The sequence below is a fragment of the Acidobacteriota bacterium genome, assembly GCA_009691245.1.
GTDB lineage: Bacteria > Acidobacteriota > Terriglobia > 2-12-FULL-54-10 > 2-12-FULL-54-10 > SHUM01.
Genome location: SHUM01000014.1, coordinates 1 through 57,671, shown reverse-complemented (window position 1 = coordinate 57,671; position 57,671 = coordinate 1). Strand labels below are relative to the sequence as shown.

General features: G+C 58.9%; 39 protein-coding genes (1 of these 39 running past the window's edge). 27 read left to right on the top strand and 12 right to left on the bottom strand.

Annotated elements, in window-relative coordinates; all coding sequences use genetic code 11:
- From EXQ56_05300 to EXQ56_05285, 4 genes are all read right to left on the bottom strand, one after another.
- On the bottom strand, positions 1-94 hold the beginning of the coding sequence (locus tag EXQ56_05300; protein MSO19872.1) for a tetratricopeptide repeat protein. The gene continues 1,364 nt to the left of window position 1, outside the view; the window shows 94 of its 1,458 coding nt (coding positions 1-94); it begins with the start codon at positions 92-94; its stop codon lies beyond the left edge, outside the window.
- Between the two features lie 77 nt (positions 95-171).
- Positions 172-2,151: a hypothetical protein gene (locus tag EXQ56_05295; GenBank protein ID MSO19871.1), complete on the bottom strand. Its 1,980-nt coding sequence runs from the start codon at positions 2,149-2,151 to the stop codon at positions 172-174.
- Positions 2,152-2,388: 237 nt separating this feature from the next.
- Positions 2,389-4,356 carry a hypothetical protein gene (locus EXQ56_05290; GenBank protein MSO19870.1) on the bottom strand — a complete coding sequence of 656 codons (1,968 nt, stop codon included), beginning with the start codon at positions 4,354-4,356 and terminating at the stop codon, positions 2,389-2,391.
- 24 nt (positions 4,357-4,380) lie between these two features.
- A complete protein-coding gene (locus EXQ56_05285) occupies positions 4,381-7,737 on the bottom strand; it encodes a TonB-dependent receptor (protein MSO19869.1) in 3,357 nt (1,118 codons plus the stop codon).
- A gap of 178 nt (positions 7,738-7,915) precedes the next feature.
- Between EXQ56_05285 and EXQ56_05280 the strand changes: the two genes are divergently transcribed.
- A complete protein-coding gene (locus EXQ56_05280) occupies positions 7,916-8,512 on the top strand; it encodes a hypothetical protein (GenBank protein MSO19868.1) in 597 nt (198 codons plus the stop codon).
- Positions 8,513-8,578: 66 nt separating this feature from the next.
- Here EXQ56_05280 and EXQ56_05275 read toward each other — a convergent pair whose 3' ends face one another.
- Positions 8,579-8,938: a hypothetical protein gene (locus tag EXQ56_05275; GenBank protein MSO19867.1), complete on the bottom strand. Its 360-nt coding sequence runs from the start codon at positions 8,936-8,938 to the stop codon at positions 8,579-8,581.
- 610 nt (positions 8,939-9,548) lie between these two features.
- Between EXQ56_05275 and EXQ56_05270 the strand changes: the two genes are divergently transcribed.
- The 11 genes from EXQ56_05270 (at position 9,549) to EXQ56_05220 (ending at position 27,805) form a co-directional block, all read left to right on the top strand.
- Positions 9,549-11,501 carry a hypothetical protein gene (locus EXQ56_05270; protein MSO19866.1) on the top strand — a complete coding sequence of 651 codons (1,953 nt, stop codon included), beginning with the start codon at positions 9,549-9,551 and terminating at the stop codon, positions 11,499-11,501.
- An 88-nt stretch (positions 11,502-11,589) separates the two neighbouring features.
- Positions 11,590-12,849, top strand: coding sequence for a sulfite dehydrogenase (gene soxC, locus EXQ56_05265; protein ID MSO19865.1), 1,260 nt, complete (start codon positions 11,590-11,592; stop codon positions 12,847-12,849).
- A complete protein-coding gene (locus EXQ56_05260; protein ID MSO19864.1) occupies positions 12,830-13,483 on the top strand; it encodes a c-type cytochrome in 654 nt (217 codons plus the stop codon). Before soxC ends, EXQ56_05260 begins: the two co-directional genes overlap by 20 nt.
- A 146-nt stretch (positions 13,484-13,629) precedes the next feature.
- The gene (locus tag EXQ56_05255) at positions 13,630-14,841 is read left to right on the top strand and encodes a photosynthetic reaction center cytochrome c subunit (GenBank protein MSO19863.1); all 1,212 of its coding nucleotides are present in this window, start codon (positions 13,630-13,632) and stop codon (positions 14,839-14,841) included.
- Positions 14,842-14,978: 137 nt separating this feature from the next.
- Positions 14,979-16,640 (top strand): hypothetical protein, encoded by a 1,662-nt coding sequence (locus EXQ56_05250; protein ID MSO19862.1) that lies wholly within the window; start codon positions 14,979-14,981, stop codon positions 16,638-16,640.
- Between the two features lie 230 nt (positions 16,641-16,870).
- The gene (locus EXQ56_05245) at positions 16,871-20,113 is read left to right on the top strand and encodes a TonB-dependent receptor (protein MSO19861.1); all 3,243 of its coding nucleotides are present in this window, start codon (positions 16,871-16,873) and stop codon (positions 20,111-20,113) included.
- Between the two features lie 201 nt (positions 20,114-20,314).
- Entirely contained in the window at positions 20,315-21,574 is a 1,260-nt protein-coding gene (locus tag EXQ56_05240) for a hypothetical protein (GenBank protein MSO19860.1), read from the top strand.
- Positions 21,575-22,387, top strand: coding sequence for a hypothetical protein (locus tag EXQ56_05235; GenBank protein MSO19859.1), 813 nt, complete (start codon positions 21,575-21,577; stop codon positions 22,385-22,387).
- 59 nt (positions 22,388-22,446) lie between these two features.
- Positions 22,447-24,900: a DUF1592 domain-containing protein gene (locus EXQ56_05230; protein MSO19858.1), complete on the top strand. Its 2,454-nt coding sequence runs from the start codon at positions 22,447-22,449 to the stop codon at positions 24,898-24,900.
- Between the two features lie 8 nt (positions 24,901-24,908).
- Positions 24,909-26,297: a DUF1552 domain-containing protein gene (locus EXQ56_05225; GenBank protein MSO19857.1), complete on the top strand. Its 1,389-nt coding sequence runs from the start codon at positions 24,909-24,911 to the stop codon at positions 26,295-26,297.
- 8 nt (positions 26,298-26,305) lie between these two features.
- Positions 26,306-27,805: a hypothetical protein gene (locus tag EXQ56_05220; protein ID MSO19856.1), complete on the top strand. Its 1,500-nt coding sequence runs from the start codon at positions 26,306-26,308 to the stop codon at positions 27,803-27,805.
- Between the two features lie 173 nt (positions 27,806-27,978).
- Here EXQ56_05220 and EXQ56_05215 read toward each other — a convergent pair whose 3' ends face one another.
- The gene (locus tag EXQ56_05215; GenBank protein MSO19855.1) at positions 27,979-31,320 is read right to left on the bottom strand and encodes a TonB-dependent receptor; all 3,342 of its coding nucleotides are present in this window, start codon (positions 31,318-31,320) and stop codon (positions 27,979-27,981) included.
- 180 nt (positions 31,321-31,500) lie between these two features.
- On the opposite strand from EXQ56_05215, the gene EXQ56_05210 reads away from it, so the two are divergent.
- From EXQ56_05210 to EXQ56_05150, 13 genes are all read left to right on the top strand, one after another.
- Positions 31,501-32,496, top strand: coding sequence for an undecaprenyl-diphosphate phosphatase (locus EXQ56_05210; GenBank protein ID MSO19854.1), 996 nt, complete (start codon positions 31,501-31,503; stop codon positions 32,494-32,496).
- Between the two features lie 163 nt (positions 32,497-32,659).
- The gene (locus EXQ56_05205) at positions 32,660-34,960 is read left to right on the top strand and encodes a DNA translocase FtsK (protein ID MSO19853.1); all 2,301 of its coding nucleotides are present in this window, start codon (positions 32,660-32,662) and stop codon (positions 34,958-34,960) included.
- Positions 34,961-35,008: 48 nt separating this feature from the next.
- Positions 35,009-35,854 carry a diaminopimelate epimerase gene (locus EXQ56_05200; protein ID MSO19852.1) on the top strand — a complete coding sequence of 282 codons (846 nt, stop codon included), beginning with the start codon at positions 35,009-35,011 and terminating at the stop codon, positions 35,852-35,854.
- A gap of 107 nt (positions 35,855-35,961) precedes the next feature.
- Positions 35,962-36,969, top strand: a complete 1,008-nt coding sequence (locus EXQ56_05195) for an LD-carboxypeptidase (protein ID MSO19851.1) — start codon at positions 35,962-35,964, stop codon at positions 36,967-36,969.
- 5 nt (positions 36,970-36,974) lie between these two features.
- Positions 36,975-38,423 (top strand): UDP-N-acetylmuramate:L-alanyl-gamma-D-glutamyl-meso-diaminopimelate ligase, encoded by a 1,449-nt coding sequence (mpl, locus tag EXQ56_05190; GenBank protein ID MSO19850.1) that lies wholly within the window; start codon positions 36,975-36,977, stop codon positions 38,421-38,423.
- Between the two features lie 62 nt (positions 38,424-38,485).
- Complete coding sequence (locus EXQ56_05185) at positions 38,486-40,288, top strand: glycosyltransferase family 39 protein (GenBank protein ID MSO19849.1); 1,803 nt, start codon at positions 38,486-38,488, stop codon at positions 40,286-40,288.
- Positions 40,289-40,372: 84 nt separating this feature from the next.
- Positions 40,373-41,545, top strand: a complete 1,173-nt coding sequence (locus EXQ56_05180; GenBank protein MSO19848.1) for a chorismate synthase — start codon at positions 40,373-40,375, stop codon at positions 41,543-41,545.
- Positions 41,546-41,575: 30 nt separating this feature from the next.
- On the top strand, positions 41,576-43,000 hold the full coding sequence (locus EXQ56_05175) for a DNA recombination protein RmuC (protein ID MSO19847.1): 1,425 nt from the start codon (positions 41,576-41,578) through the stop codon (positions 42,998-43,000).
- A gap of 48 nt (positions 43,001-43,048) precedes the next feature.
- A complete protein-coding gene (gene def / locus EXQ56_05170; protein ID MSO19846.1) occupies positions 43,049-43,561 on the top strand; it encodes a peptide deformylase in 513 nt (170 codons plus the stop codon).
- Between the two features lie 58 nt (positions 43,562-43,619).
- Positions 43,620-44,567, top strand: a complete 948-nt coding sequence (locus tag EXQ56_05165) for a methionyl-tRNA formyltransferase (GenBank protein ID MSO19845.1) — start codon at positions 43,620-43,622, stop codon at positions 44,565-44,567.
- 360 nt (positions 44,568-44,927) lie between these two features.
- The gene (locus EXQ56_05160; protein ID MSO19844.1) at positions 44,928-45,932 is read left to right on the top strand and encodes an ABC transporter substrate-binding protein; all 1,005 of its coding nucleotides are present in this window, start codon (positions 44,928-44,930) and stop codon (positions 45,930-45,932) included.
- Between the two features lie 135 nt (positions 45,933-46,067).
- Positions 46,068-46,892, top strand: coding sequence for an ABC transporter ATP-binding protein (locus EXQ56_05155; protein ID MSO19843.1), 825 nt, complete (start codon positions 46,068-46,070; stop codon positions 46,890-46,892).
- Positions 46,876-47,634, top strand: coding sequence for an ABC transporter permease (locus EXQ56_05150; GenBank protein ID MSO19842.1), 759 nt, complete (start codon positions 46,876-46,878; stop codon positions 47,632-47,634). The genes EXQ56_05155 and EXQ56_05150 overlap by 17 nt, the downstream gene beginning before the upstream one ends.
- A 43-nt stretch (positions 47,635-47,677) precedes the next feature.
- On the opposite strand, the gene EXQ56_05145 is transcribed toward EXQ56_05150, so the two are convergent.
- The 5 genes from EXQ56_05145 to EXQ56_05125 all read right to left on the bottom strand — a co-directional run bounded on the left by EXQ56_05145 (position 47,678) and on the right by EXQ56_05125 (position 51,373).
- Complete coding sequence (locus EXQ56_05145; GenBank protein ID MSO19841.1) at positions 47,678-48,010, bottom strand: 3-oxoacyl-ACP synthase; 333 nt, start codon at positions 48,008-48,010, stop codon at positions 47,678-47,680.
- On the bottom strand, positions 47,976-48,251 hold the full coding sequence (locus tag EXQ56_05140; protein ID MSO19840.1) for a BrnT family toxin: 276 nt from the start codon (positions 48,249-48,251) through the stop codon (positions 47,976-47,978). The genes EXQ56_05145 and EXQ56_05140 overlap by 35 nt, the downstream gene beginning before the upstream one ends.
- Before the next feature lie 476 nt (positions 48,252-48,727).
- The gene (locus tag EXQ56_05135; protein MSO19839.1) at positions 48,728-49,111 is read right to left on the bottom strand and encodes a hypothetical protein; all 384 of its coding nucleotides are present in this window, start codon (positions 49,109-49,111) and stop codon (positions 48,728-48,730) included.
- Positions 49,112-49,187: 76 nt separating this feature from the next.
- On the bottom strand, positions 49,188-50,678 hold the full coding sequence (locus EXQ56_05130; GenBank protein MSO19838.1) for an SLC13/DASS family transporter: 1,491 nt from the start codon (positions 50,676-50,678) through the stop codon (positions 49,188-49,190).
- A 176-nt stretch (positions 50,679-50,854) separates the two neighbouring features.
- On the bottom strand, positions 50,855-51,373 hold the full coding sequence (locus EXQ56_05125) for a hypothetical protein (protein MSO19837.1): 519 nt from the start codon (positions 51,371-51,373) through the stop codon (positions 50,855-50,857).
- A 512-nt stretch (positions 51,374-51,885) separates the two neighbouring features.
- On the opposite strand from EXQ56_05125, the gene EXQ56_05120 reads away from it, so the two are divergent.
- On the top strand, positions 51,886-53,688 hold the full coding sequence (locus tag EXQ56_05120) for a hypothetical protein (GenBank protein ID MSO19836.1): 1,803 nt from the start codon (positions 51,886-51,888) through the stop codon (positions 53,686-53,688).
- A 245-nt stretch (positions 53,689-53,933) separates the two neighbouring features.
- On the opposite strand, the gene EXQ56_05115 is transcribed toward EXQ56_05120, so the two are convergent.
- Positions 53,934-57,125, bottom strand: coding sequence for a TonB-dependent receptor (locus EXQ56_05115; protein MSO19835.1), 3,192 nt, complete (start codon positions 57,123-57,125; stop codon positions 53,934-53,936).
- A 152-nt stretch (positions 57,126-57,277) separates the two neighbouring features.
- Here EXQ56_05115 and EXQ56_05110 point away from each other — a divergent pair, with 152 nt between their 5' ends.
- On the top strand, positions 57,278-57,586 hold the full coding sequence (locus tag EXQ56_05110; GenBank protein MSO19834.1) for a hypothetical protein: 309 nt from the start codon (positions 57,278-57,280) through the stop codon (positions 57,584-57,586).
- Positions 57,587-57,671: the final 85 nt, after the last annotated feature.

The window sequence follows — 57,671 nt, the reverse complement described above, 5'->3', positions numbered from 1 at the left end:
TCATTTGCTGCTTCCAAAGCTCTTCCTGAGCCCACGCTCCGGTTAGGGGCCACCATAGCAGGGCCAGCATAACCCATGCCTGAAACATCTTCATGGGAGTGTCTCCTGATTGAAAAAGGGGCGCGGTAACACTTGCAGCCGCGCCCCGCTCAACATGTGATGGACTCTACACTACTGCTCCGTAAAATACTCCGCGCTGGGAATCCAATCGTCGCGGTCTTCCCTTCCTGGAGCCTTGGAGATGAAGTTGAGTTGCGGTCCCACGGCGGTTAGGCCGATGTCTCGCGCCAGCTCGTCGCGCAGCACGATCATCTTGCCGCCCACTACGGTCATCAATGGATAGACGGTTGGAATGTCCGCCTCTGGAATGGAGAAGTAGTCCTTGCTGAGAACCACGAAATCCGCCAGCTTGCCCTTTTCCAGTGTCCCAATTTCTTTCTCTTTCATCATAAATAGCGATGGATTCGAGGTCATCATCTTCATCAATTGGATTCGGTTGATGGCCTCCTCCGGCGCGATGGAAACGCCATCGGACCGCTTGCGAGTAATATATGGGTACACGCGCGCGAAGGTGGTCGGCGCGGGATTTTCCAGACCATCCGCCTGCGTCTCTTCCACCGAGACAATCACGCCTCCTTTGAACACGCTCTGCATGGGCCCAATTCGATTCGCATATTTCTCCCCGAAAATTTTAGGGATGAAGGCTCCTTGATCGTCAATCTCCTTGGGACCGCAACTGAGTTGAACGTTGAACTTTGCCAGGCGCGGAATCTGATCGAGGCGCGGGTACCATCCACAGTGGTCCGCGCTCAGGCGTAGCGAACGGATATGTTCGAGCGTGATGCCTGGATCGTCCTTCATCGCCCGCTCGATGATGTCCATGAACTGGTCCATGCTCTTGTCGCCCATCACATGGTTCACCACGTAGCGCAGGCGCTGGCGGATGGCCGTGTAGATGGCTTCGTTGTAAGGTCCGCCCGGCTCCGCATAGCACTTCTGCAAGGCATTAATTTTGGGACTGGCCTCCATGGTGTGGCAGATGGTTGGGGCGTCATGATCGAGCGCGCCGAGAGTAACGCCGACGTTCCAGAAATATTTGTCGCCCACTCCGGCGATGTCTTGCTTGCGGGAGAAGCATGCCGGAATATCCACCACCATGATCTGGCAGTTGCGGTCGGCGTAGCCAAAGCGTACCGGCATACGTCCTTCGCGCGCCAGCTTTAAATAGGCGTCATAGATGCGCAAGCCGATAATATGCGAGCTGAATCCCGTCCAGCCCAGCGCCGCGAAATGCTTCAATCCATCTTCGAGACCGTCGGCCATCATAGGAACGCGGGATGCCCAAAACTGTTCTGTGAAGCCTTCGCCGGTAGAGACATTCGATGGAGTGTCGCCGCCGGAACCGATCATGGTGTAGTATTCGGCCTCATCGGTGTGATCCAGCCGGAACAGGTCCAGCAATGCGTTGCGCGCGGCCGTGTTCATTAGCTCGACACCCTCGCCACTAACCGAGACGGGGCGCTGGGGAGCCAGCGTATCCAGGTCCTGACGCGTGATTCCTCCGTCGATTACGTAGGGAGTGCCGATGCCGAAGCCGTACTTGCCGCGCGAGGGAACGGAGATGGCCGCCCACTGGGTCGGCGGAGCGTCCGCCATCTTCTCTTTGATTACCAGCTCAATTCCTTTCGTCAACTCGTCAAAGCTCTTTCCCGTTACGCTAAAGTTTCTGCGATTTTGCAGGGCCCGCATTTTGGCTTCTTCTTCTGGAAATTTCTTGAGCCAGTTGGAGATGTAGCCGCCATGAAGATGATTGTGGGTGTTGATCAGTCCGGGCACCACGGTGCGGCCTTTCAGATCGATCTTGCGCGTCTGCGGACCGGCCAGACGCAGGACTTGCGCGTCGGTGCCCAGCAGGTAGATGGTGTCACCGCGAATCGCCATTGCCTGGAAGGTGCTGCCCACCGTGCCATTGGGCGCTGTGTCGTCCATGGTAACAATTTTTGCATTATGAATAATCATCTCTGGAAACTGCACCAGCTCCGCCGGTACCGTCAGCGTATTTTGCGCCTGGACGACTCCCGTCACCATCAGCAACAGACTCAATGAAAGCAATCTCACTGTCTGACTTACTTCGAACATGGCTCCGAACATGGGACCCTCCTCGACTCCACACTGCAAACTAGAAATACCGACTATCACATAATAGCGCGCGCAAGTTCCCCGTCAGGGCACGACTTTAGCCGTGCCGAAAACCCACTTGCAACCCAGCGGTTCTAACCGCCGAGGGACACATCTCAGGGGTTAAAGCCTCATTCAAATCAGCCTGCGTCGGCACGACTAAAGTCGTGCCCTGACGGAGAACCGGCGCACAACTATTTGCGATCCTCACTAATTACGTCTGAGCAACTCGGTGGCGTCCATGGCGTCGCCGTCTCGCGCTTGCGCGTTAGCCCTGGGCACTTCGTAACTGAACTTGAGCTGAGGACCCACGGCGGGCATGCCTGCTTCCTTGGCGTATTCGTCGCGCAGCACAATGGTCTTGCCGCCCGTTACCACCATCAGCGGAACCACGCTGGTAATCTCCGCTTCCGGGATGGTGAAGTAGTCCTTGTTGAAGACCACGAAGTCGGCCATCTTGCCGGGTTCGAGTGTTCCAATTTCCTTCTCCCGCATCAGGTAGGAAGCGGCGAATGAAGTGGACATCTTGAGCAGTTGCACGCGGTCAATCGCTTCTTCCGGCGCGATCAACACGCCATTGGTACGCTTGCGGCTGATGAAGGGAAAGTACCGCGCGAATGCCGTGGGGTTCACGTCGTCCAGGCCGTTGCCGGCGCCTTCGTTGGCCACGATGAGTCCCCCGGCCAACATGCTCTTGATCGGCTCAATTTGCTTGGCATAGCGTTCCGCATAAATCTTGGGAATGTAGCTGCCCATGTCGTCGATCTCTTTGGGGCCGCAGCTAAAATGCATTCCAAATTTCGCCATACGAGGAATTTGGTCTTGTCGCGGATAGAATCCGCAGTGGTCCGAACTCAGGCGCAGCGAGCGGATGTAGTTTAAATCCATGCTGGGATCATCCTTCATGGCCTTGTCGACAATATCCAGGAAGATGTCCATGCTCCGGTCGCCCATTACGTGATTAACCACATAGCGCAGATGCGAGCGGAACGCAGTGTAGATGGCATCGTGATACGGCGTGCCGGGCATGAAGCGGCAATCCTCCATGGCCTTGATCTGCGGGACGGCCTCCATCGTGCTGCATATGCCCGGCGCGTCACTATCCAGCCCGCCGAGTGTTACGCCCACGTTCCAGAAGTAGTCGTTACCAAATCCCGCCATATCGCCCAGCCGCGCGAAACAGCCCGAGATGTCCACCGCCATCACCTGACAGTAGCGATGCGCGAATCCAAAACGCACGGGCAGACGGTTTTCACGTGCCAGCTTCGTATACGCATCGTGAATCGGGAATCCCACGATATGCGAGCTGAACGTGGTGAATCCCAGGGCGGCAAAATGTTTCAGCCCGTCCTCCACAATATTGGCGAGGAGCGGGACGCGGGTCCGGAAATACTGCTCGGTGATCAGCGTGCGGCCGATCTGCGGATTGAGCAGTGTGCTGGCCTCGTTCTCTGCGGTCGGGTCCACCTCGAACATCTTCATATAGGCATCGCGCCCGGCCGTGTTGAGCAGGAACGCGGACTCGGTATCGACGGCCACCGGGCGCGTGGGCGCGAGCGCATCCAGCTTCTCGCGCGTCATCGTCTTCTCGGTCATGTAAACGGTGCCGATGCCCAGTCCGTTGGGGCCTCGGCCCGGCAGGCTGATGGTGGCCCACTGTTCCGGCGGCGCGCTGGCCATCTGCTCCTTGATGACCAGCTCGATGCCCTTCGTCAAATCCTCGAATGTCTTTCCCGTAACGCTGAACGATTTGCGGAAGCGCAGCACTTCCTGCGGGTTCTTGCGCGCCCATGCGCCGATGAACGAATCATGCAAGTGGTTGTGCGTGTCGATCAATCCCGGCACCACCGTCCTGCCCTTCAGATCGATCTTGCGGGTCTGCGGGCCGGCATAGCGCTGCACCTGCTGGCTGCTCCCAAGAAACTGGATGCGGTCGCCGCGAATGGCCATGGCCTCCACGATTTTTCCGACAGGTCCGGTGGGAGTGGTGTCGTCCATGGTGACGATCTTGCCGTTGAAGATGATCAGGTCAGGGTACTGAACCATCTCGGCGGGCACGTTGACGGTCTGCTGCGCCCGCAGGATGCCGGTCCCCGCCAGTAACATAATGAGGAATGCAAATCGCTTTAGCCTGCTCAGATCAGACACATCCACCTCCAACAGCTTTTGACCTTGCATTCGCAGCGCTCCATCGCGCGCCTGCTAAAAAATATACTTCAATGCAAACTGGATCTGGCGGGCCGAGCCACGGGTGGCGTTGATCCGGCCAGCAGCGGAGTCCCGGATGCCATTGGCATCCAGCGGAGTTGTATCGGGAATTGAAAGGTTCACGCGATTCAACACGTTGAACAGTTCAGCCCGGAATTGGAAGCGCCGCCCCTCGGAAAGATCGAAGTTCTTGAACAATGAAAAATCAGTTGAGGCCAGGCCGGGAGTGATCAACGTGTTGCGTCCCAGAGTGCCGTAGTAGCCGAGCGTCGAAGCTTCAAACTGGCAGGGGTCGTAATAGAGAATGCCGCCGCTTCTGTGAGCCGCGCCCAGAGTCTGTCCACCCGTCACGGCGCTCGTGCCCGTGCCGCATCCGGCCGTGGTCCCCACGGTGGGATTGCTGTCTCCATTGGGAATCATATTCACGGCCAAGCCGCCGTTTTCCGCCATGCGCGTCAATTGAGCGGAGTTGGAGTCCACGATGGTGAGCGGATAGCCGGAGGTCAGAGTGATGATGCCGTTCAACTGCCACCCTTTGGCAATGGCTCCTGCGATGCCTGTTCTTCCTCTTGCCAGGGGCAGCTCGTAGGAATAGTTGGCCGTAAAGGCGTGCCGGACATCCTGCGAGGAAAGCGCCTTCAGCAGGTGCGTGTCCCACATGTAGAGAGTCCGCTGATTGGTTCCCAGTTCTCCGCCGGTAACGTCGGTGCCTTGATCGATGGTCTTGGCGAAGTTGTAGGAGATCTGGAATTGCAGGCCGTTGCGGAGGCGCCGTTGACCGCTCAAGGCCAGACCGTGATGGTAGCTGCTGCCATTGGAAGCCTGCCAGCGAATCTGCGCGAAGTTCGGTTGAATACGACCGCCGAAGCCGGCCTCATTCGTCGCTGGGAAGTACTTCGCGCCGGTCGGCTGATTGGGCCACCCGATCCACTTGTTCAGGTTGGGCACGTACTGGTTCCACAGATGCACGGCGCGTGAACCGGTGTAGCCCGCCGAGACCAGCCAGTCGCCCATGATCTCGCGTTGTAGCGTCAGGTTCCAGCGGTAGATGTAGGTTGTATCGATATTCCATTGCGCGGTGCGCAGGTTCGTCGTCAGCGTCACGTTCGGCGAGGTGATGGCGCCGTAGCCGTTGGGAAACGGGATGGCCGGCGTGCCGGGATTGTCAATGCTCACTTGACCGACCGAGCGGAACGGCGGCATCTCGCCAAGATTAGTGCGGGTCTCATAGAGCATCGGGTGATCGTAAAAGATTCCCGCGCCGCCGCGGATGGAGGTCTTGCGCGAACCGGGAGCGTAGGCAAACCCGAATCGTGGGCTGAAACTCTTGGTCGTGGGATTGCTCGCAAAGAACGGGCCGGGCACCAGCGCCGGATCCTCAAATCGTTTCATGATGCGGAGATTACCATTGACCTCTTTGGGAATGGTAACAAACTCATAACGCATCCCTAGATTCAGCGTGAGCGAATTCATGATCCGGTAATCGTCCTGGAAGTACGCCCCGAAAAGCGACTGCTTCATCTTAAAGCCCGGAAATCCCGCTGCCGTTGGCAGCAGCGCATCATAGCGGCGCACCACGCCGGTAATGAAGCGGCGGAGATCCTGAAAGTTATAGTTGCCGTAGCATCCCGGAGGACAACTGTTGTCCTCGTCGCGAATCAGTTGGAGTTCGACCCCGGTGCGGAAGGAATGGTTGCCGCGGCTGAGCGACAATCCGTCCTTGAGGGAAATCGTTCGTTCCAAGGTGGGCGCTTCGCTGTTGGAGTAACCGAGGCTGGCGATGTTCCCGACGCTCAACTGCCCGAGCCGCTTCGCGCCGGGGAGGAAGGCCAGCCCGGCGATGTCCGAATCGCCATCCAGGGGAATTTCCCCAATGATATTGGTGCGATTGAATCCAAAGCCAAATTCATTGATGGTCGCGGGAGTCAGCACGCTAGTGTGCTTGAAGGCGAGAACATACTTTCTGGATAGCGTGCCGCGGTTCGCCAAGTCGCCCAACATGCGCAGGATGTCGCGGTTGGCGTCATCAAAGCTGAAAGTCCCGGAGATGAATCCGGCTCTCTGCCCCGCAAACTGGTGATCGATTTTCCCGTTCACGTAGTCGTCATTGACCGGCGCGCGCTGCACGCCGAAAATTTCAACGCGCCCGTTATCGGAATTGCCCATGGTGTTCCCCACTCCAGGAACGGGCCATAGCGCCAGATGCGCCCGGACCGATGCCGCCACGGGCAGCGCGCAGACTGCGTTGGCCAGGTCCACCACGCCGCTTGAAGCCGTGCAATTGGCCGCCGTCAGTGAAGTGGTGATCGGCAATATCCCCTGCCGGGCGGCAACGGTCGGCACAAAAGCGGTGTCGCTGGCCGCCTGGCGTTCGCGCAACCCTTCATAGCTGGCGAAGTAAAAAGTGTGGTCCCTGACAATGGGCCCGCCGATCGCTCCGCCAAACTGATTCCGCTTGAACTCATTCTTGACGGATTTCTGTCCGGCGGCCAAAGGAACAATCTTGTTGTCCCACTTGGTGGCATCGAAGTTGTCATTGCGCGCATATTCAAAGATCGAGCCGTGCAGTGTGTTGGTCCCCGACTTGGTTACGGCGCTGACAATGGCGCCGGGCAAACTTTGGTATTCGGCGGAATAATTGTTGATGATGATCTGAAATTCCTTCACCGTCTCGGCGCCGATATAAGACTGGGCGGCGCCCGCCGCGTTTCCTGACGGGTCGGAGTTGGACATGCCATCCAGCAAAAAGGTGTTCTGGTTGCCGCGCGCGCCACCCACCGAGAAGGTGGCTCCCATGCCGCTGCGATAACCAATATTCCCCTGCTCCCTAGGCACTTGCAGCACTCCGGGTTGCAGGAAGACCAGTTGCGTCAGATCGCGGTTGTTGAGCGGCAGGTCGGCGACCTTCTTCTCATCCACCAAACTGGATACGGTGGCCGACGCGGTTTCCACCAGCGATACTTCGTCAGTTACGGTTACCGCTTGCGTGACTTCGCCCACCTGCAGGGCCATATCCACCACCGCTGTGCGACCCACGGTCAGCTCGATTCCGCTGCGAATGGTTTTCTTGAATCCGTTCATCTCCGCGCTTACTTCATAATTTCCCACCGGGAGATTGGGAACTTCATAGCGGCCACTGCCTCCGGTTACGGTGCTGCGGGAGATGCCAGTCTCCAGATTCTTCACCGTGACGTTGGCGCCGGGCACCAGGGCTCCACTGGGATCGGTGGCCGATCCGCTGATGGTTCCGGTGGTAAGTTGAGCTTCCGCCAAACATACCCAAAACAACATGAGCGCACTCACAAATGTGGCCGTTGCGGTTCGCATGATGTGGACCTCCTGAAGATACATCTTTAAGGCTCGGACAATTTGATCGATAGCAAAGTGGTGAGACTTTTTTACTCGCGTTGGGTACCTAAGTCAAGCTGATTGTGCAGATTGTCATTAGTAGATGATATGTCTGGTGTAATTAACAAATGCAGTGTCCGCGCCGGGTGGGTGGATGTTTGATGCTCAGAGAGGGCTTCAAATGATGGCTGTATGGCGCAGTCTAAGCGTGGCCGTGCTGGTTGGCCCACGATTGCTGGCTCTGGCCCCAGTGTTCGCCATCGCCTCCGCGCAGGAGTCGGAGATCAATGTCCAGAAGACCATGCGCATTACGCTTGGCAAGACTTCCGGACAGCCGGAGCAAGCGGCGCTGGTGCCCATCTATTTCACTCCGCCAGAGTCCATTGCCGTTGGCCGAGTGAGATTGAAAGTGACTTTCGTGAGCGCCAACGTGAAGTTTGACAAGGTGGAGGCTGGCCTTGCGGGCGACAACGGAAGATTGAAATTCAGCGCGGATGTGACGACGGCGAAGAACGCGAATGGCATCGACACCTCGACCGTGACGATTCCCGCGGAGCTTTCCGATCCGTCCGCGACCAGCATTTCCGGGGGGTTGCTGGCTTACTTGAGTCTGCGCGTGGGCTCCAACGCCCGTCCCGCGATGATTACGCTGACCACTTCCGCGGAAGCCTTCCGTCCGGGGTCAAGCGATCTCATGCCCGACGTTCGCGCCTTCGGCGCCGAACTCGGGGCCGAGGGTTGTCTGTTTCTTCTTCACCCACTAAAGAATATTTGCTGATGCTGTGACCAAATCGGAGCCGCGCCAGTAATGGCGTGGCTCGGATACACTATCCCGAAAAATGGTCTAGTACTTATAGTTGTTGATGAATTCTTTCTTGATGTAGGAGACGGGATCCTTTCCGTAGTCCTCCATGTAGTTGCCGAGAACGTTGATGCCGGGCATGGCGGGGTTCCGGACTTCCTGCAGAATCACGTCCGGGTCGCCATACTTCGCCGCCACCTGCCGCACCTTGGGGTCATCGAGCACCGTCAGCCGGCCTTTGTCGAGCAGACGAATGACGCGGCCGTCGGCTGTCGTAACATCTATGGTCGTGAAGTAGGTATGGATGTGCAGATGGCCGGAAGGCACGTCGTTCTTCTCATGAAATGCCTCCCACTCACCGGGCATCAGTTTTTCCATGACAAAGCCGGTGCGCGAGCCCATGCCTCAGTGAATCACGCCGGAGCGCGAGCGCTCCCATGAGCCGCCCGCGTCCTGAAAGCTCTTGGTGCGAATGCCTTTGGGGTTGGTGCCGATGGCGATCACCCACAGTTTGTTGACGCCTGGCCCGGGATGTCCCGGAAGCTGCGTATCCTTCCACAATTGTGTAATTCGCTTTCACTTGCGGATAGCGAGGCGCGCGATACGCGCCCGGCGTATACGTGCTCTGCGCGGCAACTTGTTGCGCTCCCCAGGCCAGACAAAGCAGACCCGCCATCAACCCGAGTTTACCTGGTTTACACTAGTTCAGATGTCCGATGCATTGTTGCTCCCTTCCGAATGATTGTTCCATGACCTTCGTATGAAATGCTCGCGCCAACAGTCCGATGCGGCTGCCGACATTGAACTCTCCAGGATGGGAATTGGATGCGCGAACTTCGCCATCAGGTAGTGGGTCAGTTTGCGCTCTAAGGTAGGGACAGGTCTCCAGACCTGTCCTCTTAAGGGCAGGCAGGAATGCCTGCCCCACTTAAGCACCATCGACAACTTATTCAAACTGACCCACCACCCGCCATTATTGTGGCTTGACTTGTCCCACGGGTCGGAGTATCAAGTGCCATGTCCTATGCATGTCCTGCCGCCGCGTAATCCACTATTTCCAGCGGTGGCCGACGGAGAGAGAGAGGCCCGATTCATGAAACAGCCGCCTGCACTTTATGCGCTCCGTAATCCGGCCAACGACAATGGGCGCATTCCGAGGCGTATTCTGTACTTTACTTTGTTGCGATCCGGACGGGTGGCGGCAGTACTCAGCCTCTTCCTGTTCACGCTCCCCGCGGTGCTGCAATCGCAAACATCATCTCGCCCTGATCTGATTCTCCACAACGGCAAAATCGTCACCGTGGATGACTCCTTCAGCATCGGCGAGGCACTCGCTATTTCAGATGGCCGAATCGCCGTCGTCGGACGCAACCAGGAAGTGCTGGCGTTGCGTGGTCCGCAGACTCGAGTGATCGATTTAGCGGGACGAACCATCTTGCCCGGAATCATCGACACCCACGTCCACCTGATGGATTACGCGCTGTACCATTCTGCCCTCGAAGTAGCGCCTGAAATTGCCAATCCCCATGTGGTCGAAGCGGGCAGCGTCAACGAGATATTGGACCAAATGGGCAAGCGGATTCAGGCCGACCCACCGGAAAAAGAACTTCCGTGGCTGGTGTACGAAGTTCAGCCGGGAGAATTTGATTCGAGTATCGATTTTGGTGACAAGGTGGATCGACGCGCGCTGGATCGCATCGTTTCCAACCGGCCACTGCTGGTGCGGATGAACAATGTGAACTTCGATTTAGTGAACTCGGCGGGTTTGAGCCTGCTGCTCGCCCGATTCCCACTGAAGCTGCTGAATGCCGAGTTGGATGGGAACGGCGAGCCTACCGGGCGGTTGGGCGCTGGGTCCGTTCACAACCTGGCAATTCCCGCCGCGCGCGTCCCCGCGTTCAGCTTGGCTCGTCGCACGGAGTTGCTTGCCAAAGCTTACAAGAAGGAACTTGAGGAATGGGCTTCCTATGGCGTGACCACCTGGGCCTCGAAGCTGGATGCCACGGCGCACGCCGCCTTCGCGTTGCTGGATCGCAGGGGCGAGATGCCTATCCGGTTGGCTTACTCCGTGGAAAACATGACGCCGGAAGTTGCCGCCCTCATGCCGGCGAATGTGGAGGGCACGGGTTCTCCGCATCTCTGGATCACCGGAATTTACGGCGGCTCGGCGGATTCCGACATGGCGGGACCCATGTGCTCGACCGTTCCGTTGATCCCCAGGGATTTTGGTCTGACTCAACCGCAATGCTCGCTGCTGCCCGGCGGTGAACACTGGGACCGCATCTACGCCGCGGTGCGCCGGGGATGGCGCATTGGAGGATTCCACAATCATGGCGACTTGGCAACGGACTACATCTTGATGCTGATCGAGCGGGCGAGCGAAGAGGCTGGCATGACCATCGAGCAGGTCCGGCAAAAGAGGCACGCCATCGACCACTGCGCCGCCAATCCTCGCCCCGATCAGATGATCAAAGGGTTGCATCTCGGAGTCGTCTGGACCTGCACCACAAAGTACGTTCTGCGCGCGGACTTCGCCGCGAGAAACCGTGATGCGGAGAAGCTGGCGCAGTTGGTAGTGCCGCTCAAGTCGTTAGTGAAGGCTGGCTTGCATCCAGCATTTCATACCGATGGCCACGACGGCGGTCCACTGCTATTCCTGTACCTGCAAACGATGTTGACACGGAAGGACTCTGTCTCGGGGCGAGTTTGGAACCCAGCGGAAGCTTTGGATCGCCATGACGTTTTGCGTAGCATGACTCGTTGGGGCGCTGAATATACGCTGAAAGAGAAGGAACTTGGGACCATTGAACCCGGCAAATGGGCCGACTTGATTCTGCTCGACCGGGATTTTTTAACTGTTCCGACGGAGGAAATCAGCCGTACCCAAGTACTGATGACCTGGGTTGGCGGCAAGGTCGTTTATCATCACCCCGATCTGGCCCCCGCCCTGGCTGAGCTTCATTAGATGCCTTTCCGGAAATCCAATCTACTTGAATCTACAAGCAGATTGCGGTAGAACTGGGACGCCGAACAAATGTAGATAGGATTAGTTAATGACTAAAAACAGGACAACTCGAAGACGCTTCTTACGGGCCAGCACGGCGATGGCTGGATTGGTCGCAGGCGGTTTCGTCCCTGAGCCGGGACAAAGCCTTGGGCAGATCCCGGAGAAGCTTTCCGCCGATCCCGCGCAGGACCCGCGGGCCTATGGATCGCGGTCGTCGCACGAGAAGCCGCTGCGCAATTGGGCCGAGGGCGGTGGGCCCAGCACGTTTTCGCCGCTCTCGGATCAAACCGGAATCATCACGCCATCCTCGCTCCATTATGTCTTCACTCGTGGCATCACGCCGCCGGACATCAATCCGGACGATCACCAGCTCATGATTCACGGCATGGTCGATCGTCCGCTGGTGTTCTCGATGGAGGAATTGAAGCGGCTGCCGTCGGTTTCGCGCATTCACTTCATCGAATGCGTGGCCAACACTGCGCCCACGCGCGACCGCTGGAAGTGGTCGACCGCGCAACTTCGTTTCGGCAAGTCGAGTTGCAGCGAGTGGACCGGCGTGCTGCTCTCCACGGTATTGAAGGAAGCGGGCGTCAAGAAGGGCGCGGCGTGGCTGCTGGCCGAGTCCGCTGACCGCGTACGCCACGCCATGAACATCACGCTTGAAAAAGCGATGGACGATACGCTGCTCGCCTACGGACAGAACGGCGAAGCGATCCGGCCCGATCAGGGCTACCCGCTGCGCCTGCTGGCGCCCGGTTGGGAGGGCGTGCGCAACGTGAAGTGGCTGCGGCGCCTGCAAGTGGGCGACCAGCCGTTCCTGACTCAGATCGAGCTGGGCACCAACGCCAGCCTGCGCGCCGACGGCAAGGCCCGCTGGTTCAATACGGAGATGGGCCCGAAGTCGGTCATCACCAATCCCTCGGGCGGACAGCAGATGCGCGCGAAGGGGTTCTACGAAATCAATGGGCTCGCCTGGTCGGGGCTGGGGACTATCCGCCGCGTGGAAATTTCCGTTGATGGCGGCCGCAATTGGCAGGACGCGCAGCTCCAGCAGCCGCTGTTGCCAAAGGCCCATACGCGTTTTCGCCTCTCCTGGAAATGGACCGGACAGCAGGCGGTTCTGCAATCGCGCTGCACCGACGATCAGAATGTCCGTCAGCCGTCGTTGAGTGAGTTCGCCGAGACCTGGGGAGTGACTCCTGACTACTTCCAAAAAACCACTAACAGCGTCATTCACTTTAATGCGATTCAACCCTGGCGCGTCAACACGGATGGGAGCGTGACCAATGCCTTCTGGGATGCGTAGTCACTCACTGGATAGTCACTTGGTCCGTAGTTACATGGTTTGTAGTCACTCACTGCGCAGTTGCTCCTGCGTGTTAGTCGCCGTTGTGCTGTGGCTCTGCGCCGCGCCATGGGTGATGCCTGCGCAGGCACAAGGGCCGGCTTATGAAATGGGCCGCGCGCCCACGGACGAGGAAATGCGCCGATTGGGAACTTCGATTTCTCCTGATGGCCAGGGCCTGCCCGCGGGCAGCGGGACTTCAGGCAAGGGCGCGGAACTCTACGCGCGCCGCTGCGCTGGTTGCCACGGCGCGAAGCTCGAAGGGACAAAGAACGCTCCCAGCCTGGCCGGCGGCAAGGGCAGCATCGGCACCGCGCAACCGGATCGCACTATCGGAAGTTTCTGGCCGTTCGCGCCGCCGATCTGGGACTACGTCAAGCGCGCCATGCCGCCCGGCCAGGGCGGGTCACTCACTGACGATGAAGCCTACTCACTCACCGCTTTCATTTTGCATCGCAACGAACTCATTCAGGAAAGTGACTTGATCGACGCGAAGTCACTGCCCAAAGTAAAGATGCCCAATCGCGATGGCTTCCTACCCGCAAAGTTGGAGGACATCAACAAGCAGCGCTGCCGCGTGGGCACCTGTAGGTAGTTTTCTTGTCTCACAGTGGCCACGAGTGGCGGAGCCTGAATTCCGAATTCCAGATTCTGAATTCCGCAGGAGAGCGTACGGCGGGCCCATCGGCTGAGTTACTACTTGGTTTGTCACTCCGAGCGTAGCGAGGAACCTGCTTTCCTATGAAGTCCGCGACACTCAGCATCGGGCTGCTGGCGATATGGGCCACATTCATTGCCACGCTGGTGGTGGCACAAAGAGAATTGGCTCCTGCGCCGCCTCAATTTACTCCCATACCTCCACCTAAAATGGGATATATTCCACCGCCTCCCAATCCTGCTTTAGGAAAGCCGTCGAACAAGACTGCCGAGCAAGTTTACGCCAATATTACGGCATTGAATGGCGTTCCCTATGGCGAAGTGATTCCCGGCATGCAGGTCATGTCCGAGGCGCTGGGCGTCGAGTGCGAGCATTGCCACAGCGCCAGTGGCGACCGCGATGTTGAGGGCAATCCCAATAAAGACATCGCGCGCGATATGATCCGCATGGTGCGCGACCTGAACCAGCGCAGCTTCGGCGGTCGCAACGTGATCAGTTGCTTCACCTGCCATCGCGGCAGCGCGGCGCCGGTCGCGGCAATTAATTTGGATCGCACCGGTGAGCGGACGCCCGAAGTCGTTTCACCCTCCGTACAGGACGCGCTGCCTTCGCTTCGCCAGGTGCTGGACAAATATGTCAACGCGCTGGGCAGCTCTGGCGCGGTGCAGAAGAACACCTCGCGCGTGGAGGAAGGCTCGCTCACCATTCTCAGTAATCGGAATCAGGTGGTTGCAGTCCAGGGTTTTTCTCAGGCTCCGGACCAGCGCCTCACCAAGGGCTTTACTGTCTCGCACCTGGGCAATAGCGCGCAGGCTTTCGGAGTGGTGAACGGAGCGCAAGGCTGGATGCGCGAAAGCAATGGTCCGGTCCGCCTAATGTTCGGCTGGCGGCGCGACGCGGCGCAACTCGAGGACTTGCTCAATCTGCCGCGGCGCGTGGAGCAGTTGCTGCGCGATCTGCTCGTCAATCGCCGCGAAAACGTGAATGGGCGTGACGCGATTGTGCTTGCCGGCCGCACGGAATTTCTGCCGCTTGTGGAGTTGAGCTTTGACGCCGCGACCGGCCTGCTGCTACGCACCATGTACTATGTGGACTCCACCGCGGGCCGCATGCCCAGCCGCATTGATTACTCCGATTATCGGGACGTAGACGGCGTAAAGGTTCCGTTCCATTGGGATGTAACGCTAGTGCGTGGCGTGCGTGTGGCGTATCAATTGAATCGCGTGCGGCAGAATGTCGCGGTGGATGCGGCGCAGTTTGCGCTGCCCAATCCGCCGCCGTCGCTGTACCGCTAACAGAGCAGCGTTTTAACCGAGCCGCGACCGTAAGGGAGCGGTGGTTGGTCTTGATTCAAACCTAACCACCGCTCCCTTACGGTCGCGGCTCGGTTTGGATCGCGGAATTAAGAACATTGCATAGTGGGAAGAAGATCATGCGAAACAAATTAAAATGCGGACGCGGATGGAACATGATGAGCGCGCTGGTTGCTGTGCTTCTGCTCACCGCTTGCAGCCGCGCGCCGCAGGGGCCGCCGCAGACGCTGGGCGGCGTGGTGAAGGACGCCGCAGGCAAGCCCGTGGCCGGAGCGTTTGTGCGCGTGAGCAGCGTACAGCCGGGCCAGACAATTCTCGTCGTCAGTCAGGCGGACGGCGCGTATCGCACGCCGATGTTACCCGCCGGATCGTATGTGGCGCAGGCGTTTGCCGAGGAGTCACAGAGCGCCATCGCGGCGGCGGTGAACATCAAGGCCGATGCGGCCAGCGAGGCCGGTCTCACCTTGAACATCGCACGGTCCGTGCTGCCGCCGGACAGGCGTCTCACCAACGACGACTACTCGCCCGCCATGCCCGAGGGCGAGGGCAAGCAGCTCATCATCAGCCACTGCATCCACTGCCATTATCTGGATCGCATCGTGCCGACGCGGCATACGCCGGAGCAGTGGGCCAAGACCGTGGAGCGCATGAGCTGGTTCATCGATGAGCGGCCTGATCTGTGGAAGCCGCACAACTTTAAGCCGCTGACTTCGCGCGAGTACGCGGTGGTGCTCGACTATCTCAGTAAGAATTTCGGCATGGACCGCCCGCCGTTTAGCGACCCTAACGCCACGCCGCCGCGCGGGCCGACGGCGCATCTGCCGCACCCTCTGCAGGACCGCGCGCACAGCAAGGTAACCGCCGTCGAGTTTGACTTCGGCGCAAAGAGCTACGAGGCCGGGATTGACTCGCAGGGCAATCTGCTGATCAGCGAAGAGCAGGGCGGCAGGTTCGGGCGCATCGATGGCCAGACGCTCGATTACGCGCCGCTGACCGCGCCCGCCGGGGCCAAGCCGCGTGTGCTGGCGCAGATCGCCGAGGACGCGCAGAAGAATCTTTGGATACTCGACAACGGTCCCACGCCGGACGCCGTGCTGCTACGTTACACGCCGTCGACGAAGCAGTTCCAGGAGTTCCCCATTGCCGCGCCGCCGAGATTCCGTTCGCCGCTGAACACCATGCGCTTTGTGGGAAATTACTTGTGGGCCACCGGCAACTCGTCGAGCCGCGTCATCCGCATGGACATCACCACGGGCGAGATCACCGCCTATCCCACGCCGAAGGGATCGCATCCTTATGGCATCGCCATTGGTGGAGCAATCGACGGTGAGCCGAGCGTGTGGACCACGGGCAACTACGACAACGCGGTTAATCGCGTGGACACCAAGGGCGGCAAACTGATCACCTATCGGGTGAATGCGCACGGTGTGGATTTTCGCCGCATGGGCTCGGACGCCGAGGGCAACTTGTGGGTGGGCGCGCAGGACTCCAACAAGTTGTTCCACGTGGACTATCGCACTGGCGAGTTCACTGAGTACGATGTGCCCACGCCCGGCGTGGGGCCGTATGGCGTGGACGTGGACCGCCGCACGGGCCTGGTCTGGTTCAGCGAACGCGAGGGCGACGCCATCGCCAGCTTTGACCCCAAGTCAGTGCAGTTCCACGAGTATCCGCTGCCCACCAAGGGGCTGGCGCCGCGCCGCGTATTCGTCGATCCGGTGAACCCGCGGCGAATCTGGTGGTCCGGCGTGCGCGTCGGCTTCATCGAGTTCGCAGAGTAGCAAACATTTGAGGTTCCGGCGCCTCCTTTGATTTTGTCATTCCGAGCGTAGCGAGGAATCTGCTTTTCATAGCTTGGTTGGAAAGCAGATTCCTCGCTACGCTCGGAATGACAATGTGCAATGATCCAATACTCATTACAACCGCGCCCGTATGGTAAGATGATCGACATAACAGAAGCTGGCGGCAAGCCGGCTAGTCAGTCAGATGAGAGAAATTTGGGAGGCTCCCGATGCTGTATTTCAGGCAACATGTTGGCGTGCTAACGCTGGTGCTGTGCGTGGGCGTGGCGCCGTTATTGGCGCAAGGGCCGCTGGGCACCATCTCCGGCACGGTGCGCGATTCATCCGGCGCGGTGCTGCCCGGCGCCGGCGTGCAGGTGAAGCAGCAGGAGACGGGCCGCGTGCGCAGCTCAGTGGCCGATAGCGCGGGACGCTTCCGTCTGGCGGCGCTCGAGCCTGGTGCATACTCCGTGCAGGCTGGCGCGGCGGGTTTCCGCACGGCCGTGCGCGAAAATGTCGCGCTCAGCGTAGGCAGTGAGATCGTGGTCGATCTGGCGCTCGAAGTCGGTCAAGTTACAGAAAGCGTGAACGTGATCGCCGAAGTGCCGCTAGTGCAGACTACCACCGCGGAACTTTCCGGCCTGGTGGGCGACAAGGCGATTCGCGAGCTGCCGCTCAATGGGCGCAGCTATGATGCGCTGGCTTATCTGCAACCCGGCGTCGTGCAATACACAAATTCCAGCACCGGCACCATCGCTAAAGTCGTAACCGGCGCGGGCGGGCGCATGTCGGTGGGCGGCACGCCGGGCGACTTCGTCTCGTTTCTGCTCGACGGCACCGACATCCGCGACCACGCCGGCAACACGCCGGGGAGCGTGGCGGGCAACAACCTCGGCGTGGATGCCATCCTCGAGTTCCGCGTATACACGCGCAACTACTCCGCCGAATACGGCCGCACCGCCGGCGGCGTCATCAGCGCCGTTACGCGCTCCGGAGCGAATGTCTTCCACGGCAGCGCCTTTGAATTTCTGCGCAACGATATCTTCGACTCGCCCAGTTATCTGGACAACAAGGCAGGCAAAGACCTTCCGCCATTTCGGCGCAATCAATTTGGCGGCACGGTGGGCGGACCGGTGATCCGCGACCGCACATTTTTCTTCACCGCTTACGAAGGATTGCGCGAACGACTGCAGAGCCTGAATTTCCGCACTGTGCCCAGCGAAGGCGCGCATCGCGGGCTGGTGGGAGCCGCAAACGTCGGCGTGGCGCCCTCGGTCCGTCCGTATCTGGATCACTATCCCTTGCCGAACGGGCGTGACTATGGCGACGGCACGGCGGAGTATTCCTCGGCGGGATCGAACCCCACGCGCGAGGACTACGGCAGTCTGCGCATCGACCATCAGTTTTCCAACAAGCATTACCTGTTCGGCCGGATGACAATTGACGACACCGAAGCCAGCAGCGTGGCAACGTTTGATCCCTATCTGGCGTTGCTCACCTCGCGTAATACGTTCTCCACGCTCGAGTGGAAGACCATTGCCACCAGCAATTTTCTGAATGTCTTCCGCGTGTCATTCAACCGCACCAACCCGCTTCTGAATAATGCCGCGCAGCCGGACGACGCCGCGCTGGCCTTTGTGCCCGGCCGTGATTGGAACCTCTCCTTTACGGTTACCGGCGGACAGGACGCCACCATCGGCAATTTGGGCCATCAGAACGCCGCGCCCTCGGGATTCATCCAGAATGTCTGGGAGATTTCCGATGCGGTGGATTACCACACCGGCGCGCACTCGCTGCGCATGGGCTTCAACCTGCAGCGCCAGCAGAACAACAATTACGTTTACTCTTCGCAGAGCCGATACACCTTTGGCAGCGTCACCGGGTTCCTGCAAGGGATTCCGACACGGTTCGAGGCGCAATCGCTTGATTCGGACCCCGTGCAGGGGCTGCGCCAGTGGATGACCGCGGTGTATCTGCAGGATGACGTGAAAGCCACCAATCATCTCAACTTCAATTTCGGATTGCGCTATGAATTTGTTTCCGTTCCCACGGAAGTTCACGGCAATCAGGCCACCATTGTGGATCTTCTGCGCGACACCGCGGTTACCCGCGGGCCGGGATGGCTCGAGAATCCTTCGCTGAAGAACTTCGCTCCACGCTTCGGTTTCGCATGGACGCCGTTCGGCGAGTCGGGCAAGACCGTGCTGCGCGGCGGCGCAGGCATCTATCACAATCAATTTTCGAGCGGCAGATTCTATTCGCTCTACTCGCGCTCCGGGCTGATCACCAATTTGAGCATCAACAACCCAACGCCGATCACGGGCTTCCCCAAGGCCAACATCACCAATCCGCCGGCGGGCTCGATTGACCTGCGCGTGTGGGGACCGAAGCCGCAGACGCCGACTGTCTATCAATTCAACCTGACCGCCGAGCAGCAGGTTGGCCCGGGCATGGTGCTGGCCGTGGGCTACGGCGGATCGCGCGGCGTGCACTGGGTGCGCCAAACCAGCTTGAACACGCGCATCCCGACTTTCGGCGCCGACGGTCGTCCACAATATTCGCCGCTGGCCGCCGCGCCGCGCTACAACCCGGCGTTCGGCGCCATCCGCGTGGTGCAGACCGACGCGCAACAGAATTACGATTCTCTGCAAGTCCAGTTCAACAAGCGCCAGTCGCAGAACCTCAACCTGCAGGCCAGCTACACCTATTCGAGCGCCATCACCGACTCCGGCGCGTGGCAGGCCGCGCTGACCGCCAACACGCCGGACTCTACGCTCATCCCGTTTGATCGCGGCGGCGACCGCAGTCTCGCCTCGCAGCATCAGCGCCACGCGCTGGCCATCAACGGAACGTATCGAGTGCCTACGTTCCCGATGAGCGGCGTGGCCTCAACAATTCTGAATGGCTGGGAGGCCAGCGGCATCTTCTCCGCCGCGACGGGCAATCCGTTTACCGTGCTGATCGGATCGAACCGCTCGAATGACGGAAACTCCGGCGCGCCGGATCGTCCGAATCAGGCGGGCGACAGCAACAATCCCATCGCGGGAGTCACAGGCAGTTGCGGCGTCGCCGCGGTTGCGGCAGGCGCCGTGGTTCCGGTTATAAAGGCCGGAGAAAAGCTGGGACCGGAGACTCGCTACTTCGATCCCTGCGCGTTCAGCGATCCACTCGCCGGTTTCTACGGCGGCCTGGGGCGCAACACGCTGATTGGCCCGGGCCGCGCCAACGTAAATTTCTCGCTGGTGAAAAACTTCCGCATCCTGGAAGGCCACACGCTCACCTATCGCATGGAGTGGTTCAATCTGCTGAACCGCACCAATTTCGGCCTGCCGAATCGCACCGTCTTCAGCGGCGCGCAACCCGCGCAGGGTGGCAATACCGCGCGCCTGAACCATGCCGGCAACGCGGGAGTCATTCAGGAGCTGTCCAGCTCGGCGCGCCAGATGCAGTTCAACCTGCGCTATACCTTTTAGGAAAATCCCGCGCCAAAAATACAGTTTGACGCGGCTACCAGAGCAAAGACATTACCGCATTGGTAGCCGTGTCATCCCGTATCTCGGGATGGCGCGGGCTTTTCGCTGGATGTGTAACCGCGGCAAGTTGTAAAGTCAAAGCAGCACCGGGTGACTCTCTTTCCCCTCGCCCTGAGGGGGAGGGCCCCCAAGGAGGTTCTGGTGTCCAGTAAATCCCAACTAATTCTATATTGCGTGATCGCAGTCGCGGCGGGCGTGAGTCTGGCGCAGAATCCGCCGCGCCCCGCTGCTGCAAACACTGGGCGGCGCACCACCATCATCAAACGCGATCCCGTGCGCGTGATCGAAGAAGACCCTTACTCCAATTTCAGCGGCATGGCCATTGATGAAGAGAAGGGCGAGCTGTTCCTCAGCAACGACAATGAACGCAAGGGCCAGAGCATCGAGGCCTATCGAGCCGATTTTCCCGCGGAACGCTCCGAGCGCGTCAGTGAGCCGCTGCGCATGATCGCCGGGCCCAAGGCCGATCTGGGCGACATCTGCGGCATCGCTATTTCGCCCGAGTTCGGCGAGATTTATAAAGTGAGTGGCGAGGGCAACAGTGAGTTGGGCGTGTTTCCACTCAACGGCAATGGTGACATGGAAGCCATACGTTGGCTGCCTACTTCCCATGGCGCGTGGGGAATTTTTCTGGACCGGCCGGTCGATGAACTGTTTGTCACCATCGAGCACGTCAACCGCGTGGCCGTCTATAACCGCATGGCGCAGATGGAAGACGACGCGGTGCGCTTCATCCAGGGGCCGAAGACGCAACTTGCCGATCCGCATGGCATCTACGTGGACGAAGCCCGCAACGAAGTCTACGTCGTCAATCATGGCCACTGGCACGAGACGCAGCCGAATGAAGTGTTTCTGCAGGAAGGCTCGGTGCCGCCGGAGCTGAAGGGGAAGCGCAAATCCTACTTTGATCTGGTCCGCAATCTGGGGCCATCGTCAGGCAAATTCCTGCCTCCGTCCATAAGTGTCTATAACAGAAAAGCCAATGGCGACATCGCGCCGCTGCGCGTGATTCAGGGTGCGAAGACGGGTTTGAATCTGCCGATGGGAATTTTCTACGACGCCAAGACCCGGCAACTCATGGTGGCCAACGCCGGTGATGACCGCGTATTGTTCTTTCCCGTGGAGGCGAACGGCGACGTGGCGCCCGCGCGCACACTGGGCGGAGACAGGACGGAGATTGACGGGCCAACGAGTGTGGTGCTCGATCAAAAGCGCAATGAACTTTGGGTGTCCAACTGGGACAACCATACCGCGACGGTCTATCCGCGCACGGCTGCCGGTAATGTCGTGCCGTCGCGTGTGATTCGCAGCGCGCCGAAGGGCTCTCCCCGCTCCGGGTTCGGCTCGCCGGGTACGGTGGCGTATAACCCCAAGCGCGACGAGATACTCGTTCCCAACTGAGTGAGTCATCCGCGCATCTCGATCTTCGCCGGTTCGGCGAAAGGCAATGTGAATCCGCTGCGGACCATGGAAGGCCAGAACACGCACATGGCGCGCACCACGCATGAAATTGCCATCGACACGGTGCATGATGAAATCGTGGTGCCTAACCCCTTTGCTCACGCCCTGCTGATATTCCGCGCCAACGCCTCGGGTGACGAGAAACCATTGCGCGTGATTCAGGGTCCCCGGACCATGTTTGGCGGCAGCATGGATACGGACAATGTCTCCATTGACACTGTGAATAGTGAGTTGTATGTGACTCAGGAGGGGAGTGACTCCATCCTGGTATTCCCCAGCCGCGGCAACGGAAACATTGCCCCGGTGCGCATCCTGCACGGGCCGAAGACCGGAATGCGCTTCCCCCGCCGCGTGACCATTGACCCCGTCAACAACCTGATGGCCGTGGTGGCCTCGCAGGGAATCATGATTTTCAACCGCACCGATCAAGGCGATGTAACGCCGCGCTGCGTGATCAGCGGGCCGAAAACCGGGCTGGGCGGCGGAGAAGGCTTTACACTCTCGAAGGCCTTGCTCTATTCCCCGGCGAAGAAGATAATCTTTGGTGGGGGCGCACAGCGCGTTCCCAAAGGGCATCCTGGACGCCAGCGTGCCTACACCGCCGTTTGGAATTACGGCGACTGCGGCGACATCGCGCCGGTCTACCGGCTCGAAGATGGCAGCGGCGTGTTTGACATCAATCCGGCGGCGAAGGAAATCATCATGAGCGGCGGCCGCGGGATTCGCATCTACCACATGCCGGAAGCGTTCTGATGGCCCATGCTGGAAGCATTTTGATGGAATGAAGCTGGAAAACGTCTGACGAGGTAGTCGTGAAACATTCTCGCATCACAGCGCGAATCCTGTTTGTCTCGGCAATGGCCGTCGCCTGCGCGGTGAACGCTATTGCACAGGATGCCGCCGCGCTGGCCGCGCCGACTGCGGTGGTCAATCAATATTGCGTCTCCTGCCATAACCAACGACTAAAAACCGCCGGCCTGGTGCTGGAGGGTGTTGACTGGAATCATGTTTCCTCGCACGCCGATGTGGGCGAGCGAGTGCTACGCAAATTGCGTAGCGGCGAGATGCCGCCGCCGGGCGCGCCGCGCCCGCCTGCTCCCACCCTCACAGCACTGACGAATTATCTGGAATCGGCGCTCGACCGCGCCGCCGCCGCCGCCCTCAATCCCGGCCAGCCTGCGTTGCACCGGCTGAATCGCGCCGAGTACGTCAACTCGGTCCGCGACCTGCTTGATCTGGACGTGGACGCTATTGACCTGCGCTCCTCACTTCCCGCCGATGACTCCGGATATGGGTTCGACAATATCGGTGATGTCCTGTCGGTCTCGCCGCTGTTGCTCGAAAATTATTTCTCCGCCGCGCGTCAGGTGAGCCGGCTGGCGATGGGCGCGATCCCGCCACGCGCCGAGCAGGTCATCTACGACGTTCCTCGTTTTCTCAGTCAGAATGACCGAGTCAGCGAGGCCCTGCCCTTCGGATCGCGCGGCGGAATTGCGGTTCGCCATTACTTCCCCGTGGCGGGTGATTACTGGATCAATGTCCGCCTGAAGACCACCTATGAAGGCTCGCGCATTCTGGGCATCGCCGAGGCGCATGACCTGGACATCTGGCTGAACGGTGCGCGGGTTGCACAGACCACTGTGGGCGGAGAGGGCAAACGCGCCTCGCGCTACGACACCACTCTGCGGCTCGATCCCACCGCGCCCACCAGTCCAGCCGCGAATCAGGATGCGCCAGCCAGCGCGGAGAAACCCGCCGACGCGGATTTCCAGGTCAAAGTGAGTGTATCCGCCGGGACTCATCTGGTGGGAGTATCCTTCCAGCGCGAGACTTGGGAGGACGAAGCGCTGTTGCCGCCGCTGATCGCCAATCGCGATGATCTCGAACCGGGCATCGGCAGCGTGGTCATCGATGGACCGGTGAATTTGCGCGCGGGCGCCGCGGCGGTCACGGACAATTCCGTGGCCAAGAGATTGCTGATCTGCGACGGCAAGGAAGCAAAGGAAGCAGAGGAAACGTGCGCGTGGGCCATTCTCTCCCGCGTTGCCCGGCGCGCCTTCCGCCGTCCGATCAACGACCAGGATCGTGAGACGCTGCTCATCCCCTTTCGCCAGGGCCGCGTGGGCGCGCGCTTCGAGAGCGGGATCGAGATGGCGCTGACGCGCATATTGGTCTCGCCCGAGTTTCTGTTTCGCATCGAGCGCGACCCTGCGGGTGTGGCGAGCAGCGCGGCATTCAGAATCAGCGATCTGGAACTGGCGGCGCGGCTGTCGTTTTTCCTGTGGTCGAGCCTCCCCGACGATGAGCTGCTCGGCGCGGCGGAGCGTGGGCAATTGCATCAGCCGGCCGAGTTGCTCAAGCAAGTTCAACGAATGCTGGCCGATGCCCGGGCGCGTGCGCTGGTTGAGAATTTTGCCGGGCAGTGGCTGTATCTGCGCAACATAAAAAGCGTGCAGCCTGACCTCGGCGAGTTTCCTGATTTCGATGAGAACCTCCGCGCAGCGCTCCAGCAGGAAACCGAATTGTTTGTTGCGGAAAACATCCGTCAGGACCGCGGTATTCTAAACTTACTGGACGCCAACTATACTTTCCTGAACGAGCGGCTGGCGCGGCATTACGGCATCGCGGACGTTTACGGTAGTCACTTTCGGCGCGTGGAGCTGGCTGATTCGCAGCGGCACGGCTTGCTCGGCAAGGGCAGCATTCTCACCGTAACCAGTTACGCGGACCGCACCTCGCCCGTGCTGCGCGGCAAGTGGGTTCTGGAGACTCTGCTCGGCGCGCCCCCGCCCCCGCCTCCTCCCAACGTCCCGGCCCTGCAAGATCGCAACACGGAGGGCAAGATACTTTCCATGCGGCAGGCGATGGAGCGGCATCGCGCCAATCCGGCCTGCGCGACCTGCCATCAGCGAATGGACCCACTCGGGTTCGCGCTGGAAAATTTCGATGCGGTCGGTCGGTGGAGAACCACCAGCGGCGCGGACAACATTCCGGTGGACGCGTCTGGAGTTATCCCTGGCGGCACGAAATTCGTGGGACCCTCGGGACTGCGCGGGGTGCTGCTGGACAGCCAGCGGGAGTTTCTCACAACGGCGACATCGAAGTTGCTCACCTACGCTCTGGGCCGTGGCGTTGAATACTACGACCAGCCCACCGTGCGGCAGATTCTGCGCCGCGCCGCGCCGGAAAAACTCAAGTGGTCGGATATCATTTTGGGAATTGTTGAGAGTACGCCCTTCCAGATGCGGAGGCCATTAAATCCATGAGGGAATCCATGACTAAATCGAAGGCACGCGCCAATATCCTCTTTAAGAAATCCATTCCGCGCCGCACCTTCCTGCGCGGAGTGGGGGCATCCATCGCCCTGCCTTTGTTGGACTCGATGGTGCCCGCCTTGGCCCGCGCCGCGGAGCGTCCGGCGGCGCAACGGCTGGGGTTTGTCTACGTGCCGAACGGCGTCATCATGGATGCCTGGACTCCGAAGACAGAGGGCGCGTCGTTCGAGATCACCTCCGCGCTGACGCCGCTGGCTCCCTACCGCGATCAGCTCCAGGTGCTGACCGGACTGGCGCACAACAACGGCAAGGCCATTGAAGGCGAAGGAGCCGGCGAGCACGCGCGCGCCAGCGCGGTCTTCCTGACAGGCGTGCATCCGCACAAGACCGAAGGCGCGGACCTGCGCGCGGGAATCTCCGTCGACCAAATTGTTGCGCGGCACATGGGCAACCAGACACAGCTCGCGTCGCTGGAAGTCGCCGTCGATTCCACCGACGTGATCGGCACCTGCGACAGCGGCTATAGCTGCGCTTACTCGAATACGTTGAGCTGGCGCACGGCGACGACCCCCGTGCCGATGGAGAATCGCCCGCGGCGCGTCTTCGAGCGGCTGTTCGGCGACGCGGCCACCACGGATTCTACCGAGCGTCGCGCGCAGCTTGAAAAGCAGCGCAGCATTCTGGACCTGGTCGCCGATGATGTGCGTCGCCTGCTGCCGGGACTGGGACCAACGGACCGCGCTAAGCTGAGTGAGTATCTGGAATCGGTGCGCGACATCGAGCGGCGCATCGCAGTGGCTGAGCAACAATCGTCGCGCGAGTTGCCCAGCTTCGAGCGTCCCGCCGGCGTGCCATCGGTATTCAGCGAGCACGTGAAGCTGATGTTTGATCTGCAGGTGCTGGCCTGGCAGACGGACATGACGCGCATGATCACCTTCATGATGGGTCGCGAACAGAACACGCGCAGCTACAAGGAACTCGGCTACGCGGAGGCCTATCACTCGCTGTCGCATCATCAGTATGATCCGGTGAAGATCGCCAAAGTCCAGCAGATTGACCTGCTGCACGTGAAGTGTCTGGCGTATTTCATCGGCAAGCTCAAGGCTACGCCGGATGGCGATGGAACTCTGCTCGATCACTCCATGATTGTGTATGGCGGGGCGTTGAGCGACGGGAATCTGCATGTTCACAACAATCTGCCGATCCTGCTACTGGGCGGCGGAGCAGGTCGGCCGGGCGCGGATAAATTGCGTGGCGGGCGGCACCTGCGATTCCCGCAGGACACTCCGGCCACGAATTTGTTTCTGGCGATGCTCGATAAGATGGGTATCCCCATGGACCATCTTGGGGATAGCACGGGTAAGTTGGACTTGCTCGAAGGCGTATAGGTGCCAGTATGAATCTGCGAATTTCATCAACCGGCATAAAGATGGTTTGCGTGCCTGCCTTGCTGGCCTCAATGCAGACAACTTTGTTTGCGGCGGACCTGCGTTTGGTGGAGGCCGCGCAGAAGCAGGAACCTGCCGCAATTGCCGCGCTCGTGAAAGAGGGAGTGGACGTCAACGCCGCGCAGCCGGACGGCGCGACCGCTCTGCACTGGGCCGCGCAGTGGAATGATCTCGTTGCCGCCAGCCTGCTGGTGCGGGCGCGCGCGCAGGTGAATGCGGCGAACTCTTACGGTGTAACTCCGCTGGCGCTGGCTTGCCTGAATGGCAATGCGGAGATGGCGGCGCTGCTGTTGCAGGCGGGAGCGAATCCCAATGCCATGCAGAAGTCCGGCGAGAGCGCGTTGATGACGGCGGCGCGGGCGGGTAATGCGCGCATCGTGGAAGAACTACTTGCGCGCAAAGCCGATCCCAACGCCAATGAATCCCGGCGCGGGCAGACGGCGCTGATGTGGGCCGTCGAGCAGAATCATTTTGATGTGGCGCGCGCCTTACTTCGTGGCGGGGCGGATGTTCATGCACGTTCGAAGAGTGGATTCACCGCGCTGTTGTTCGCGGGGCAACAGGGAAATATCAATACGGCGCGCCTGTTGCTGGAGAGCGGCGCCAAGGTGAACGACTCCGCCACGGAATTTGGCACCGCGCTGGTGGTGGCCACGGCGCGGGGACGCGAGGCGTTCGCGCTATTCCTGCTGGAGCAGGGCGCCGATCCGAATGCCGCCGACAAGGATGGATTGACGGCGATGCACTATGCGCTGCTCGAGGGGATGGCCAATATCTCCGCCGTGCCGGGCCACCTGGCGGTGGCGTCGTTCATGTTCCGCCCCAGCATGAAAACGTTGTTGACGGCGCTGCTGGATCGCGGCGGGAACATCAACGCTCGCGTCAAAACCGATCCGGTGCTGCCCGGCAGCACGCCGCGGTTCGGTATGGCCGGAGCCACGCCCTTTTTTCTCGCCGTGGGAACCGGTGAGATCGAGCTGGTGCGCTATTTGCTGGATCGCGGCGCGGACCCGAAGATTGCCACGACGCAAAATACCACGGCGTTGATGGTAGCCGCCGGCCTCGGAAACTTCGAGGACCGCACCGCGCGGCAGGATGCCGAGTCGCTCGCCATCGCCAAACTTCTTCTGGACCTGGGCGCAGATGTGAATGCGGTGGGAGAGAATGGCTGGACCGCTCTGCACGGCGCGGCGTACACCGGCACGGAGGCGATCATCCGGTTTCTGGTGGAGCGCGGCGCGCGCATGGATGTCCGCGATGTCTTCGAGCAAACGCCGCTGAGCATTGCGCAGGGATTAATTGGAATCAAGGTGGCAAATTTTACCAAGAAGCCTTTTGGTCCACACCCCAGCGCCGCCGGCCTGTTGCTCTCTCTGGGAGCCAGCCCCACCGCCGCCATCACCATCCCCACCACAGGGGTAGCACCGGTCAAAGCCGTTCTACCGTAAATTAAACTGCGCGTACACACCGATACATACACCCACCGGACAGGACATGGGATCGCTGCCGCGCACTTCCTGCCCACTGCTCTAGACCATTTTTACTTTTGGTGTAGAGCGTTTTTCCGCCCCTGCGGGGCTCGTTTGGAGTTTCGCAACTATACACAATCTGCAAAAATGGCCTAGAACGAAATCTTGAGGCCAAACTGAATCTGGCGCGAGGTGTTGCTGGTTGTCGAGATGATGCCCGCCGCGCCGCGATAACTCAACAGATTCGGCGTGGCCGCCGGCGGAGCGTTCAGCACGGAATTGCTGGGCAGTCCGAAATTGGCGTGGTTGAACAGGTTGAACACCTCGGCGCGGAACTCGGTCTGGAAACGTTCGCTGATGGAGGTGGCCTTCACCAGGCTGAAATCCACGCTGATGAATCCCGGGCCGATGAGCGTATTGCGCCCCAGGTTGCCGTAGGTGCCGATGTCGGGAAGCACGAACGCGCAGGGGTCATAGTAGCGCGCCGGCCCGCCGAGCGTTTCGCCCGGCGCGATCACGCCACAACCTGCGCCGGCGCCCACGACTGGATTGTTGCTCTTGCCTGCGGCGAGACTGGGGCGATCGGCCACGCTGCGGCTCTGGCTGCGCGAACGGTTGAAGCCGGATAGGACAGTAAAGGGCTCGCCGGTGTTGGTGGTGAAGATGCCGCTGAACTGCCAGCCGTTGGCGATGCGCGCCGCCGCGCCGCCCCCGTTTCCAGAAGACGCAAATTTCGGCAGGTCGTAAGTGAGGTTCGAAACAAACGTGTGCCGCGCGTCAAACGACGAGAGTCCTCTATCATCGCGGGCATTCTCCGGATCCTGCGCCGTGGCGGGCGCGCCGAGCGCTTCCTGACCGGTGATGGACGACGCTTCATCGATATTGCGCGAAAAGGTGTAGGAGAACTTGCCGCGCAGGCTGTTGGACATGCGCTGCGTCAGGTCCGCCTGCAGGCCGTGGTAGAAGCCGTGCGTGTCGGTCATCACGATCTGACTGCCGCCCAGCGTGGGGTTGCGGCGCGGCAGCGGTGCGGCGGCGAAAAACTTTGCGCCATTGACCAGCGCGGGGATGGGCGTGTTGAAGTCGGCCACGCGCGACAAGTTATAGGAGTGTGCGCCGAGATAGGCCACGCTCAAAGCCGAGTTGGCGGTGATCTGCCGCTGGATCGAGAAGTTCCATTGCAGCTTCACAGGAACTTTCAACTCGTGGTCCACTCCTTGCGGCGCCGGCAATGGAGTCGTCCCGGTTCCGGCCAGGCCGAGGGGGAAGGGCGGATTGTTCACCTGCAGATTGCCGAAGAACGGCAGATTGGCGTTGGTGTAGAAACGGAACTCGGAGACAAGCTGATCGTAGAAAGTGCCGAAGCCGCCGCGGAACACCATCTTGCCCTCGCCGTCCGGGTTGTAGGAGAATCCGACGCGCGGCGACCAGAGCTTGTGGCTGGCTTGCCAGAAGGGGCTGCCCAAAGTCGGCCGCGAGTCCACCACGCGATTGCCGTTTTCAAAGTGGGTGCGATAGTTCGAGATGCGGTCGCCGCTGGCCTCGGTGGGCACGGTCATGATCTCGTAGCGGAGCCCCAAATTCAGCGAGAGGTTCGGGCGAAACTTCCAGTCATCCTGGAAATATCCGGCGAAGTAGATGCGGCGGTAAGCCTTGGTGGCGTCGCCGGTGCCGGGAGGCGCGCCGGTGAAGCGCGACGGCCTGCCCGCCAGGAAGTCCGTCAGGCCGTTGAACTCCATGGTGCCGAGCGGGATGCCCTGGAAATTCTCATTGTGCTGGATGCGCTGAATCGTGCCGCCCATCTGCAGCGAGTGCGCGCCGCGATAGTGAGTGACCTGATCGGCGAACTCGAATTGATTGATCACCAGCGCACGGTCCTGCGCATTACGGTTGCCCGCGCGAACGATTGCTCCGCCCGCCGAGCCCGCGCCGACCAGCCCGATGTCGATTTGTCCGACTGAACCGGCGCCCTGCATGAACTCGAGCGACGGGCTGGTTTCGATGACGAATTGCGTGCCGGAAAATGACCGGGCGCGGCTGAAGCCGAAGCGCGCTTCGTTCAACGTGGTGGCCGAGGCGCGCTTCTCCGTCAGCGTCAGCGTGTGGCCGGCGCTGTTCGATCCAGTGAACGTCAGCGGATTTAACTCGGGGTCGCGCAGTTTGGACTTGGTGTAGCCGTAGCGCAGGAACAAACTGTCCTTTTCAGAGAAAGTGTTGTCGAAGCGACCGAGGAAGAAATCCTGGCTGGAGATGCGCGCTGGCGACGAATTGTACTCAGCCGTGCCGTCGAGGTAATCCCTTCCGTTGGCGCGGGGATAGAGCGCGAGGTAGGGTACGATGGCGGGCACGGCGCGGGTGCGGGCCTCATCAGTGGGCACCACGGCGCGGCTGGTGAGGCCGAGCACTTCGCGCAGGCCCTCATACGTGCCGAAGAAAAATGTCTGATCCTTGCGAATGGGACCGCCCATCGAGCCGCCGAATTGGTTGCGCTTGAACTCGGGCGGCTGAGAGTTGATGTCGAAGAAGTTGCGCGCGTCGAAGTTGTCGTTGCGCAGGAACTCGTAGATCGAGCCATGCAGCGTGTTGGTGCCCGGCTTGGTTACAATGTTCACCACGCCGCCCGAGCGCTTGCCGTAGGCCGCGCCGTAGTTGCCCAGCAGCACGTTAAACTCCTGAATGGCGTCCACGCCCATGTTCTTGCCGAGCACGCCACCCGGCAGGATCGATTGCCCGCCGATGCCCAGCAACTCCGTGCCGTCCACCAGATATTGATTGGAGAGAGCGCGCGATCCTCCCACCGTGAAGTACTCGGACATGAGTCCGCCCGTGGGCACGTGTCCTCCGGTGCGGAACCAATGCACGCCGGGCTGCAAGGCGATCAGGTGATCGAAGCTGCGCCCGTTGAGAGGCAGGTCGCGGATGGTATCCTCATCGACCAGGCCAGAGAGGGTGTTGGTGACGGTCTCGACCAGCGGAGCCTCGGCGGTTACCACGGCCTTCTCCGAGATCTGCCCGATGCGCAACGAGAAGTCAATCTCGATGCCGCGTCCCACGGTGAGCTGCAAGCCCTGGCGCACTTCTGTCTGGAAACCGGCGTTCTGGACTTCAACGGTGTAGCGTCCCGGATCAAGCCCCGGCGCGTGGTAGCGCCCTGCGGCGTCGGACTGTAGCGTGCGCTTGATGCCAGTAGCGTCGTTGCTGACGATAACCGTGGCGCCGGGAATAACCGCGCCGCTCTCATCGCGCACCATGCCGGTGACAGTTCCGGTAGGCGTCTGCGCCTCCATGCGCGAAACGAGCGAAACGACGGCGCACAGTAGACCCAGCATAGGGAGTGCGAGCAAACGGATGTTACGCTTCATGGCATATCTCCTGAAAAATGTATTCGGCAAAATCATCGCTGTTGGCACTATCTTCATTGTCGGCAAAAGCCTCATTGTAGGAACCACCTTTTCCTGGTGATCCATCCTGACCCAATTATTTGCGCCCAGCATACCACGATTCCCCTGCAACCCAAGGCATTGGACGATGAGGTGCGGCACGGATTGGATACTTAAATCGTGTGCACCAAAATGGTGCAGGGCGGAAATAAGCGCCGGTGACTCGAAACATGTCGCGGAGGGTGCGTCTATAATCAGGATTCGCAGGACTGCTTAAGAGGGAGCGCGCCAACCGTGCCGTTATGGCAAGCGATCATTTTGGGAGCGGTGCAGGGGCTCACCGAGTTTCTGCCCATCTCCTCGACGGCCCATCTCGCGTTGCTGCCCTGGCTTTTGGGCTGGCGCGATCCGGGTCTGACCTTCGATGTCGCCCTCCATGTGGGAACGCTTGTCGCGGTTGTCATTTATTTTTGGAAAACTTGGATGGAGTTGATCGCCGGTGGCCTGCGGCGATGCGGGCTGGGAACCGCTAAATCCACAGATTCCACCGATGTTGATTTTGTGAACTCTGCCAACAAAACCGTGAAAGTGTGCAATTTGGGCACAGCCGACTCTACCACGAATTTGTCTACCTCCAAGGGGACTCAAAATTTCCCAAATAATACAAATTTTTCGCCTGCTCAAAGTGCTCCCACCAGTCCAGTCGAAGACGGGAGTTTGCTCTGGCTACTGGTCCTGGGGACTATTCCCGCGGCGATTGTCGGGCTGCTGTTTGAGAAACAGGTGGAGACCACGTTGCGCAGTCCCTGGGTGATGGGGTCGGCCCTGATTGTGGTGGCGCTTCTGATGGCGTATGCGGACCGCAAGCAGTCTGGAAGCAAGGGTTTGCGGCATGTCGGCGTTGCCGACGCCCTGCTCGTGGGCTGCTCGCAGGCGGTGGCGTTGATCCCCGGTGTTTCCCGCTCGGGAATTACCATTACTACGGGCTTGTTTCTTCATTTTCAAAGGGATTCGGCGGCGCGGTTCAGCTTTCTGCTATCCACTCCCATTATCGCCGGGGCTTGTCTGAAGAAATTGGTGGACGTTTATCATCAAGGACTTGCGCCCGACGCGCTGCTTCCGTTCGCGGTGGGGGCGCTGGTCTCAGCTGTGACCGGATACGCTACTATCGCCTTCTTTCTCAAGTTTTTGCAGTTTGGTACATTCAGGATTTTTGTTTACTATCGGTTCATACTTGGCATAATAGTACTTGCTCTGGCTATGTCCTACCGTCTCAACCTTACCCCCTAGAAGGTTGCTAAAGATGGTGGGACACTCTTCGGACGCACCACCCATAAGGCGCTGGAGGTGTGTTCCAGCGGAGTCAATTATCTCTGCGGCATCCTTTAGTAACTGTATTATAAACAATTGGTTGTATAATAAATAATTTTATCCAGCCACAAGGATAATGGCTATGACATGGTTAACGCCGACGCTGAATCGCAGGCGAAATGAACTGATCGGGTTGGTCTGGATGGCCGGGGCGTTGATGGCCTTGCTCAGCCTGGTCTCCTTTTCCACTAGCGACTCATCATTTCACACCGCGGCTGCCGCGGCGGAAATCCACAACTGGATCGGCACGGTAGGCGCGCACGCCGCCGACTTGATGTTTCAGGTGTTTGGGGTTTGCGCCTTCCTGATTCCCATTGGCTTTGGCTGGCTGGGCTGGACCATGTTTCGCAGCCGCGCGGTCGTGGAAACCTGGATTCAAGCTGCGGGCGCGGCGATGCTTTTCCTAAGCATTCAAGCGGGTTTGGCGCTCATTCCCTATCGTCTGCGCTTCTTTGAGATGTTTCCCGCCGGGGGCTTGCTGGGCGGACTAATTTCGGACGGGCTGCGCGCGTTGCTGAATCGTCCCGGCAGCACCGTCTTCCTCGCGTTGTTGGCCTTGGTTTCCATCTACCTGCTCACCTCCTTCTCAGTGGAGGCCACTTCAGCTTGGGCAGAGGAAAAATTCGCCTGGGTCGGCGCAGTGCGTGAGAAGTTAGCCAGTATTAAGTCGGCACTAATCAGGCGCCTACGGCCAGCCAAGGTGCAGCCCCAGCCAATGGTGCGAACATTCCATCCAGCAGTAAATGATAAGAAGCGTGTAATCAATGAAATAGATAATCTATCTGAAGCAGAACCTGCGGCGGATGACGACCTCGAAGACGAGGATATTGAGCCCATCGCCGTGCAGATGCCGGTCATGAGCCGGATTTACGATTCCGGTCGCTACCAGCCGCCGGTGCCGCGCGTGACCCATGCATATCAGCTTCCCAGCACCAGCCTGCTGTTCGCACCTGAGGGCCCGCAGGAGCACCACGTGGAGGACCTCAAGCGCAGAGCCGGCGTGCTGACCAGCAAATGCCAGGAGTTCGGCGTGCTTGGCCAGGTTACCCAGATCAACCCAGGCCCCGTGGTTACCACCTATGAGTTCAAGCCGGAGGCTGGAGTTAAATACAATCGTATCACTAACTTGGTAGATGATCTTTGCCTGGCGATGGAAGCCGAATCCATCCTCATTGAGCGCATCCCCGGCAAGTCGACGGTGGGTGTTGAAGTACCCAACCCGCAGCGCGAGATCATCCGTCTGAGGGAGATACTGGAGGCCGAGGTCTTCACCGATCCCAAGTCGCCCCTGACCGTGGCCTTGGGTAAAGAGATCAATGGTAAACTGCGCGTCGCCGACTTAGCCTCCATGCCGCACCTGCTGATCGCGGGTTCTACAGGCTCGGGCAAAAGCGTGGCCATGAACAGCTTGATCCTGTCCATTCTGTTCAAGTCCACTCCGGACGAAGTGAAGATGATCCTGGTCGATCCGAAGCGCCTGGAACTGGGGCTTTACGAAGGCATCCCGCACCTGATCACGCCCATAATCACCGACCCAAAAGTCGCCGCCAACGCCCTGCGCAATTGCGTCAAAGAGATGGAGCGGCGTCTTAAGTTGTTGGCCGAGAAGGGTGTTCGCAACATTGACCAGTACAACAAGTTGTTCGATAAGCCGGAAAGCTTGAATCTGTTCGAGCCGCCCAGCGAGCATCAGCGCCTGCCCTACATCGTCATATTCATCGACGAGCTGGCCGACTTGATGATGGTCGATTCGAGCAACGTGGAGTTCTCTATCACGCGTCTGGCGCAGATGGCCCGCGCCGTCGGCATTCATCTTGTGCTGGCTACGCAAAGGCCCAGCGTGGATGTCATCACCGGACTCATCAAGGCCAACTTCCCTGCCCGTATTTCATTTCGCGTGGCTACCAAGGTTGACTCGCGCACCATCCTCGATTCGAATGGAGCGGAAGCATTACTAGGCAAAGGAGATATGCTATTCTCGCCGCCCGGCTCAGGACGCCTCGTGCGCGTCCATGCCCCACTGGTTACCGAGGCTGAGACCGCACAAGTAATCGAGTTCTGGCGCGCTCAGGCCACGCCAAATTATGTGGAAGAGTTCTTGCGCCCTCCAGTGGGTGAAGATGGGGACGATCCGATCGAGGATAGCGAGGCCGAAAAGGATGAGATGTACGAGCAGGCCGTGCGCGTGATCGTGGAGATGGGCAAGGCTTCCACATCGATCCTTCAGCGACGCCTGCGACTGGGCTACGGACGCGCCGCGCGCCTGCTGGATGTGATGGAGCGCGACGGCATCATTGGCCCGCCTGACGGCAGCAGGCCACGCGAAGTATTGAAGCGTCCCGACTGGTATGAAGAGATGGACAGCACACGGGTGGGAGTCTAGCGCCGCTCTGTCGGCTCATGTCTGGCGGCTCATGGCGGAATGTTTTGAATGAACTCGATTCGATTTACCAAGGCACAAGGCGCCGGAAACGACTTTCTCATTGTGGAGGGATCTGTCGATCTGCTGCCCACCCCTGAGTCCAAGCAGCTCTTCTGCGACCGGCGCTACGGCGCAGGCGGCGATGGCGTGATCTTTCTGACCGTACCTGGCATCACAACGGATGTGGACGCCAGCCTGCGCATTTTCAATAGCGATGGGAGCGAAGCGGAGATCTCCGGCAACGGGACGCGCTGTGTTGCGGCATATCTGCTCCATGCGTCGGGGCGGGATCGCGACCTAACGGTACAGACAGTGGCCGGAGTGAAAAAACTCAAGTTGACGGCACATAAGGGAACTGAGTTTACTTTTGATATGCACATGGGCAAGCCCATCTTCGACGCGCACTCGATTCCATTTCGCCCACCGCAATCGGTCGGCGAACCGGTGATTGGATACGAATTACCATTATCCGGCGGCCCACGCAAAGCAACCATCACTTCAATGGGTAATCCTCATTGCTCCATCGCAGTGGACAATTTTGAATGGAACTGGCTGGACTGCGGACGTGAGATCGAGCGGCACCCATACTTTCCGAACCGCACCAACATTGAGTTCTATCGGCCAGTTTCGAAGCACGCCATTGAAGTGCGCTATTGGGAGCGCGGCGTAGGCGAGACAAACTCTTCAGGCACAGGCAGCTCCGCGGCAGCGGTTGCCGCCATACTGAATGGCCACGCGGAGAGCCCTGTGGAAGTCCGCACGCTGGCTGGAGCGCTTCCGGTACGCTGGGAGGCCGACGGTGTCTATCTGACCGGCCCCGCCGAAATCATATTTCAAGGCGAGTATTTGATTTAGCCAGTATTTGATTTAGGTTGTTGCACGTGCCCGTAGCATAGGCAAGCAGCATAGGCTCTTAGCACAAACAAAGTCCCGCATCCCCATCCCAAGGAGGGTGGCTCAAAATGGCGAGCAAGAAAACGGTGCGCAAGCCGATCGCGTTGCGACGAGGCGATGCTATCGGCCTGGTGGCTCCGGCCAGCCCTGTGGATCGTCGCCGGTTGGATGAGGGTATTCGTGAACTGGAGGCGATCGGCTACCGCGTGGTCTGCCATCCGCAGACTCTGGCACGACAAGAGTTCTACGCGGGGCCGCACGCTGATCGCGTGCAGGCGTTGCTGGCGCAACTGGAGGACCCTGGCATTCGTGCCGTATTTTGCGCACGCGGCGGGTATGGCTCGAACTACGTTGTAGAGCAACTCTCGCAGCGGAGCAATCTGCAGCGGCTGCAACGCCTGACTCCCAAGATTGTTATGGGCTACAGCGACATCACCACACTGCTGACGTTTCTCAGTCAGACGCTTGGGTGGGTGACTTTTCAAGGCCCCATGCTGACCAAAGACCTGGCATCCGGGGAGACCGGCTACGAGCGGACCATGATGGAAAAGATGTTGGCCGACGTGGTGCGTGGCTATCACCTGGAGTCCGACGCCGTCGTGTTGCGTCCCGGAACTGCGACAGGCTGGCTGGCGGGCGGATGCCTCTCCCTGCTGGTGGCAACGCTGGGCACGCCGCAAGAAATTGCAACAGCGGGGTCGATTCTGTTGCTTGAAGATGTTGATGAAAAACCGTACCGCATTGACCGCATGTTGTTCCAGTTGCGCCGCGCGGGAAAATTCAAGGACATAAAGGGCGTGATCTTCGGTGAAATGCCGGGCTGCACGCTGGGTCCCCCGCCGCATGAGGTTTTGCATAACGTAATTCTGCAAGCCTTTGAGGGAATGAATATTCCCATCGCCTTTGGGATGAGATTTGGACACAACTCCGGCCACTGCCTGACCCTGCCGTTGGGCATCCGAGCGAAGCTGGAAGCAGATGCCACGGTGAAGCTGACCACGCTGGAGCCAGCCGTGCGAGCTGCGGAAAAGAAATCGAAGACCACTCATAAATCTGCGAAGAAGAAACCCAAATGATCGCTCTGCGACCCGGCGCGCATATTCACCTGATCGGCGTGGCTGGAACCGCGATGGGCGCTCTGGCGGGACTGCTCCAACAAGCCGGCTACCGTGTTACCGGGTCGGATGCGGAGATTTACCCTCCTATCTCGACGCAGCTCGCAGCGATGAAGATCCCCGTCTGCGAAAGCTACCGATCGGAGAACCTCGAACCGCGGCCTGAGCTCACCATCATCGGAAACGCCATCTCGCGCGGCAATGCGGAGTTGGAGGCCGTCCTCGACCTCAAACTTCCCTACGCCTCTCTTCCTGAAATCCTCCGCGAGTTGTTCCTCTCCAGCCGCGAAACGATTGCCATTGCCGGCACCCACGGAAAGACCACCGTTACTGCCATCCTCAGTTGGATATTTTACTCGGCCGGATTGCAACCGGGATTCCTGATTGGCGGCGTCCCCAACAATTTTTCGTGCGGTTATGACAGCGGCCCCGCCGACTCCCGCTACTTCATTATTGAAGCCGATGAATACGACACGGCCTTCTTCGACAAGGGCCCCAAGTTTTTACACTATCGTCCTGATGCCGCGATACTTACTTCCATTGAGTTCGACCATGCCGACATCTATCGCGATCTGGAAGCCGTTACTGTGGCCTTTCAGCGGCTGATCAATCTCATTCCGCGCCGCGGATATCTGGCTGCCTGCGCGGAGAGCGAAATCATCCGCCAAGCCTGTGAACGGGCCTACTGCACGGTAGAAACCTACGGAATCGAGCAAGGCGACTGGCGCGCAAGCGAGATTGCAACCTCCGCGACGGACACGTCGTTTGACGTGGCGTTTAGCGGCCAGCGCAAAGGCCGAATCACGATGCAACTCTGCGGGCGACACAATGTCCAGAATGCCCTTGGTGCGGTAGCCATGGCCTCGCATTACGGCATTCAGTGGAGCGAGATCGCGCGGGCGATGGACTCGTTCGCCGGAGTACGCCGGCGAATGGAGGTAGTGGGAGAAGCCGCTGGAGTCACGATAGTGGACGATTTCGCGCATCATCCGACGGCCATCCGCGAGACGCTGCACGCCGCCCGCGCGAAATTTCCCAGTCGCCGTATATGGGCTCTTCTGGAACCACGTTCCAACACGCTGCGCCGCAATGTATTTGAGAACGAACTGGCCGATGCGCTGACTGTCGCCGATCAAGTAATGTTGGCAGGGGTCTTTAAGCAGGATCGCATACCGGAATCGGAACGGATGAACCTGGACCATGTGAGCAAACTGATTGCCGGTCGCGGTGTTGCCGTGGAGATGGGCAGTACGACGGAGCAGATTGTCGCGCGCCTTAGCGCGCTGGTCATGCCCGGCGACGTGATCGTGGTGATGTCCAACGGCGGCTTCGGAGGAATTCACGGAAAACTACTCCAAGCGGTCGCCGATCAGAGCCGCAACCGCCAGGGAGCGGGCGCCGCCAACGGTCACTAATCGTTGAACGTGCCCGCTCCCTGGCGGTCGCGGCTCTGATCCCGGTTTACAATCGGCTATTCATGAATAAGCATTCCATCTCGCGGTTATCAATGTTTCGTTCCATGTTGTGCGGCGTTGCCGCCTATATCCTGATGATGGCCGGCCTGAACTCCATGGGGCTGGTCGGACCGGACGAGCCGCGCTACGCCGATGTGGCGCGCGGCATGCACACGAGCGGCGATTACATCACGCCGCGTCTCTTTGGCGAGTCCTGGTTCGAGAAACCACCACTCTATTACTGGCTGGCGGCTACGGCCTTTCATCTTGGCGTTAGTGAATTCGCCGCGCGCCTGCCTTCCGCTTTGTTTGCGCTGATGTTTCTAGGCGTCTGGTACTGGTTCGCCCGCCGTTTCCGTGGCGAGCGGGCGGCGCAATGGAGTTGCCTGATACTGGCCACCTCGCTCGGCTGGATCGGCTTTTCTCGCGCCGCCGCCATGGATATGCTACTCACAACCACGCTCTCGGCCTCGCTGGCATTCTTTGCCATTTGGTGGCTGGGAGATGCCGCAAATACGCCGTCGCAGCAAAATATCGCCCATCACCATGCCAAGCGCCCGACCTGGGCGCTCTATGCCTTTTACGCCATTCTGGCACTGGCAACGCTGGCCAAAGGCCCGCTGGCGGTGGGACTGGCGGGACTCGTAGTCCTGGCCTGCATACTGCATTGCCGGGACTGGCCATTGATCCGACAAATGCTGATCACGCCCGCCGTTGCGTTGTATGGCCTGATTGCTCTTCCGTGGTACGTGCTGTGCTACATGCAAAATGGCTGGCCGTTCATCGAAGAATTTTTCATCCGCCACAACCTTCAGCGGTTCACCTCGGGCGAGATCATTGGGCACCCGCAACCCGGGTGGTTCTACTTCTCCGTACTTCCTGCGGCGATCTATCCATGGACTCCACTACTGCTGATTGCCTCGCTTTGGGGGCTGGTGTTGGCCATTCGTGGCGGCGGGCGTTCCATAGGCAGCGATCCCAGGCTGGCCCTGCTGCTTTATTGGGTGGCGCTACCGTTTATCTTTTTTTCGTTGGCTGAAAACAAGCTACCCGGTTACTTGCTTCCACTCCTCCCGCCGCTAAGTCTTTTACTGGCTGGCACGCTGGTCGATTCAGATCACGGCGAATCATCCCCTCAGTCCGCCATGCCTGCGGCTTGGAGGAAAACGGCGGTCTCTTTAACTGCCGCCACCTTACTCCTCGTCCCCCTGTTCTCCTGGGTATTGCCGGAGACCTTGGCCACGGGCCTTACCGACGCAATTCAGCAGGCCGGCCACCTGGGCTGGTGGAGTTCCATCACCCATAGCGGTATCCCCCTGCAATTATGGGGTGTGGTGATTCTGTTGATTGCAGGAGCGATCGTGCTAGCGTGGCGTGGATTGCTTTTGGAAGCTGGGGGGACCATCGGTTTAGCGGTCTGCGCTTGCCTGCTTGGCTTGCTGATCTATCTCACACCGGTCGTCAATGGGATTGCCTCTGTCCGCAATGTCGCTGACCGTGCTGTCTCGCTGGGAATCGAGCCAACGCAAATGGGAGTCTTATACTTGCACCGCACTCAGGTCTATGGTCTTGGCTTTTATCTTGGAGGCGGACTCAAAGACTGGGACCCGGACAATCCCGCGGACAACTTCCCGTTCATCGCCGCACGGGATGATTTTCATGTGGATGAAATGAGGCCCGGCGCTCGATCACTGGCAATCTTTCCATTGCAACACCTTCGGTTGTGGGCTCTACCCGTGAGCGGCGCAGAAGCCCAACCCGCCTCGGCCGCCTTGCATAGGCAGCCCACGCGCGTGGGCACGCGTGTTGAAAGTGATGTATTCTAGATAAGATATACGTTAGTTCGCAGGCTCCCTATTGGACTTGGCGCGCAGCATCCAAACTCTTGAATCAGGACGAATTGCAGAGCAATGTTTCGTTTCAGCACAGCAGGTGAATCGCACGGCCGGGGATTAGTCGCGTGGGTCTCTGGACTGCCAGCGGGCGTGCCCATTGATCCCGCCTTCATCAACCGCGAGTTGCGTCGCCGCCAGGGCGGCTACGGACGCGGTGGTCGAATGAAAATTGAAACCGACAACGCCGAACTCCTTTCTGGCGTGCGGCGCAGCAAGTCCACAGGCGCTCCCATCGCCATGCTGATTGTCAATAAAGATTGGGAGAACTGGACAGAATCGCTTCCTGTGGAAGAGCAGGAAAACACGGCGGAGAAGTATCGCGGCTTGAATCCGCCGCGCCCCGGACACGCCGACCTGGCCGGATCGCTCAAATACAATTTGCATGAAGCCCGCTACATTCTGGAGCGGTCGAGCGCGAGAGAGAGCGCGGCGCGAGTGGCCGCCGGGGCGCTGGCCAAGCAGTTGCTCGCACAGTTCGGCATTGAAGTATTGAGCCACGTCATCGCCGTCGGCGATGTTCGTATTAAGGGCCAGCCGAGCTGGCAGCGGATACGCGAAGTCTGCGCGCAGGACGAAATCAATTTCAACTGCACCGAACCCGAAGCCGAGCAGGCCATGAAGCAAGCGGTGGATGACATTCTGCGCACCGGCGATACGCTTGGTGGAATCTTTGAAGTCGTCGCGCACAATGTTCCGCCCGGCATCGGCACGCACATCAACTGGGACGAGCGGCTGGATGGCCTGCTAGCGCAGGCGGTGATGTCGCTGCAGGCGGTGAAGGCCGTCGAGATCGGCACGGGCATCGAGAATGCACAGGCAGTAGGCTCGCTAGTTCATGATGAAATTGGCTATGACCGTGAGGTGGGACGATTCACGCGGCCCGAAAATCACGCTGGCGGACTCGAAGGCGGCATCTCCAACGGTGAAGACCTTGTCGTTCGCGGGTACCTGAAGCCCATCTCCACGCTGCGGCGACCGCTGCAATCGGTACACATGGAAACCAAGGAGATTGTGAAGGCGGCCTACGAGCGCTCCGACGTGTGCGTAGTGCCCGCCGCCGGTGTCGCCGCCGAGGCCATGGTCGCGTTGACGCTGGCGCGCTGTTTCCTGGAAAAGTTTGGCGGCGACTCTCTCGAAGAGACGCGGCGTAATTTTGACGGCTACCAGGCGCAACTGCGTGCTTTCTAAAAATCTCAATCGTAATGGCTAGTCGCAAGCATGACGGAAATTATTCTATTCATATCAGGATTGGTGGCGGGTTTCGCCGCTGCCTGGCTCGCCGCCGCGGCCCGCGTGAAAGACGCGCAGGCCCAAGCCGTGGAGCAAAAGCAGTCGCTGGATGCAGTTGTTCTAAGCAAAGAACAACAACTCGCCACGCTACAGCAGCAGGTCCGCGAGGAGGGTGAGAAGAAGGCCAGTGCGCAGGCTGACCTCCGAAATGCGCAAACAAAGATCGAGGAACAACGCCGCGACTTTCAGGAAGTTGAGAAGAAGTTGATCGACACATTCGACGCGCTGGCGCACAAGGCGCTGGCCAGCAACAACCAATCCTTTCTGGAGCTCGCGACCAATAAGCTACAGACACTCCAGACAGAAGCGAAGGGCGATCTGGACCTGCGCCAGCAGGCCATCGGCGGACTGATCCTGCCGTTGCAGGAAACGCTCACCCGCTACGAGCAGCAGATTGCGCAGATGGAGAAGCATCGTCAGGAAGCCTACGGCGGGTTGACCCAGCAACTCAGTTCATTGCAGAAAGTAACGGGGAGTCTCGACTCCGCGTTACGCACGCCACAGGCACGCGGAAGTTGGGGCGAACTGGCCCTGCGGCGAGTCGTGGAGATGGCGGGCATGTCTCCGTACTGCGACTTTACCGAGCAGGAGACGCTACAGGGTGAGTTGGGCCGGCTGCGTCCCGACATGATCGTGACCTTACCCGCGGGACGGCGCATCGCGCTCGACAGTAAAGTTCCGCTCAACGCTTTTCAGGATTCCGTTTCCGCGCCCAGCGAAACGGAGCGGGCTGCGCACCTGGCCCGTCATGCGAAACAGGTCCGCGAGCATATGAATAGTTTGGGCGCCAAGAGTTATTGGGAGACTCTCGACGCGGCCACCGATTTTGTCATCCTCTTCATGCCCGGTGAGTCATTGTTTTCCGCCGCTCTTGAGCAGGACCGAAATCTGATTGAATACGGCTGGGAGCGGAGAGTGCTGCTAGCCACGCCCACCAGCCTCATTGCCATGCTGCGCTCCATGGCGTACGGATGGCAGCAGGAAAAAATGGCGCAGAATGCTCAGCAGATTAGCGACCTCGGCAGGGAGCTTTACACCCGCATCGCCACATTCACCGAGCATATGGAAGACATGCGCAAGTCGCTAACCAAGGCAGTAGTCGGCTTTGATCGAGCGGCAGGATCGTTTGAATCTCGGGTGCTGGTACAGGCGAGAAGGCTCAAAGAGCTGGGCGGAACAGCAGGTCCGGATATCGAGCCGCTCGATCAGATTGGACGAACTCCTCGCCTACTGGATATCTCCAATGTAGCCGAGGAATCTTCCGATTCAGTATCTTCATCACAGCATGGCGACGTGGAACCCATGGTGGAACCCACCAGCCTTCGCGCGGCGGGCGCAAGCGAATCCGAGTAACAAAACATTTGCAGGGAATTATCTCAAACGGAGCGCAGAAAAAACTTCATGGTTCACCCAATCGTGAAATATGGGGCGGAGGTACTCAGTAAAGTTGCCGAGCCAATTACCGTCTACGACAAGCAGTTGCAGAAGCTCATCGAGGATATGTTCGATTCCATGTATGCGGCCAAGGGCGTGGGGCTGGCGGCGCCGCAAATTGGCGTCTCCAAGCACCTCGCGGTGATTGACATTACATTCGGCAAAGACCCCGATCAGAAAATCGTGCTGTGCAATCCAGTGATTATCGCCACGGAAGGTAAACAGACGGAGGAAGAAGGCTGCCTGAGCGTGCCGGATTTCCGCGAGAAACTCACGCGCCCCATGCGCGCCACGGTGCGCGCTCGCGATGCTAAGGGCAAGGAATTCACCATGACCGGCGAGGAACTACTCGCCCGCGCCTTCTGCCATGAGACAGATCATCTCAACGGCAGGCTCTATCTTTCGCATTTGAGTACACTCAAGCGCGAGTTGATTATTCGCAAGATCAAGAAGCTGACCAAGGCGGGCGAGTGGGCGTAGAGTCCCGTTTTACGCGATCACGCTTAAAGGCGCCGGACGGACTCCGTCCCTTCCACCAATGAAAATTGTCTTTGCCGGCTCCCCAAAATTCGCTATCCCCACGCTGCAACGGCTGGTCGCCGGCGGGCATGAGATGTCCGCCGTGTACACGCAGCCGGATCGCCCCGTGGGGCGCGAGCAGAAGCTGCATCCGCCTCCTGTGAAGGAGGCCGCGCTGCGGTTGGGATTGCGCGTCGAGCAACCGGAGCGCATCCGGCGCGACGAGCCGCGCGCCATTCTGGAAGGTCTGCAGCCGGACGTGATGATTGTGGTCGGCTACGGCCAGATTCTTCCGCCTTGGTTGCTGGAGCTGCCGCGATACGGCTGCATCAATCTGCACGCTTCTCTGTTGCCTGCATATAGAGGCGCCGCGCCCATTCAGTGGGCCATCGCCAATGGCGAAACCATCACCGGCAACACGACAATGCTCATGGACCCGGGCATGGATACCGGCCCCGCGCTACTGCAATGGGAGACGGCCATTGGTCCCGACGAGACGTCGCCCGAATTAGCGGAACGGATGAGCGTGGCGGGCGCAGACTTGATGATGGAAACGCTTGATGGCGTGGTGGCAGGCCGTCTGCATCCCCAGAGGCAGGACGACAGCCGCGCATCGAAAGCGCCGTTGCTCAAGAAGGAAGACGGCCTGATCGACTGGGCCTGGTCCGCCACAAGAATCTACAATCGGCTGCGCGGCTTTACACCGTGGCCGGGCATCTACACGGAATTTCGCAACAAGCGGCTGGTCATCACCTCCGCCAGGCCAGCAGTGCATGCCAATTCAGGCGCAGCGTTACCGGTGGGCACAATCGCCAATGGAACGGAAGGCGTCCTGGTTGCCTGTGGCGAGCAGACCATTCTTCAAGTCGTTGAAGTCCAGCTCGAAGGCCGCCGCCGCATGAGTGCGCGAGAATTCATGAATGGGGCGCAAATTACGCCGGGCGAACAGTTTGGCGCACCTGTCTAGCCTGAGATCAGTGCCATCGCAGGCGGTGCCTTGACAATCTCCCGCACTGGGCTTACTTTCAGAGGATGTACTCGACTTTGACTCACGGCGGAATTCGCATTGCCCGGTGCGCCTGTTGTTGTCGGTGTAACTAACCGACCGCACAGCCGATGAGCCAGACCTCTGAACTTCAATCAGCAAGAGACTTACCCGCAATCAGTCGCGCCATCAAGGATACGGTCGGCAGCAAACAGCTTGGTCGGTACGCGTCGAGCACGCAGGCAATGTTTTGACAATGGTTCGGCGGAACAGGAAGAGTTGGCTGGATTGGGCAAGATCATGGGAATAAAGAATCCGACGACAAGTCGCTGGACTCGTGTGATGGCCGTAATCATCATGCTCGCTTCGGCATCGAGCACGCACTCACAGACAACCTCGCAGGTAATCATTCGCGCGGCACATATGCCGAATATTACTCATGCCCAGGCGTTAATTGCGCAGGCCAACGGCGCGTACCAGAAGGCCCTCGGCAATAATGCGAAGATCGATTGGAAAATATTCAACGCCGGACCTTCCATCATCGAGGCGATCTTCGCGAGTCAGTTGGACATCGCCTACGTGGGCCCCAATCCGGCCATCTCAGGCTATGTACGATCGCAGGGGAAAGCGCTGCGCATTGTAGCCGGAGCTTTAAGTGGCGGCGCTTCGCTGATCGTTCGAGCGGATTCAGGAATACGCAGCCCTGAAGATTTTCGCGGCAAGCGGGTAGCCACGCCTCAGCTTGGGAATACGCAGGATGTGGCACTGCGTGCATGGCTGCTATCACATGACATGCAATCGTGGGAACGAGGCGGCGACGTTCGGGTCATGCCCATGGCGAATGCCGATCAATTGACGCTGTTTGCACGCAAGGAATTGGACGCGGCATGGGCACCCGAGCCATGGGCGACGCGTCTGATTCGCGAAGCGAATGGGAAACGATTCATCGACGAGCGCAGCTTGTGGCCGAATGGTCAATTTGCCACGACCGTGGTGATCGTTCGCGCTGAGTTCCTAAATCAACATCCGGAGTTGGTGCGAAGGTGGCTGCGGGCGCACGTTGCAATGACTGAATGGATGAAGTTAAATCTGGACGAGGCCAAGCGCGTTCTCAATCAGGAGATTCGGCGGGAGACGACAAAGGCTCTGCCCCTGGCTCTCCTTGATGAATCGCTCTCCCGACTTGAATTCACCGTTGATCCGTTGCGAGACCCAACCCTGAAATCAGCAAAGTCGGCTTTTGATCTGGGGCTTCTGGGGCGCCAGCAGATTAATTTAAATGGAATATACGACCTCACGCTATTGAATGAGATTCTGAAAGAACACGGAGAACCGGGGTTTCGCTAAGGATACGCGAATCCAGGCAGGCGGGTAATTTTTCAGGAAATCAGCGGGTTCACTGGTAGGATAATCGTTTCGCCCGCCAGCGCGGTTCATCGCGCTACCGATCATCGTTTATTTCAGCACTGCGGAGCAGCATAGATGTCGCAACCGTCGCAAACACCCTGGCTAAGAGAAAGTATGCTGCTGCTTGAGAATGTCTCGCGCTCCTACGCGGGTGAGACCGGAAGCACGCTGGCGCTGGACAAGATCAACTTGAATGTGAAGGAAGGCGAATTTCTCTGCGTCGTTGGACCATCGGGTTGCGGGAAATCCACACTGCTGAATATTATGGCTGGACTGGATCAGCCGACCTCTGGACAAATTTACACCAGTGGAAAACGGATTGACGGGCCGGTACATGGCACGATCCTGATCTTTCAGGACCTGGCCCTTTTCCCTTGGCTGAACGTGCGGCAGAACGTGGAATTCGGCATGCGCATGAAGGGCATCCCCGCGGCAGAACGCCGGGATCGTGCGCGGAGATTCCTCCAGCTCGTCCATCTCTCCAAGTTTGAAGAAAGCTATATCCACGAACTGTCTGGAGGGATGCGACAGCGTGTCGCGCTGGCCCGCGCGCTGGTGCTGGAACCCGCTGTTCTGCTGATGGACGAGCCGTTCGCGGCGCTGGACGCCCAGACGCGGGACCGCCTGCACGACGAGCTGGAGCGGGTTTGGCAGGAGACCAGGAGCACGATTATTTTTGTTACGCACAACATGCGCGAGGCCGTGCGGCTCGGGGACCGCGTGGTCCTGCTGACCTTCCGGCCCGGTCGCGTGAAGAGCGCCTTCTTCATTGAATTGCCGCGGCCCCGCCAACTCGAAGACCCAGAGCTGGCCGTGGTGGCTCGTAGATTAATGGCGCAGTTGCGCGAAGAGATCGACCGCTCGGTCAGGGAAGAGTATCACGATGATGAAAAAACTTAAGCAGATTCTCTTTTACATCGGTCTGGTCCTGTTCTGGCAGGCGATCGTCTGGGCGGAATTCTGGCCGACCTACCTGCTGCCGTCGCCGTATATGGTGCTGGAAGCGATGTGGTATGGCATACAAGACAACACCATTCCAGTGGCGATCGGCATCAGCATGAAGCGGATTCTCATTGGATATATCTTGTCAGTTGTTCTGGGAGTCGCCATGGGCTTCCTGATCGCCACCAATGAGTTCATGGAGTCAACCGTCGGCAAGCTGATCTTGGGCTTGCAGAGTCTACCGAGCATTTGCTGGCTGCCGCTGGCAGTGTTGTGGTTTGGGCTAAGTGAGAACGCGATCCTGTTCGTAACGGTAATGGGATCGGTGCTGGCCGTCTCCATCAGCACCGAGATCGGACTGCGCCACGTGCCGCACATTCTGCTTCAGGCTGGCAGGAATCTTGGGGCCACGGGGATGAATCAATTCACACATGTCCTGCTGCCAGCCAGCATGCCGCATTTGCTGGGTGGGCTGAAACAGGGTTGGGCCTTTGCCTGGCGCTCACTGATCTCCGGCGAAATGCTTTTCGTCTCGCTCGGCCTCGGCCACCTGCTCATGATGGGCCGCGACCTGAACGACATGAGTCAGGTAATCGCGGTGATGATCCTGATCATGCTGCTCGGCTACGCCATCGACCTGACCGTCTTCCAATGGATCGAACGGCGCATGCAGCGCCGCTGGGGCCTGGTCCGGGGATAGTGATGGAAGCCGCAAAGCAGTATTCTTTCATCTTCCCCCTAGACTAACGGGCGCTGAGCCGTCGGGAACCCATATTCCCATGCATGTAGCTTCGCAGCACTGCGTTGATGCGCGTCTGATAGCGCTTTTGCTTGCGGAGCCACTCCAGCAGATCGGCATCCAGGCGGATGGTGATGGTTTCCTTCGCCAGAGGCATTACCACTCGCGCGTTCTTCCAGAACTCCGCGTCAGTTGCTCGCGCCTCCGAATCGCCCGCGATCGCCCGGCGGACTTGGGTCTCGCTCCGGGACCGGACCCGCTTCCAATCGGTGGCCTGCTTAACCCCAGACTTAGCCCCGGTCTTAGCCGATGTTTTTCCAGTAAGCTTCTCTTTCATGTCGTTCAGCCCTCCAGGCCGAGATGATTCGCCGCCCGCCGTGAGGGGCGTCCGTGTAGATCACCGTGATCTCGAAGCCGTTTACCACTCCCACCGCGTAAACACGCACCTCGCCGTAATCAAACCGCGTGTCCACCTGCTCCAGCGTGGGCCCCTCGAATATCTTGACGGCATCCTCGAACCCAATGCCGTGCCGGACTACGTTCCGGCGATTCTTTTGGTGGTCCCAAACGTAGTCCATACATTTATATTGACATTATGTATTTACAATTTTAAAAGCGCAAGAGCAGCAAACTCACACCCTAGCGATCCCACTACCCGAAGAATTCACCCGAACAGTCCTTCAAAGATTTCGGCGTCATGGTGTTTTAGACGATCAGCGAATTCATTGACGTAAAACATATCCGGTGAAAATCGTTGAGCACGCACGCGAATCGAGAACTGTGGAATCTCCTTGTTGAGATCAAATAGGACCAGCCCGACTCCGAAGAGCATGCAGAGGGATTCCAACCGACTCTGATCCTCCTCTGTCAAGGTCGTCGGCATCGCAATGTAAGTCTTCGTCGAAAACAATCTGTAAGCAACAGCTTGGCCGAAAGCCACAACCGGCGCTAGTGGATCAATTTTGATTTCAGCAGAAACGATCTCGATAGGAAACTTGATCAGGTTGCTGGCGAGCGGCTTGTAAACACCGACTACATCGGGCGTTCCCCATTTTTACTTTAAGCCGGCCCCACCAAGCGACCTAACTTCGGTGACTTCATCCAAATCGTTCTTGAGCCATAGGGCGAAAGGCTCGTAAAAATCGGTTTCCCTTACCTTGATCCCGGTCCCCGCCACTTGCTCAGCACTCCCAAGTGCGGCGATGTCGTTTCCTGATCTGGCAACCGGCACGTAGAGACCGCGGCTGGGCTTGGATATCTCATCGGTAAATAAAGTGTCCAGGTTATATACTGCACCACCTATCGTGCTCCTTGGGGTTTCCGGAGACTGCGGTGAAATATTGTCGTTTATTAAGACGCTATATCGAATACCTCCCGGGTTCTCGGCGATGATGGTTCGTGCCAGATTCCGAATCTGCTGAACATTGAGTTTTGCCATAGGCGCAATGATAAGCTGCAAACGACGACAGGACAAGTTCCATAGGCAACGACGTCAAACTTGCAATGTTTGTCATCTAGACCGGGATGCCGAAGACGGGGCCGACGAGCAGGTAGACCATCGCGGCTACTAGCAGAACGCCCATTAAGTCGAGGGCGAGGCCGGTCTTGGCCATTTGCGGAGCGGGAATCCAGCCGCTGCTGTAGACGATGGCGTTCGGAGGCGTGGCCACGGGCAGCATGAATCCGTAGGAGGCGGCGATGGTGCCGGCGATCATGATGAGGTAGGGATGCAGGCCCACCTGTCCCGCGGTGGCGGCGAGAATGGGCATGGCCATGACGGCGGTGGCGGTGTTCGAGGCGATCTCGGAGAGAAATGTAACGCCGAGGCAAACAATCAGAACAATCAGAAATGGCGGGATGCCCGCGAGTTTACCGAAGATGGTCCCGAGCCATGCCGACAGGCCCGTCGCCTCCATGCCGGCGGCCAGCGCGAATCCGCCACCAAATAGGAATAGCACGCCCCACGGGACTCCTTTGCGGATCGTGTCCCAATCGATCAGGTATACTCGTTCCGGTTTTCCGCCGTTTTCCCCGCCCTTCATTTTTGATGACGGAATCAGGCAAAGCAAAATGCCGGCGGCCATGGCCACGGTGGCGTCATGCAGGAAGGCGCGCTTGGCGAACAGTTGCGACCATCCGGGAATCGTGAACGATCCAAGATTGAGCGGCGAGCGGAAGATCCACAGCAGCGCCATGAATGCCCACACAACCAGCAGGAGCATCTCCTCGCGAGTGATGCGGCCCATTTTGCGCAGCTCGTCTTCGATCACATGCTGGCCGCTGCGAAACTTGATCTGGCTCAGCGGCACGGGCGAGCTATAGCGGCACAGATAGAACCAGCAGATCGGCAAAAAGATGATCACGACGGGGACGCCGATGGCCATCCATTTCAGGAATTGAATCTCCGGCCCACCGGGAACCAGTTTGGTAGCCGCGCCGGCAAAGACAAGATTGGTGGGCGTGCCGATCAGCGTGCCGATGCCGCCCAGGCTGGAGGCATAGGCGATACTCAACATCAGCACCGAGCCGAAATTATCGAGTATACGGCGATCAGGCGGCTGCCCTTCTTCGCCCGCCAGTTGCAGCACCACGGCGATGCCGATGGGAAACATCATCATGGCGCAGGCGGTGTTGGACATCCACATGGACAGGAATGCGGTGGCGATCATGAAGCCCAGCACGAGTTTCGTCGGCTCCGTCCCCACCATGCGAATGGTATGCAGCGCGATGCGCCGGTGTAGATTCCACTTCTGTATGGCCAGCGCGACCACAAAGCCACCGAAGTAAAGGAAGATAACGTGGTCAGTGTAATAGGGCGCGACTTTTTCGCTGGGAAGTATTCCAAGAACGGGGAACAGGACCAGCGGGAGCAGCGAGGTGATGGCCATCTCGACGGCTTCGGTAATCCACCAGACAGCCATCAGCAGCACCACCGCCGCGGTGCGCTTGGCCTCAAGGGACATTCCTTCGGGAGCGGGGTAAATCAATGCGCCGGCAAACAGCATCGGCCCCAATATGAGTCCAATGGTTCTAAGCGAAGAGGGTGCGGATTGTTCTTCTGACAATGGGGATCACCATGCAACGGGAGATTAAACAACCCGCACATTATAGACTGCTTAAGATAGATTCGTTGCGAAAGAATGCGTGGCCGAAAATAATCCGGCCACGCGCCACCCAAGATTTACTGCCCAATAGGAATGGTTACCTGATTGCTCAACCTGCCCCCGAGGGGAGCATTCGCCGGGATTCGCGCATTCACCTGATTCAAGCCTACAAAACCAGGCGCCGCGCCCGCGTAGTCAACTACGGCAGAAATCCCGCTTCCCCCGATTCCGCCAATCGTCAATGTCGCCGTTGCGGCGGATGGATTGCCCCCTGCAGGGGCACCCGTCTCCAGAGGAGAACTCAGCGCTCCCAGGCCTGTTAAGTAGAAAATGACTACTTCATTCAGGCGTGCCGGATTCTCCGCGGTAACAGGCGTTGCGCCATCGGAGTGCAATACCACCGCGGGTCCAGAGCCTGCTTGGTTAAGTGTAAAGAAACCCGGAGCCGTGGGCGCGACATTAATCGTCCGGGGCGCGCTGGATTGACCAGAGACCGTTACCACCAGCGACGCCGTGGTCTGCCCTGCGACCTCGAAGGGGATTTGAACGGCGACCTGCGCCCTAGGCGATGATTTCAGAACTCTGCCGGTTGGCAATTTCGTCGTCGATGTTGCCTTGTGGAATCAGCTTTCATTGGGCTAAGTCTGCTGTTTCTAAGCAGCTTCGCCTGATTCAAGAATGGGTGTGCCTACCGAAAAACTCCGTCTGCGGTGAAAAGCGAATGTTGATCGAGAAGCCGTCTCATGAATAGTCAGGGGTGCCTCAGGCGGATGGCGTCTCTTACCATCGGAGCAGGGTCGCGCCACCGGTTGTGGCGATGAAGAAATCGATCTCAGGAAAGACCCAGAAGGAAGCAGTTTTTGAAAAGGCCAGTTCGGAGCCGACCACCCTATCGGAGAACAATTGTGCTCGGTTAGACCGAAATTCGTGTATATTTTCACTCGTGGGAAGACCAAGAGATTAATTCCGGTGGAGCGCGTGTGGTCAACGTGGACAATCCCAAAGAATTCAATCAGGCAGAATTGGATTTCTTCGGAAAGTAGCAAGTGGAATTGACTGCGGCAGGAGTCGCATGGCAAAAGTATTTCCGGAACGGAGGGACCCGCTCATGTATTGGCGACAATTTTGCTGGGTCGCATTGGCAATTGTCGCGCTGAGTTTCCTTGCGCTGGGCTGGCCGCAGCAAAACCAAACAAGCAAGGTGCTGGTTCTCAAAGGCGCGACGTTGATCGACGGAACCGGCCAGCCACCGGTTCCCGACGCCGTGATCGTCATCGAGGGTGACAAAGTACGAGCCGCTGGAGAAAAGCAAACCCGTTACCCCGCCGACGCCGCGGTCGTGGAGCTCGCCGGTAAGTTCGTCATTCCCGGATTCGTGGATAGTCACGTGCATTATCAGCGCTGGCTCGGCGAGTTACTGCTCAATCACGGCGTAACGACAGTAGTCTCCATGCAGGCCCGAGATGTCTACGGAGATGCCTATTACCGGGAATCGCAAAGGTCAGATAATCGCGTTCCCCGGCTTTACGATTCTGGCGGCTCCCTTTCCTTATCGCCTGCGATGACCAGGGAACAGGTCCGCACTAATGTTCGGGAGTGGATGAAGAGGGAACCAGAGTTCGCCAAGCTGCCGGTGTATAACGAACAAATCAGGCAGCCGTACCAATGGATGGCGGAGGAGATACATGAGGCCGGTTTCGCCATCATTGGACACGCGGAGAATTGCCGGGACGCTGCTGCGGCGGGATTGGACATCCTGGAACATTTGTGGGGATGCGCGGTGTCCCTGATGACCCCAGAGGAGGCCGAAAACTTCCGCGAAGGCCAGTACCTGCATTGGGGCCTATTTTTGAAGGGCGGCGCGCGCATGGACTCGTTGATTCAGGAAGTGATTCGGCACGGAACAGCTTATATCAATCCGACGCTGCTCTACGAATTTGGCTCGCAAGCGAACATGGCTGCGCAGTTCGAGACGGACTCTTACAACATCTACCGCAACCCGGCTCTGATGACATACTACCCGAAGAATCTAGCCGACGGCCTCTTAAGCAAATTCCGAACCACGCGAAGTTTTTCCACTAAGTACGGAGCACAGGTTCTGGTCGCCCGCTTGAGCGACGAGGAGGTGAAGCAGTCGAAGGAGGCCTACCACTTGGCCGGCGCCTTTGTGAAGCGGTGGGTGGCGCTGGGAGGAAAAGTGATGGGCGGCGTGGACACGCCTTCGATCGGCACCGCCGGACTTGCTGTGCATCTGGAACTGGCCATGCTAGTCGAAAGTGGTCTGACGCCGATGCAGGCACTGCAGTCGTTCGGGCTTTGGGGAGCCGAGATGATCACGGCGCGAAGGAAGCCGGCCACCCGCCCGCTGGTGGGCGTGCTCGCGGAGGGCAGTTATGCCGATCTGCTCGTTCTGTCCGCCAATCCCTTGCAGGACATCGCCAACGCCCGCGTCATCGAACGCGTAATGAAGGGCGGGGAGTTCATCTCCTTGGGATATACCGCGCACTATACCTCGGCGCCGGCCAACCTGGTTCGGCCCACTCCGTTTATCCAGGAGCCGGAAATCAGCGCAATCATGCCTCATCGGGTAGCCGAGGGGATCGCGGAATTTGAATTGGTCGTGGATGGCGAAGGCTTTCTTCCCGACTCCGTGGTGCGGGTGGACGGTGTTGCGGTGCCCACAACCTTTCTAGATATTCGCACCCTAAAGGCGAAAATACCGGCCAGCGTCGCCGCGCAGGCCACGCCGAACCGCTTCGTGCTGGGCACCAATCCGGAACAGCGCGTCGGAGTTTATGGCGATCGTACCGTGAAGATTACGGTGCTGACCGCTCCACCGGACGGAGGGGTCTCCAACAGCGTTTCCCTTAAGGTAGTCTCCAAGTGGCTGGCGGAAAAAACCAGCCGCTGAGCCGGAGGAGTGCGCCGGCATGTCCTGCGGAAAATCAATTTCAGTTTAGAGTTCGGTTCCGGCCAAAGGAGGTAAATCCTGCTGCGTCGCTACGCTTGAATATTCCTATCGGGGCTTACGATTCAGCTAGCAGCTCTCGATGTGGTAGAAGAGAAAGAGGCCGCCCCGCTTCCTGAGTGCCCCGGCGATTTCAGCGGCTTCTTAACAATACTTGGTTGCGGAAATACCACCCACCTTGCCCGCATTCAGAATGCGATCTTGAGCGCCAACTGGATTTGCCGCGCCGTGTTAACGGTGTCATCGATTCGTGCCGCCGTGGGGCTCGGGAAAGGCGCTGTCGCGCTGGTCTGAATCACTCCCCGGGGAGTCAGGTAGTTCGGATGGTTCAGGAGGTTGAAGAATTCCGTCCGGAATTCTATGCTCCGACGCTCACTAAAAGAAATGAGCTTCACCAATCCAAAATCCAGATTGGCAAATCCCGGTCCGCTGATCGTGCCGACTCCGGCGTTCCCCAAAAATCCTCGCGGCTGCAGTTCGAATGAACTGGCATCAAAATACTTGTCAGGCCCTCCCAGAACCGGGTTATTGTTTGCCCCTGCTTTCAAATTCGGACGGGAAGAGCCGGCGTTGGTGAGCCCGGTTTCAACCCGGTTATAACCCAGGACGGGCGTAAAGGGCTTGCCGGAAGAACTCCGCAGGATTCCGTTCACTTGCCAGCCATCCAGCAGGTGTTTTGGGATGCTGCTCTGAAAACCGGTTTTAGGAAGTTCATAAAGAAAATTGACTACCAGGTTGTTCCGTACATCCAGCGGACTCGGGCCGCGTCTCTCCTTGTGATCAAATGGATCCTGCGAGCCCGGATCGGCCGATCCGGGAGCACCCGTGCTATCCCAGCGGTCCGGGCCTTCATCAATCAATTTCGAGAAAGTGTAGGAGAGTCCCATTTGCAGGCCGCGCTGCAGGCGCTGACTGAGATTCATTTGCAGGGAGTTGAAGAAGGACTGCCCATCCGAGTACGACCGGCTATCAGACTGAAGGTTGGGGTTGAGCAGAGTCAGGCTGCCGTTAGGACAAGAGGGGTTGCCTCCCGTGAAATTGTAACACTTGCGACCGTCTGTCAAGATCGTCGGCGCCTTGATATTAACCGACCGTATCGCCGCCAGATGATTTCCCCGAGAGCCCACATAAGAAACCGTCAGTGATGTTGCCGCCATGATCTGGTGTTGCACGGTGAAGTTTTGCTGTAACAGATAGGGCGGGTCTATATCGTAATTTCCGGACTGTAAACTGGGCCGCAGACTTGCCGGGTCAACCGTTCGGTAAACACTCAGGAACGGCGGATTATTAGCAGTCACAAGATTAAAGAGAGGAGGCTGGCGCAGTCCCAGAGTGCCCCAATACGGAGAACGAAGATACTGCTGGTATACGCCAAAACCGGCCCGCACGGCTGTCTTTCCATCCCCGCGCACATTCCAGGCAAAGCCAATCCGGGGCTGGATATTCCACATCTGCGAGGTGCTCTTGTAAAGCGGACCCTGAGTCGGAAAGAGATCCGATGCCGTGCGAAAAGCCCACAAGCGATTATGCTTCTCTGTCGGGACTTTGGCCATCTCGTACCGCAAGCCCAGGTTCAAAACCAGGTTGGGCCGCACCTGGTATTTATCGTCCACGTATCCAGCAATCATCCACTGGACATAACTTCGAAAGGTATCCGCGCCCTCCGGATTCATGCCCTGGAAAGACTGTGGCCTGGCCGTCAAGAAAGATTCGAGGTTTGCAAACGAGTAAACCCCATAGGTATTGGTGGGGAGATACCAGTTGTTCCCGAATTTTCCGACGCGGCCACCGAATCGGAGTTGATGAGAGCGCTGCGTGGTCAGGACATCTTCCATCACTTGGTAGAAGTTCGTGATGTAGTCGCGCGTGGGATCCCCTCCTAGGGTGCCCAGCACGCCGCCTGTTACTGAAAGCGTAGATTGCTCTCCAAACGAGTGACCGGGAGTAAAGTCAAACCGGCTTGGAAGATTACTAAACGTAATCGGACTCGTTTCCTGGGCATGGCTGCGGTTCCAGCCGAGCCGGAATGTGTTAATCCAGGTCGGCGAATAAACATGACTGTGTTCCACGGTGGCATACTGCCACCGTATTTTTGACGTATTCACGGCGGTTGAAGTGAGATTGGGAGACGATACCTTCGAGTTGTCGAAGGTGTAGCGGACGAAAGCGCTGTTGGACTCCGAGAATCGATGGTCCACACGAGACATCCAATAATTTTCGTCCGTGGGCTGGCTGAACACATTGAAGAACTCGCCGGTCCCGAGGCTGGGGAATCGTTGTCCGTTGATCGGTTGGTACAGATTCATGAAAGGCGCGATATCGGCATGGACACCCACATTATTATATCCGCTGACATTTCCCTGCGAGTCCACAATAGGAATCAACCCCCTCCGTGCGTTTTCATCAGGCACGGGAATGGTGGTGGACTTCCCCAATCGCTCCTTCAACAACTCGATCGACCCAAAATAGAATGTTTTGTCTTTCGCAACAGGCCCGCCGAGAGCGAATCCGAATTGGTTCCGCTTGAAGCCGGGCTGGAGGGTCCGGTTTCGATTGTTTACCCATTCGTTGGAGTCCATCGCGCTGTTGCGGAGAAATTCGAAGAGCGCGCCATGAATGTCATTGGTACCCGACTGTGTGATGGCATTCACAACCGCCCCGCCCTGGCTCGGGTATGCCGCGCTATAGCTGGTCGTCAGGACCGAGAACTCCCGGATCGCCTCCACGCCCAAAGCCTGGCCCGAGACCCCTCCGGGTGCTTGTCCCATGTGGTCCCCTATCTCGGTCCCATCCACGAGATAAGCGTTGGAAGTAGGCCTGGATCCATTGACTGAAATCCTCTTCCCGGTTCCCCGGCCTATGTTCCCGCCTCCCTTTCGGTCGGCCTCCACCGCCCCCATTTGCAGGGTCACTAGTTGGGTGTAGTCCCGCCCATTCAAGGGCAGGGCGCGAATCTGACGATCATCGACCAGCGCCGACACGGAAGAAGTCGTAGTTTCCACCATGGGAGCTTCACTGGTAATCGTCACCGTTTCTGCAACCGCCCCTACATGAAGTCCCAGATCAATCACGGCTTCCTGGCCCACCGTCAGTTTGATGCCTTTTTGGAGAGAGGTCTGAAATCCGGTCGCTTCCGCCTTGACATCATATGAACCCACGGGCAGTTGCCGCAGGTGATAGGCGCCTCTGGCATCGGTCTCAATCGTTCGAGTGAATCCCGTTTCCACGTTGGTACCGGTTACCAATGCTCCTGGAACAACCGCTCCGGTGTCATCCGTTAAGGTGCCAGAAATCGTTCCAGACGTAACCTGTGCCGATGCGCACCCGCAGCAGAGAAACAGGAAAACGAATCCGGTCCTCAAAGCCTCCCGCAGCTTCATAGTTCGCCTCCAAGGTTAAAAGTTTTCTAGACTGGGAGCAATATATTGCGTCCCTATGGCAATGTCAATATTGTTGAGTCCCGGGTAGTGCCTCAGCTTGAAATTCTTTTCTTGTAAGGTCCGCGTACTCCCGGCTTCGGCGCGGGGCGCATCTGCAATTATTGATTTTGACCGGGCAGAGATTGAATGAAGCCGCGCACATGAAGTGGGGGCAGGTAGACGCGGCGGCGCGCATGTGGACATTGCCGAAGGAAGCGACGAAGGCGAAGCGGATTCACGATGTGCCGTTAAGCGCGGCAGCGATGAAGCTATTGACTGGCCTGCCACGCTTCACCGCTGGGGATTATGTTTTCACGACGCGCTCGGGCCTAATGCCCATCAACGGATTCAGCAAGATTGACCTGCCCGGCGATTTCGATACCAGCCGAAGTGAGAGAGAATCTCATGAAGGAGGTATTTGAATATGCCGATGCAGAGGTACAAACCAGAGCAGATCGTAACGGTGTTGCGGCAGGTTGAAGTGGCGGTGGCCAGCGGGAAGACAAC

What these genes read in the sequence shown, in the direction of transcription:
- soxC (MSO19865.1), top strand. Translation starts at nt 11,590, where the DNA reads ATGACTAAAAACAGGACAACTCGAAGACGCTTCTTACGGGCCAGCACG.
- EXQ56_05140 (MSO19840.1), bottom strand. Translation starts at nt 48,251, where the DNA reads ATGGACTACGTTTGGGACCACCAAAAGAATCGCCGGAACGTAGTCCGG.
- EXQ56_05280 (MSO19868.1), top strand. Translation starts at nt 7,916, where the DNA reads ATGATGGCTGTATGGCGCAGTCTAAGCGTGGCCGTGCTGGTTGGCCCA.
- EXQ56_05275 (MSO19867.1), bottom strand. Translation starts at nt 8,938, where the DNA reads ATGGGCTCGCGCACCGGCTTTGTCATGGAAAAACTGATGCCCGGTGAG.
- EXQ56_05150 (MSO19842.1), top strand. Translation starts at nt 46,876, where the DNA reads ATGATGAAAAAACTTAAGCAGATTCTCTTTTACATCGGTCTGGTCCTG.
- EXQ56_05250 (MSO19862.1), top strand. Translation starts at nt 14,979, where the DNA reads ATGCGAAACAAATTAAAATGCGGACGCGGATGGAACATGATGAGCGCG.
- EXQ56_05135 (MSO19839.1), bottom strand. Translation starts at nt 49,111, where the DNA reads ATGGCAAAACTCAATGTTCAGCAGATTCGGAATCTGGCACGAACCATC.
- EXQ56_05155 (MSO19843.1), top strand. Translation starts at nt 46,068, where the DNA reads ATGTCGCAACCGTCGCAAACACCCTGGCTAAGAGAAAGTATGCTGCTG.
- EXQ56_05215 (MSO19855.1), bottom strand. Translation starts at nt 31,320, where the DNA reads ATGCTGGGCGCAAATAATTGGGTCAGGATGGATCACCAGGAAAAGGTG.
- EXQ56_05120 (MSO19836.1), top strand. Translation starts at nt 51,886, where the DNA reads ATGTATTGGCGACAATTTTGCTGGGTCGCATTGGCAATTGTCGCGCTG.
- EXQ56_05290 (MSO19870.1), bottom strand. Translation starts at nt 4,356, where the DNA reads ATGCAAGGTCAAAAGCTGTTGGAGGTGGATGTGTCTGATCTGAGCAGG.
- EXQ56_05220 (MSO19856.1), top strand. Translation starts at nt 26,306, where the DNA reads ATGAATCTGCGAATTTCATCAACCGGCATAAAGATGGTTTGCGTGCCT.
- EXQ56_05130 (MSO19838.1), bottom strand. Translation starts at nt 50,678, where the DNA reads ATGCTGTTTGCCGGCGCATTGATTTACCCCGCTCCCGAAGGAATGTCC.
- EXQ56_05145 (MSO19841.1), bottom strand. Translation starts at nt 48,010, where the DNA reads ATGAAAGAGAAGCTTACTGGAAAAACATCGGCTAAGACCGGGGCTAAG.
- EXQ56_05195 (MSO19851.1), top strand. Translation starts at nt 35,962, where the DNA reads ATGGCGAGCAAGAAAACGGTGCGCAAGCCGATCGCGTTGCGACGAGGC.
- EXQ56_05295 (MSO19871.1), bottom strand. Translation starts at nt 2,151, where the DNA reads ATGTTCGGAGCCATGTTCGAAGTAAGTCAGACAGTGAGATTGCTTTCA.
- EXQ56_05205 (MSO19853.1), top strand. Translation starts at nt 32,660, where the DNA reads ATGACATGGTTAACGCCGACGCTGAATCGCAGGCGAAATGAACTGATC.
- def (MSO19846.1), top strand. Translation starts at nt 43,049, where the DNA reads ATGGTTCACCCAATCGTGAAATATGGGGCGGAGGTACTCAGTAAAGTT.
- EXQ56_05245 (MSO19861.1), top strand. Translation starts at nt 16,871, where the DNA reads ATGCTGTATTTCAGGCAACATGTTGGCGTGCTAACGCTGGTGCTGTGC.
- EXQ56_05160 (MSO19844.1), top strand. Translation starts at nt 44,928, where the DNA reads ATGGCCGTAATCATCATGCTCGCTTCGGCATCGAGCACGCACTCACAG.
- EXQ56_05180 (MSO19848.1), top strand. Translation starts at nt 40,373, where the DNA reads ATGTTTCGTTTCAGCACAGCAGGTGAATCGCACGGCCGGGGATTAGTC.
- EXQ56_05185 (MSO19849.1), top strand. Translation starts at nt 38,486, where the DNA reads ATGAATAAGCATTCCATCTCGCGGTTATCAATGTTTCGTTCCATGTTG.
- EXQ56_05175 (MSO19847.1), top strand. Translation starts at nt 41,576, where the DNA reads ATGACGGAAATTATTCTATTCATATCAGGATTGGTGGCGGGTTTCGCC.
- EXQ56_05285 (MSO19869.1), bottom strand. Translation starts at nt 7,737, where the DNA reads ATGTATCTTCAGGAGGTCCACATCATGCGAACCGCAACGGCCACATTT.
- EXQ56_05260 (MSO19864.1), top strand. Translation starts at nt 12,830, where the DNA reads ATGCCTTCTGGGATGCGTAGTCACTCACTGGATAGTCACTTGGTCCGT.
- EXQ56_05225 (MSO19857.1), top strand. Translation starts at nt 24,909, where the DNA reads ATGACTAAATCGAAGGCACGCGCCAATATCCTCTTTAAGAAATCCATT.
- EXQ56_05165 (MSO19845.1), top strand. Translation starts at nt 43,620, where the DNA reads ATGAAAATTGTCTTTGCCGGCTCCCCAAAATTCGCTATCCCCACGCTG.
- EXQ56_05200 (MSO19852.1), top strand. Translation starts at nt 35,009, where the DNA reads ATGAACTCGATTCGATTTACCAAGGCACAAGGCGCCGGAAACGACTTT.
- EXQ56_05255 (MSO19863.1), top strand. Translation starts at nt 13,630, where the DNA reads ATGAAGTCCGCGACACTCAGCATCGGGCTGCTGGCGATATGGGCCACA.
- EXQ56_05115 (MSO19835.1), bottom strand. Translation starts at nt 57,125, where the DNA reads ATGAAGCTGCGGGAGGCTTTGAGGACCGGATTCGTTTTCCTGTTTCTC.